At 66.3% G+C, this 41,977-nt stretch carries 35 protein-coding genes and 3 tRNA genes (1 of these 38 running past the window's edge); 17 read left to right on the top strand and 21 right to left on the bottom strand.

The window, feature by feature from the left end:
- Positions 1 to 469 precede the first annotated feature (469 nt).
- Complete coding sequence (locus tag ASC98_RS30090; RefSeq protein ID WP_157597914.1) at positions 470 to 943, bottom strand: hypothetical protein; 474 nt, start codon at positions 941 to 943, stop codon at positions 470 to 472.
- Positions 944 to 1,762: 819 nt separating this feature from the next.
- Between ASC98_RS30090 and ASC98_RS30085 the strand changes: the two genes are divergently transcribed.
- Both ASC98_RS30085 and ASC98_RS31520 read left to right on the top strand, forming a co-directional pair.
- Complete coding sequence (locus tag ASC98_RS30085) at positions 1,763 to 2,581, top strand: hypothetical protein (RefSeq protein ID WP_157597913.1); 819 nt, start codon at positions 1,763 to 1,765, stop codon at positions 2,579 to 2,581.
- 71 nt (positions 2,582 to 2,652) lie between these two features.
- Positions 2,653 to 2,973: a transposase gene (locus tag ASC98_RS31520; RefSeq protein ID WP_235581181.1), complete on the top strand. Its 321-nt coding sequence runs from the start codon at positions 2,653 to 2,655 to the stop codon at positions 2,971 to 2,973.
- A 154-nt stretch (positions 2,974 to 3,127) separates the two neighbouring features.
- On the opposite strand, the gene ASC98_RS05455 is transcribed toward ASC98_RS31520, so the two are convergent.
- The 9 genes from ASC98_RS05455 to ASC98_RS05415 form a co-directional block, all read right to left on the bottom strand.
- Positions 3,128 to 3,201, bottom strand: a tRNA-Cys gene (locus tag ASC98_RS05455).
- A gap of 88 nt (positions 3,202 to 3,289) precedes the next feature.
- Positions 3,290 to 3,365, bottom strand: a tRNA-Gly gene (locus tag ASC98_RS05450).
- A 151-nt stretch (positions 3,366 to 3,516) separates the two neighbouring features.
- Positions 3,517 to 5,955 (bottom strand): endopeptidase La, encoded by a 2,439-nt coding sequence (gene lon / locus ASC98_RS05445; protein ID WP_056808499.1) that lies wholly within the window; start codon positions 5,953 to 5,955, stop codon positions 3,517 to 3,519.
- A gap of 113 nt (positions 5,956 to 6,068) precedes the next feature.
- On the bottom strand, positions 6,069 to 7,334 hold the full coding sequence (clpX, locus tag ASC98_RS05440) for an ATP-dependent Clp protease ATP-binding subunit ClpX (RefSeq protein ID WP_056808498.1): 1,266 nt from the start codon (positions 7,332 to 7,334) through the stop codon (positions 6,069 to 6,071).
- Between the two features lie 156 nt (positions 7,335 to 7,490).
- A complete protein-coding gene (clpP, locus tag ASC98_RS05435; RefSeq protein ID WP_056808496.1) occupies positions 7,491 to 8,114 on the bottom strand; it encodes an ATP-dependent Clp endopeptidase proteolytic subunit ClpP in 624 nt (207 codons plus the stop codon).
- 138 nt (positions 8,115 to 8,252) lie between these two features.
- Complete coding sequence (gene tig, locus ASC98_RS05430; protein ID WP_056808494.1) at positions 8,253 to 9,560, bottom strand: trigger factor; 1,308 nt, start codon at positions 9,558 to 9,560, stop codon at positions 8,253 to 8,255.
- 29 nt (positions 9,561 to 9,589) lie between these two features.
- Positions 9,590 to 9,676: transfer RNA gene (locus ASC98_RS05425), tRNA-Leu, on the bottom strand.
- 74 nt (positions 9,677 to 9,750) lie between these two features.
- Positions 9,751 to 12,921 (bottom strand): efflux RND transporter permease subunit, encoded by a 3,171-nt coding sequence (locus ASC98_RS05420; RefSeq protein WP_056808492.1) that lies wholly within the window; start codon positions 12,919 to 12,921, stop codon positions 9,751 to 9,753.
- Between the two features lie 22 nt (positions 12,922 to 12,943).
- The gene (locus ASC98_RS05415; RefSeq protein ID WP_056808491.1) at positions 12,944 to 14,080 is read right to left on the bottom strand and encodes an efflux RND transporter periplasmic adaptor subunit; all 1,137 of its coding nucleotides are present in this window, start codon (positions 14,078 to 14,080) and stop codon (positions 12,944 to 12,946) included.
- A gap of 200 nt (positions 14,081 to 14,280) precedes the next feature.
- On the opposite strand from ASC98_RS05415, the gene hpnD reads away from it, so the two are divergent.
- Both hpnD and ASC98_RS05405 read left to right on the top strand, forming a co-directional pair.
- The gene (gene hpnD, locus ASC98_RS05410; protein ID WP_056808489.1) at positions 14,281 to 15,129 is read left to right on the top strand and encodes a presqualene diphosphate synthase HpnD; all 849 of its coding nucleotides are present in this window, start codon (positions 14,281 to 14,283) and stop codon (positions 15,127 to 15,129) included.
- Between the two features lie 68 nt (positions 15,130 to 15,197).
- Positions 15,198 to 15,965 carry an IclR family transcriptional regulator gene (locus tag ASC98_RS05405; RefSeq protein ID WP_056808487.1) on the top strand — a complete coding sequence of 256 codons (768 nt, stop codon included), beginning with the start codon at positions 15,198 to 15,200 and terminating at the stop codon, positions 15,963 to 15,965.
- A gap of 53 nt (positions 15,966 to 16,018) precedes the next feature.
- On the opposite strand, the gene pbpG is transcribed toward ASC98_RS05405, so the two are convergent.
- From pbpG to ASC98_RS05370, 7 genes are all read right to left on the bottom strand, one after another.
- Positions 16,019 to 17,053 (bottom strand): D-alanyl-D-alanine endopeptidase, encoded by a 1,035-nt coding sequence (pbpG, locus tag ASC98_RS05400; protein ID WP_369820444.1) that lies wholly within the window; start codon positions 17,051 to 17,053, stop codon positions 16,019 to 16,021.
- A 165-nt stretch (positions 17,054 to 17,218) separates the two neighbouring features.
- Positions 17,219 to 18,760, bottom strand: coding sequence for a 2-isopropylmalate synthase (locus ASC98_RS05395; RefSeq protein WP_056808484.1), 1,542 nt, complete (start codon positions 18,758 to 18,760; stop codon positions 17,219 to 17,221).
- A gap of 34 nt (positions 18,761 to 18,794) precedes the next feature.
- On the bottom strand, positions 18,795 to 20,489 hold the full coding sequence (gene leuA / locus ASC98_RS05390) for a 2-isopropylmalate synthase (RefSeq protein ID WP_056808482.1): 1,695 nt from the start codon (positions 20,487 to 20,489) through the stop codon (positions 18,795 to 18,797).
- A gap of 198 nt (positions 20,490 to 20,687) precedes the next feature.
- Positions 20,688 to 21,512 carry a CDP-diacylglycerol--serine O-phosphatidyltransferase gene (gene pssA / locus ASC98_RS05385; RefSeq protein ID WP_056809191.1) on the bottom strand — a complete coding sequence of 275 codons (825 nt, stop codon included), beginning with the start codon at positions 21,510 to 21,512 and terminating at the stop codon, positions 20,688 to 20,690.
- Positions 21,513 to 21,649: 137 nt separating this feature from the next.
- Positions 21,650 to 22,666 carry a ketol-acid reductoisomerase gene (gene ilvC, locus ASC98_RS05380; RefSeq protein ID WP_047511841.1) on the bottom strand — a complete coding sequence of 339 codons (1,017 nt, stop codon included), beginning with the start codon at positions 22,664 to 22,666 and terminating at the stop codon, positions 21,650 to 21,652.
- Between the two features lie 57 nt (positions 22,667 to 22,723).
- Complete coding sequence (gene ilvN / locus ASC98_RS05375; RefSeq protein ID WP_056808480.1) at positions 22,724 to 23,215, bottom strand: acetolactate synthase small subunit; 492 nt, start codon at positions 23,213 to 23,215, stop codon at positions 22,724 to 22,726.
- 165 nt (positions 23,216 to 23,380) lie between these two features.
- Positions 23,381 to 25,159: an acetolactate synthase 3 catalytic subunit gene (locus ASC98_RS05370; protein ID WP_056808478.1), complete on the bottom strand. Its 1,779-nt coding sequence runs from the start codon at positions 25,157 to 25,159 to the stop codon at positions 23,381 to 23,383.
- Positions 25,160 to 25,415: 256 nt separating this feature from the next.
- On the opposite strand from ASC98_RS05370, the gene ASC98_RS05365 reads away from it, so the two are divergent.
- From ASC98_RS05365 to ASC98_RS05340, 6 genes are read left to right on the top strand one after another with little or no spacing between them, the layout of a single operon-like run.
- Complete coding sequence (locus ASC98_RS05365) at positions 25,416 to 25,982, top strand: RNA polymerase sigma factor (RefSeq protein ID WP_056808476.1); 567 nt, start codon at positions 25,416 to 25,418, stop codon at positions 25,980 to 25,982.
- A gap of 11 nt (positions 25,983 to 25,993) precedes the next feature.
- Entirely contained in the window at positions 25,994 to 26,425 is a 432-nt protein-coding gene (locus ASC98_RS05360) for a DUF3619 family protein (RefSeq protein ID WP_056809189.1), read from the top strand.
- 11 nt (positions 26,426 to 26,436) lie between these two features.
- The gene (locus ASC98_RS05355) at positions 26,437 to 27,213 is read left to right on the top strand and encodes a DUF3106 domain-containing protein (protein ID WP_235581180.1); all 777 of its coding nucleotides are present in this window, start codon (positions 26,437 to 26,439) and stop codon (positions 27,211 to 27,213) included.
- Positions 27,210 to 27,743, top strand: a complete 534-nt coding sequence (locus ASC98_RS05350) for an RDD family protein (RefSeq protein ID WP_056808473.1) — start codon at positions 27,210 to 27,212, stop codon at positions 27,741 to 27,743. Before ASC98_RS05355 ends, ASC98_RS05350 begins: the two co-directional genes overlap by 4 nt.
- Before the next feature lie 43 nt (positions 27,744 to 27,786).
- Positions 27,787 to 28,167: a diacylglycerol kinase gene (locus tag ASC98_RS05345; RefSeq protein WP_056808471.1), complete on the top strand. Its 381-nt coding sequence runs from the start codon at positions 27,787 to 27,789 to the stop codon at positions 28,165 to 28,167.
- Positions 28,164 to 28,754, top strand: coding sequence for a TIGR00730 family Rossman fold protein (locus tag ASC98_RS05340; RefSeq protein ID WP_056808468.1), 591 nt, complete (start codon positions 28,164 to 28,166; stop codon positions 28,752 to 28,754). The genes ASC98_RS05345 and ASC98_RS05340 overlap by 4 nt, the downstream gene beginning before the upstream one ends.
- 55 nt (positions 28,755 to 28,809) lie before the next feature.
- Here the strand turns inward: ASC98_RS05340 and ASC98_RS05335 are convergent, their stop codons facing one another.
- Positions 28,810 to 29,148 carry a P-II family nitrogen regulator gene (locus tag ASC98_RS05335; protein WP_047511820.1) on the bottom strand — a complete coding sequence of 113 codons (339 nt, stop codon included), beginning with the start codon at positions 29,146 to 29,148 and terminating at the stop codon, positions 28,810 to 28,812.
- A 32-nt stretch (positions 29,149 to 29,180) separates the two neighbouring features.
- Positions 29,181 to 30,857 carry an NAD+ synthase gene (locus tag ASC98_RS05330; protein WP_056808466.1) on the bottom strand — a complete coding sequence of 559 codons (1,677 nt, stop codon included), beginning with the start codon at positions 30,855 to 30,857 and terminating at the stop codon, positions 29,181 to 29,183.
- Between the two features lie 11 nt (positions 30,858 to 30,868).
- Here ASC98_RS05330 and ASC98_RS05325 point away from each other — a divergent pair, with 11 nt between their 5' ends.
- Positions 30,869 to 32,083 carry a GNAT family N-acetyltransferase gene (locus tag ASC98_RS05325; RefSeq protein WP_056808464.1) on the top strand — a complete coding sequence of 405 codons (1,215 nt, stop codon included), beginning with the start codon at positions 30,869 to 30,871 and terminating at the stop codon, positions 32,081 to 32,083.
- On the opposite strand, the gene ASC98_RS05320 is transcribed toward ASC98_RS05325, so the two are convergent.
- Both ASC98_RS05320 and ppa read right to left on the bottom strand, forming a co-directional pair.
- Positions 32,084 to 34,804 carry a pitrilysin family protein gene (locus ASC98_RS05320; RefSeq protein ID WP_056808462.1) on the bottom strand — a complete coding sequence of 907 codons (2,721 nt, stop codon included), beginning with the start codon at positions 34,802 to 34,804 and terminating at the stop codon, positions 32,084 to 32,086.
- A 131-nt stretch (positions 34,805 to 34,935) separates the two neighbouring features.
- Positions 34,936 to 35,481: an inorganic diphosphatase gene (ppa, locus tag ASC98_RS05315; protein WP_056808460.1), complete on the bottom strand. Its 546-nt coding sequence runs from the start codon at positions 35,479 to 35,481 to the stop codon at positions 34,936 to 34,938.
- A gap of 302 nt (positions 35,482 to 35,783) precedes the next feature.
- On the opposite strand from ppa, the gene ASC98_RS05310 reads away from it, so the two are divergent.
- The 6 genes from ASC98_RS05310 to ASC98_RS05285 all read left to right on the top strand — a co-directional run.
- The gene (locus ASC98_RS05310) at positions 35,784 to 37,973 is read left to right on the top strand and encodes a sodium-translocating pyrophosphatase (RefSeq protein WP_056808458.1); all 2,190 of its coding nucleotides are present in this window, start codon (positions 35,784 to 35,786) and stop codon (positions 37,971 to 37,973) included.
- Between the two features lie 298 nt (positions 37,974 to 38,271).
- A complete protein-coding gene (locus tag ASC98_RS05305) occupies positions 38,272 to 39,279 on the top strand; it encodes a sigma 54-interacting transcriptional regulator (RefSeq protein WP_056808456.1) in 1,008 nt (335 codons plus the stop codon).
- 222 nt (positions 39,280 to 39,501) lie between these two features.
- Entirely contained in the window at positions 39,502 to 39,720 is a 219-nt protein-coding gene (locus ASC98_RS05300; RefSeq protein WP_056808454.1) for a hypothetical protein, read from the top strand.
- Between the two features lie 57 nt (positions 39,721 to 39,777).
- Positions 39,778 to 40,374, top strand: coding sequence for a DUF4255 domain-containing protein (locus tag ASC98_RS05295; RefSeq protein WP_056808451.1), 597 nt, complete (start codon positions 39,778 to 39,780; stop codon positions 40,372 to 40,374).
- Entirely contained in the window at positions 40,374 to 41,192 is an 819-nt protein-coding gene (locus tag ASC98_RS05290) for a hypothetical protein (protein WP_056808449.1), read from the top strand. The genes ASC98_RS05295 and ASC98_RS05290 overlap by 1 nt, the downstream gene beginning before the upstream one ends.
- Positions 41,193 to 41,245: 53 nt before the next feature.
- Positions 41,246 to 41,977, top strand: partial view of a phage tail sheath subtilisin-like domain-containing protein gene (locus ASC98_RS05285; RefSeq protein ID WP_056808447.1) — the 5' portion only. The gene runs 1,059 nt beyond the window's last position; the window shows 732 of its 1,791 coding nt (coding positions 1–732); its start codon is at positions 41,246 to 41,248; its stop codon lies beyond the right edge, outside the window.

The raw sequence follows: 41,977 nt of genomic DNA, 5'->3' as shown, positions 1-41,977 counted from the left end.
CAGCACCGCCGTCCTCGCAGCGATCGCCTCGTTCTTCGTCTTCGTCTTGCTTGGCATACATGCTCCTGGTCGTCATGCTATGCCTCGCACACAAAATTACTGACAGGCTCCGGCATCGCTACTAAAAACGCTTCGTCAGTCTGCATGGCTTGGCAACGGCCCCGCACCGTTGCCAGGATACGGGCTCGCCGGAGCGCGCCCGGCGGATGGGACTCGAACCCGTGTCGTGGCTCTCGTGAGCAAGTTCAAGCAATGCTCCTCCAGTGGAGCACTTGGCTGCGACTTGCTGGAACGAGCGCATTCTTCCCACGATTTCCGCTGCACTCCCGCGGGACGCCACTGAAGCGATAGGCGCCATACTGTGACAGTGAACGAATGCCCGACGCCGCCCGACAACGACACGTACCGAATGTCACGTTTCTCGCGGTAGAGCTTGGCTTGCCTTCAACAAGATGCACAGCCTTGTGCCTCAGACTTTTGCAAGCGAAATGATTGCAACGTCGTTGCCCTTGAGGCTCCGAAAGTCATGAACTTGGAGAGAGTATTGGCGCGCGCCAAGCATGACGATTGGAGACTCGCCTTCCTTGAGCTGGGCGTTCTTGTCAGGTATACCGGGCGCTGAGAACACGACTCTGAGCACGCGCTTCCTTGCCTTGATCTCCTTGATCTGCAGCGTCATGACGAAATCGTCATCACGCACCTTGTACGATTCCCGCTCGACTACAGCCCGTTGGCTGAACTGGCGAAGCGGCTCGCCTGGAGGACCCACTACCCGTCCTTCCTCGCGATGGAAGAAGATGGCTGCAGCGCCTCCAACGGCAGTAATGAAAGCTGCCATGGCAGTGATGATTCCGGGAACGCTGCTCCAGAACGCAGGTGAAGTTACTCGTCCAGCTGAGTTGCTTCCCATGGTGCCGGCCCATAAATTGGTGTTGACTGACATTCAACAATCGCCACTACGCTTCGAGTTGTCATCCACCATGGTGAGGATGAATGGGACGGCATCGAGGTCCAGACTTGGCCATGCGGAGATAGCAACGTCCTACTTGATAGGCATCGGCAATGCCGCCGTGGCAGGTTGATTGGTGGAGCGGGCTTGGCCAACTCTTTTTTGCCTCGCTCTCGACCACCTGCTTAGAAGTCTGGTCGTCAACCGAGAGCAGCAGCGCCTGCGCGCGTCCGCTGTCTAACTGATGGTCCGCGTGGGGAGGCAGTCAACTCGCGGGTCGCAGCGACTCGGTTAGACGCGAAGAAGTGGCTGGCTGATGGGACTCGAACCCACGACAACAGGAATCACAATCCCGGGAGAGAAGCGAGCATTGGCGCGGTCGCGCAGCTCCGTCGCGGGAAATACTTTGGCCCTCCAAGCCGCGCCAAAGCTCGCGCACAGCAGCGCCATTCCCATGTCAGGAAGATCGCCGGAGGCCGCTTTTGGGAGGGCAACACCGTCGATACACTGGGTAACAGCGGGACTGGAGTCCCTGCCCACCATCACGGGCTTCGCTGCTCCCAAGCTGTGCATGGTCGTTGACCCTGCCGGACTACGGGAGGGAATGAATGGCGAGAACGTTCACCGCACTTGTTCCGCAAACGCGTTCATGATCTCCCGGGGCTGGACAGACAAGCAGCCTGAGAGGCCGCTGCCATGACGCCATAAGGGCGAATTTCCTCCTGCCAGCCGGTATGCCTGAACATAGTCAGGCGTCGAGTCGCGGACCTGACGCCCGACGCTGATCGACCACCACGTGCGACAGGGGGAAATATGCAGAATTTGAAACGTAGAACGCTGAGTTCAGCCGGTTTCGGACGGCGTGTCATCGGAATCGGACCGCCGTGCGGCGGCGCGATTTCCGTCCCGCTGTTTAAAAGTGTTCAAGGCGTCGGCGAACGAAGTTTCTCGACATACCTTCCAAATACCGGCGGTGGACCGACCAACGATGTTCTCGCCAGTTCGGCCAAACAGTTCGCGGACCGCTTGGGTATTCCTTACGTCAGCCCCCATGAACTTCGCTCGATGCCCAAGGAAGCTGTTAAAGATTTGGTGAAGAGATCAGGCAAACTGTGCATAGTCTTCGACCAAGCAACGGCTGGCCGTCTGGCCTCGGTCCATAAAGACATCGTACAACATGGGATCGTTAGGGCCATTGCTCCGGTTTTGTTGTCCCAGCAATATGACCGTATAGCGACGCTGACCGACCGTGCAGAAAGAAAGCGCCAAATGGAGGATCTCGAGAAGGAGACCGCCATCGTCATGAGCAACTCATCGCAGGTGAGCCTCGTGCAGTGCAGCGGTGAGGAAAATGCGGAAGCTCTTTCGCTTGTATTGCCTGATGTTCCCGTCAGCAGCACCGAAAGGCATACCAAGGTAAAGCTGCTTCCCATGAATTTCTCTCCCGATAAAGTAATATCAATCGGATGCATGGAGGGAGAATTATATTATGCGTATCCGGACAAGGAAATCTCGAAGTACATAGTGACGTATGTCAATGGCAACCGGGTTCTCAAGACAAATACAGATTCCACTGCATCAGGCACCGACATCGAAATTCTGGCCCGCGACCTCAAAAAACCTGCCGACTGAATTCACTACACCTTTTACCAACGGGCACTTCTCGAAACCTCCCGCACGTCCTGCCCAGCTGAGCTGGCAGGATGGCGAGCATCATCACCCCGCGCATCAAACCTTCGACCTTCTGGCGGCGCCATCGCCGCACAGTCGATGCGGCCTGCCCGCGATCGGATCGCAGCAAGGGCGGACGTCCTCCGTCCCGACCGAGATCATGGTGCGCTTGCTGCATCCAGTCGCTGTACAACCGGAGCGACGAAGACTGCGAGTACCAGGTGCTGGACCGCATGAGCTTCCAGCGCTTCTGCCGGCTCGATGGCGCGCTGCACATCCCGACGCGCGCACGCTGTGGAAGCTCCGCCGGCACGATGCCGCGTGACCGCAGCGCCGCGAGTTGGTTACCGTAGGTGCGCGCCTCGCGCCTTAGGACCGATCCGTTGCGCGGCAGCGCTGCTACCAACACGCGATAGCAGCGCGCCGACTCGTGGTCATTGTTGGCACTTGGAAGTAGAAACGCCTCGCACTGCGAGGCGTCCAACTGCTTGATTCACTAAGGTTCTTTGGAGGCGCGGGCCGGAGTCGAACCGACCTACACGGATTTGCAATCCGGTGCATAACCGCTTTGCTACCGCGCCCCGCTTAACTTGTCTTGCCTGACGCTCTTGCGTCACGCTCGTGCGTCATCTAGGCAAAAAGGGAAGCCCGAAAGCTTCCCTTTGAATTTGGAGCGGGAGACGAGGCTCGAACTCGCGACCTCAACCTTGGCAAGGTTGCGCTCTACCAACTGAGCTACTCCCGCTTTGCCGGATCTTTCGATCCCTTGATCAACTCGCTCTGCTTGCTTGAAGCTCTCGCTTCGCTGCAGTTGCTTTGCTGTATCAACCAAGACTCACAGTATATGTTCAAAATCGGCCGATCCGCAAGACCGGCCGTTTTTTTTCGAACTTTCTTCAGTGCTTCAGCGCGTCGGTCGCAGGCGCAGTGGCCGGTGCCGCAGGCGTGGCCGCAGCTTCGGCCTTGCCATCGACCTTCGGTACCTCTTCGTCAGCCAGCGCTTGCGGTGCCGACTCGAGGGCGATCTCCAGCACCTGGTCGATCCACTTCACCGGCACGATCTCGAGATGGTTCTTCACGTTCTCCGGAATGTCCTGAAGATCCTTCGCGTTCTCCTCCGGGATCAGCACCGTCTTGATGCCGCCCCGGTGAGCCGCGAGCAACTTCTCCTTCAGGCCTCCGATGGCCGTGACCTCGCCACGCAGCGTGATCTCGCCGGTCATCGCCACGTCGGCACGCACGGGGATGTTGGTCAGCGCCGACACGAAGGCCGTCGTCATCGCAGCACCCGCGCTCGGGCCATCCTTCGGCGTCGCGCCATCGGGCACGTGGATGTGGATGTCGCGCTTCTCGAACATCTCGTCCTTGATGCCCAGGCGGCGTGCCCGGCTGCGCACCACCGAACGTGCCGCCTCGACCGACTCCTTCATCACGTCGCCCAGCGAGCCCGTGCGGATGATGTTGCCCTTGCCCGGCATCACCGCGGTCTCGATGGTCAGCAGATCGCCGCCCACTTCCGTCCACGCGAGGCCGACCACCTGGCCGACCTGGTTGCGCTTCTCGGCCTGGCCGTAGTTGAAGCGGCGCACGCCGAGGAAGTCGTTCAGGTTCTCTTCGCTGACGACCATCTTGCCAACTTGCTTCTTCAGCTGGATGCTCTTCACCACCTTGCGGCAGATCTTGGACACCTCGCGCTCGAGCGAACGCACGCCGGCTTCACGCGTGTAATAGCGGATGATCCCGCGGATCGCCGACTCGGTGACCTCCATCTCCTCGTCCTGCACGCCGTTGTTCTTGCGTTGCTTCGGCAGCAGGTAGCGCTGGGCGATGTTGACCTTCTCGTCCTCGGTGTACCCCGCCAGGCGGATCACTTCCATCCGGTCCAGCAGCGCCGGCGGAATGTTCATCGAGTTCGACGTGGCGATGAACATCACGTCGCTCAGGTCGAAATCGACCTCGACGTAATGGTCGCTGAAGGTGTGGTTCTGCTCGGGATCGAGCACCTCGAGCAACGCGCTCGAAGGATCGCCCCGGAAGTCCATGCCCAGCTTGTCGATCTCGTCGAGCAGGAACAGCGGATTGCGGGTGCCGACCTTCGACAGGCTCTGCAGCACCTTGCCCGGCATCGAGCCGATGTAGGTGCGGCGGTGCCCGCGGATCTCGGCCTCGTCACGCATGCCGCCCAGCGCCATGCGGACGAACTTGCGCCCGGTGGCGCGCGCCACGCTCTGGCCGAGCGAGGTCTTGCCGACACCCGGGGGGCCGACCAGGCACAGGATCGGCGCCTTGACCTTGTCGACACGCTGCTGCACCGCGAGATACTCAAGGATGCGGTCCTTGACCTTCTCGAGGCCGTAGTGGTCCTCGTTCAGCACCGCCTCTGCATTCGGCAGGTCATGCTTGATCTTGGTCTTCTTGGTCCACGGCAGGTTGATCAGCGTGTCGATGTAGTTGCGCACGACAGTCGCTTCGGCCGACATCGGCGACATCAGCTTGAGCTTCTTCAGCTCGGCATCGACCTTCTTGCGGGCCTCCTTGGGCATCTTCGCCGCAGTGATCTTCTTTTCCAGCTCCTCCATGTCGGCGCCTTCTTCGCCGTCACCGAGTTCCTTCTGGATCGCCTTGACCTGCTCGTTCAGGTAGTACTCGCGCTGGCTCTTCTCCATCTGGCGTTTCACGCGACCGCGGATGCGCTTCTCGACCTGGAGGATGTCGACTTCATGTTCGAGTTGCTCGAGCAGCTTCTCGAGCCGCTTGTCGACCGCGAACAGGTCGAGCACCGACTGCTTGTTCTCGAGCTTCAGCGGCAGGTGCGCCGCAATCGTGTCGGCCAGGCGGCCGGCATCGTCGATGCCCGCGATGGAGGTCAGGATCTCCGGCGGGATCTTCTTGTTGAGCTTGACGTACTGGTCGAACTGCTGCGTCACCGCGCGGCGCAGCGCCTCGACCTCGGGCTTGGCCTCGGTCTCGGGCGGCACCGGCGTCACTTCGGCCATGAAGTGCTCGCCGTTGTCGCTGATCGAATGCGTGTTGGCGCGCTGGATGCCTTCGACCAGCACCTTCACCGTGCCGTCGGGCAGCTTCAGCATCTGCAGGATGCTCGAGACGCAACCGACTTCGAACATGTCGTCGGGCTTGGGCTCGTCCTTGCCGGCCGCGCGCTGCGCGACGAGCATGATCTGCCGGCCGGCTTCCATCGCGGCTTCGAGCGCCTTGATCGACTTCGGGCGCCCGACGAACAGCGGGATCACCATGTGGGGGAACACCACCACGTCCCGCAGCGGGAGCAGCGGCATCGTGATGGGCTCGGCGGGCAAAACGGGATGTCCGGACATTGGAACCTCTCTTTCTCAAGCCCATCTAGGGCTCAAGCATTCGTTTGCAAGGAGCCGGCGCAGTGTGGCGCACCGGCAAACATCAGGATCCGTTGTCTTGGCGATGGCCCTGTTCAGGCACTGGCCTTCTGCTCTCGGTAGACGAGCAAGGGCTTGGTGTCTTCCTCGATCGTGTGCTCGTCGAGCACCACCTTCGCGACGCCGTCGAGCGTCGGCAGTTCGAACATCGTGTCGATCAGCGATTGCTCCATGATCGAGCGCAGTCCGCGTGCCCCGGTGCGGCGTGCCAGCGCCTTGCGGGCGATGGCGGCGAGCGCCGAAGGACGCACCTCGAGCTCGACGCCGTCCATCGCGAACAGCTTCTGGTACTGCTTCAGCAGCGCGTTCTTCGGCTCGGTCAGGATCTGCACCAGCGCGTCGTCGGTCAGTTCGCCCAGCGTGGCGACCACCGGCAGGCGGCCGACCAGTTCGGGAATCAGGCCGAACTTGATCAGGTCTTCGGGCTCGACCTCGCGGAACACCTCGGACACGCGGCGTTCCGACTTGGTGTGCACGGTCGCCGCGAAACCGATGCCCGATTTCTCGGAGCGGTTCTGGATGACCTTCTCGAGGCCGTCGAACGCGCCACCGCAGATGAACAGGATGTTGGTCGTGTCGATCTGCAGGAAGTCCTGGTTCGGGTGCTTGCGGCCGCCCTGCGGCGGCACCGAGGCCATCGTGCCTTCGACGAGCTTCAGCAGCGCCTGCTGCACGCCCTCGCCCGACACGTCGCGCGTGATCGACGGGTTGTCGGCCTTGCGCGAGATCTTGTCGATCTCGTCGATGTAGACGATGCCGCGCTGCGCCTTCTCGACGTCGTAGTTGCAGTTCTGCAGCAGCTTCTGGATGATGTTCTCGACGTCCTCGCCGACGTAGCCCGCTTCGGTCAGCGTGGTGGCATCGGCGATCACGAACGGCACGTTGAGCAGGCGCGCGAGCGTCTGTGCCAGCAGCGTCTTGCCCGACCCGGTGGGGCCGATCAGCAGGATGTTGCTCTTGCTCAGCTCGACCTCGTCTTTCGACGACGCCATGTGCTTGAGCCGCTTGTAGTGGTTGTACACCGCCACCGACAGCGTGCGCTTCGCGGTGTCCTGCCCGATCACGTATTGATCGAGGCTCGCCTTGATCTCGCTGGGCACCGGCAGGTCGGACTTGGTGGCGCGGGCCTCGGCGGTGTCGGCCGGCACTTCATCGCGAATGATGTCGTTGCAAAGCTCGATGCACTCGTCGCAGATGAAAACCGACGGACCGGCGATCAGTTTCTTCACCTCATGCTGGCTCTTGCCGCAGAAGGAGCAGTACAGGACTTTCTCGCTGGAGGAGCCTTTTTTGTCGGCCATGGATGGATGCGCTGTGCGTTGAGAAGGCTGAGTCAATGATAGAGCAAAAGAATTCGGGCTCAGGCCGTAGAAAAGGGCCCCAAATGGGCCCCGTTCTACAGCTTTGTACGGTTTTCACCCCGGTTTTACCCGAGGCCCGTCGCCGGATCTGTCAGCTCATGTTGCAGCAGGCGGCGTGCGCTGCGTCAGCACCTGGTCGATCAGGCCGTACTCCTTGGCTTCTGTCGGATCGAGGAAGAAATCGCGTTCCATGTCGGCGCGGATCTTCTCGATCGTCTGCCCGGTGCGCTCGGCATAGATCCGGTTCAGTTGCTCGCGGGTCTTCAGGATCTCTCGTGCATGGATCTCGATGTCGGTGGCCTGGCCCTGCGCGCCGCCCGAGGGCTGGTGGATCATCACGCGCGAATTCGGCAGCGCGAAGCGCTTGCCCTTGGCGCCAGCCATCAGCAGGAACGAGCCCATGCTGGCGGCGATGCCCATGCACAGCGTGGACACGTCGGGCTTGATGAACTGCATCGTGTCGAAGATCGACATGCCCGCGCTCACCGAACCGCCCGGCGAGTTGATGTACAGCGAGATGTCCTTGTCGGGGTTCTCGCTTTCGAGGAACAGCAGCTGGGCCACGACCAGGTTGGCCGACTGGTCGTTGACCGGTCCCACCAGGAAGATGACCCGCTCGCGCAGCAGGCGGCTGTAGATGTCGTAAGCCCGTTCCCCGCGGCCCGACTGCTCGATGACGATGGGCACCATGCCCAGACTTTGTGTTTCCAGCGCGCTCATGATCGTCCTTGCGTCCTTGAGGAGGTTCGTGATAGTCCCACGGAGATTGGGTTTGATTATGTCGCGACAAGTCCGCGTTCAAAGAAAAGGGCGCCCAGGCCTTTCAGCCCGGCGCCCTTCGCATGGCGGTCGAAACGATCAGCCGGCCATCAGTTCGTCGAACGGCAGCACCTTGTCGGTGACCTTCGCCTTGCCCAGCACGAAGTCGGTCACGTTGTTCTCGATGACCACGCCTTCGACCTCGGCCATGCGCTCGCGGCTGCCCAGGTACCAGCGCACCACTTCGGCCGGCTTCTCGTAGCTCTGCGCCATCTCTTCGATGTGCGCCTGCAGCTGCTCGGGCTTGGCTTGCAGGTTGTTCGCGCGAACCAGCTCGGCGACGACCAGGCCCAGGCGCACGCGGCGCTCGGCTTGCGGCTGGAAGATCTCGGCCGGGATCGGCGCGGTGTCGGCATCCTTGATGCCGCGCTTCTTCAGGTCGGCACGCGCGCCTTCGGTCATGCGCTCGACTTCGCCGTTCACCAGCGAGGTCGGCAGGTCGAGCTCGGCGCTCTTGACCAGCGCGTCCATCACCGACGACTTGTTGCGGGCCAGCACGCGGAACTTGACCTCGCGTTCAAGGTTGCGCTTGATATCGGCGCGCAGCGCGTCGACGGTGCCTTCCTTGATGCCCAGCGACTTGGCCAGCGCATCGTTGACTTCGGGCAGGTTCTGCGCCTCGACCTTGTTCAGCGTGACCAGGAAATCGGCCTCCTTGCCGGCGACGTCCTTGCCCTGGTAGTCCTCGGGGAACTGCAGCGGGAAGGTCTTCGATTCGCCGGTCTTCATGCCGCGCACGGCCTTCTCGAAGGCCTCGAGCATCTGGCCTTCACCGATCAGGAACTGGAAGCCCTCGGCCTTGCCGCCATCGAACGGCACGCCGTCGATCTTGCCTTCGAAGTCGATCGTCACGCGGTCGCCTTCGGCGGCAGCCTCGCCCTGCGGGCGCTGCGCGAACGTGCGGCGCTGCTTGCGCAGGATGTCCAGCGTCTTGTCGATCGCGGCATCGGTCACTTCGGTGCTGACGCGCTCGACCTCGGCGGTCGACAGGTCGCCGAGCTTGACCTCGGGGTACACCTCGAAGACGGCGTCGAAGGCCATCTGGCCTTCGGGCGCGGTCTCCTTCTCGCTGATGCGCGGGGCACCGGCGACACGAAGCTTGGCTTCGGCGGTGGCTTGCGCGAACGCCTGGCCGACCTTGTCGTTCATGACCTCGTACTGCACCGAGTAGCCGTAGCGTTGCGACACCACGCTCATCGGCACCTTGCCGGGGCGGAAGCCGTCGGCCTTGACCGTGCGGGAGAGTCGCTTCAGGCGCGATTCGACCTCGTTGGTGATGGTGTCGGCCGCCAGCGTGAGCGTGATGCGGCGTTCGAGCTTCTCGAGGGTTTCTACAGTGACAGCCATGATTGTCTGGACTCTCTGGTTTCGTTAGCTGGTGCGCGGGGGGGGACTCGAACCCCCACACCATCGCTGGCGTCAGGACCTAAACCTGGTGCGTCTACCAATTTCGCCACCCGCGCACGGTGTTGCCTATACGGAATGAAAACAAGGGAAGCCGAAGCTTCCCTTTGGGCGATTCGGTAAACCGCGTAGTTTAGCTGCTTGCGGCCGCTCTTTCGGCTTCCGCCGGTTTGACGCGGAACCAGGCCGCATACATCGCCGGCAAAGCGAGCAGCGTCAAGGCCGTCGCGACGATCAGGCCGCCCATGATGGCGACCGCCATCGGGCCCCAGAACACGCTGCGCGACAACGGGATCATCGCGAGCACCGCGGCGGCGGCGGTCAGCACGATCGGGCGGAAGCGCCGCACCGCCGATTCGACGATCGCCTCCCAGGCCGGCACGCCGCGCGAGCGGTCCTGCTCGATCTGGTCGATCAGGATCACCGAGTTGCGCATGATCATGCCGGCCAGCGCGATCACGCCCAGCAGCGCCACGAAGCCGAACGGCCGGTTCAGCAGCAGCAAGGCCCCCGACACCCCGGCGATGCCCAGCGGCGCCGTCAGGAACACCAGGATCGAGCGGCTCACGCTGTGCAGCTGCAGCATCAGCAGCGTGAACATGATGAACAGCATCAGCGGCGCGCCGGCGGCGATCGAGCCGGTTCCCTTGCTGCTCTCCTCCACCTCGCCGGCGATCTCGATGCGGTAGCCGTCGGGCATGGTCTTCTGCAGCTTGTCGAGTTCGGGCCAGATCTGCATCGTCACGGTCGGGCCCTGGATGCCCTGCACCACGTCGCCCTGCACCGTGACCGCGTAGTCGCGGCCCTCGCGCCACAGCACGCCGGGCTCCCAGGTGAAGCCGATCTTGGCGATCTGCGTCAGCGGGATCGAGCGGCCGCTCGCGGTCGGCAGGTAGGCGTTGCCGATGTCGGTGATGGCATTGCGTTCGTCCAGCGGTTGGCGCACGACGATGTCGATCAGCCGGTCGGCCTCGCGGTACTGGCCGACGGTGTTGCCCGACAGGATGGTGCGCGACGCGGTGGCGATCGCCTGGCTGGTCACGCCGAGCGCGCGGGCCTTGTCCTGGTCGACTTCCAGGCGCAGCACCTTGACCGACTCGTTCCAGTTGTCGTTGACGCCGCGCATGTTGGTGTTGGTGCGCAGGATGTCCTTGGCCTTGTCGGCCCAGGCGCGGGCCTGCGCCGCATCCGGCCCCATCACGCGGAACTGCACCGGGTACGGCACCGGCGGGCCGTTGGGCAGCAGCTTGACGCGGCCGCGCACATCGGGGAACTCGTCGGCCAGCAGCGTCGGCAGCCTGCGGCGCAGTTCATTGCGCGTGGTCAAGTCCTTCGGGATCAGGATGACCTGGCTGACGTTGCTCTGCGGGAAGATCTGGTCGAGCGGCAGGTAGAAACGCGGCACGCCGCTGCCGACCCAGGTCGACACGTCGACGATGCCCGGCTCCTTGAGCATGCGGGCCTCGAAGCGCTTGGCCAACGCCTCGCTCGACTGGATGGTGGCGCCTTCGGGCAGCCACAGGTCGACCAGGATCTCCGGCCGGCTCGAATCGGGGAAGAACTGCTGCTGCACCTTGCCCATGCCCATCAGGCCGAGCACGAAGATGCCGATCGTGATGCCGATGGTGATCCAGCGGTGCTGCACGCACCAGTTCACCGCGCGCCGGAAGCGCGCGTAGAACGGCGTGTCGAACAGCTCGTGGTGCTCCTCGCCGCCATGCATCTTGCTGCGCACGTGCAGCAGCTTGGCGCCGAGGTACGGCACGAAGTAGACCGACACCACCCACGAGATCAGCAGCGCTGCGGTGGTCACCGCGAAGATCGCGAAGGTGTACTCGCCCACCGTCGACTTGGCCAGGCCGATCGGCAGGAAGCCGGTCGCGGTGATCAGCGTGCCGGTCAGCATCGGCATCGCGGTCACGTCGTAGGCGAAGGTCGCGGCGCGCATCTTGTCGTAGCCCTCTTCGAGCTTGCGCACCATCATTTCCACCGAGATGATCGCGTCGTCGACGAGCAGCCCGAGCGCGATGATCAGCGAGCCCAGCGATATCTTGTGCAGCCCGACGCCCCAGTAGAACATCGTGACGAAGGTGATCGCGAGCACCAGCGGGATCGTGATGCCCACCACCAGGCCGGGCCACACGTCGATGCGCAGCGGCCGCGTGTGCAGCCCCAGGCTGATGAAGCTGACGGCCAGCACCACCACCACCGCCTCGATCAGCACGTGCACGAACTCGCCCACCGAGGTGGTCACTGCCGACGGCTGGTCCTGGATCTGCGACAGCTCGATGCCGATCGGCAGCTCCTTCTGGATCTGCGACACGCGGGCCCTCAGCACCTTGCCGAGCTGGATGATGTCGCCGCCCTTGTTCATCGAGATGCCCAGCGCGATGACCTCGTTGCCCTGGTGGCGCACCTTGACGGCGGGCGGATCGACGTAGTCGCGCTTGATGGTCGCGATGTCGGACAGGCGCAGCGTGCTGGCAGTGCCGGTGCTGGCGTTGGTCGCGCGGATCGGGAAGGCCGCGAGTTCCTCGACCGAGTTGAACTGGCCGCCCACGCGCACCTGCAGGTTGTCGCTGCCGGCGTTCAGCACGCCGGCGCCTTCGACCGCGTTCTGCGCGCCGATCTGCGCGATCACCTGGTTGAAGTCCAGCCCCAGCGACGCGAGGCGCTTCTGCGAGATCTCGATGAAGATCTTCTCGGGCTGAGCGCCGAACACCTGCACCTTGGCGACGTCGGGCAGCTTCAGCAGCTTCTGGCGCACCTCTTCGGCACGCTGGCGCAGTTCTTCATAGGTGAACCCGTCGGCCGACAGCGCGAAGATCGAGCCGTAGACGTCGCCGAACTCGTCGTTGAACACCGGTCCGATCACGCCGGACGGCAGCGTCGAGCGCATGTCGCCGATCTTCTTGCGCGTCTGGTACCAGACGTTGTTGACTTCCTTCGGCGGCGAGTTGTCCTTGATGTTGAAGACCGTCAGCGACTCGCCCGGCTTGGTGTAGCTGCGGATCTTGTCGGCGTACGGCGCTTCCTGCAGCGTCTTCTCGATCTTGTCGGTGACCTGCTCGGCCATCTGCTGCGCCGTCGCGCCGGGCCAGTAGGCCTGCACCACCATCGCACGGAAGGTGAACGGCGGGTCTTCGTCCTGGCCGAGCTGGAAGTACGCGGCGAAGCCGAGCACCATCAGCACCACCATCAGGTAGCGCGTCAGCGGCTGGTGTTCCAGCGCCCAGCGGGAGATGTTGAAACGCGAGACTGGCAGCTCGTCGTGCGAGCCGTCGTGGTTGTCGTGGGAGCTCATGCGGTGCCTCGGACACGGGGGCTTAGCGGGACGCCGCGCTGGCGGGCGCCATCGCAGCCGGGTTGCCGTTCTGCGCGGTCGGCTCGACGTACATCTTCACCTGCTGGCCGGGCGACAGCACGTGCACGCCGGCGGTCACCACCACCTGCCCCGGCGCGAGGCCGCCGGCCACCACCACGGTGTTGCCATCGGCCCCACCCACCTGGATCGGCTGCGCCTTGACGCTGAGCACGCCCTGGGCATTCTTGTCGACCAGCCACACCGACGTGCGGCCCTGCAGCTCGGTCACGGCCGACAGCGGCAGGCGCACGACGCCCGATTGCTGCGGCAGCTCGATCAGCACGGTGGCGGTCTGGCCCAGGCGGGCCGGCAGCTCGCCGATGTCGGCCTTGATCTGGAACGTGCGGGTCGCGGCATCGGCCGCCGCGGCCACCTCGCGGATCGAGGCGGACACCGCCTCGTTGCTGCCCCACAGGCGCACCTTCAGCGCGCCGGGCTTGCGGGCCAGCGCCCGCAGGTCGCCGACGTGGTCCTCGGGCACCGAGAACACCACGTCGCGCGGGCCGTCCTGCGCCAGGCGCACGACTGGCGTGCCGGCCGCCACCACCATGCCGGGTTCGGCGTCGACGCCGGTGATCACACCGTTCGCATCGGCCACCAGCGCCGCGTAGGCCGCCTGGTTGCCCTGCACGCCGGCCTGCGCACGCGCCTGGTCGAACTGCGCCTGCGCCGATTTCAGCGCGGTGTCGCGGCGTTCCAGCTCGGCCGAGCTGATGAAGCCCTGGTCGCGCAGGTCCTTGTAGCGCTTGTAGTCGGCGTTCGCGAGCTCGAGGTTGGTCTGCGCCGCGGCGAGCGCCGCGCGCGCGGATTCCTGTGCGAGCTTCAGGTCCTGCGGATCGAGCTGGGCCAGCACCTGGCCCGCCTTGACGGTGTCGCCCACGTTCGCCGAGCGGCGCGTGATCTTGCCGCCGACCCGGAAGCCGAGCTTCGATTCGGTGCGCGCCTTGATCTCGGCCGCGTACTCGCGGGTGCCGCCCGCCGCTCCGTTGGTGATCGTCAGGGTGCGAACCGCACGCACCGGCTCGGCGGCGGGTTCGGTCTTCGAGCAGGCAGCCAGGACGGCCGAACCGGCCAAGGCAATGAACAGCGTGGATCGCATCGGAATCCTCTTCGAGGCGGTGGACGGGGGCGGGAAAATTGGAATCGGGGGGTACGTCAGTTACGGTACAACTGACTGACCGGTCAGTAATGTATTCGGGTGAATCCCAGGTGTCAAACCGTCGCTGGCATCTTTCGACGCGTCATCAGCGGCCGGAGCGGACACAGCGACAATGCGCGCTGAATTGATCACGACCGACGATGACGCCCCAGCAATACGTGCAGGACAAGGCCGCCAAGAGCGGCTCGAGCTTCTACTACGCCTTCTTGTTCCTGCCACCGCCGCGCCGTGCGGCGATCACCGCGTTCTACGCCTTCTGCCGCGAGGTGGACGACGTCGTCGACGAGGTGCAGGACCCAGGGGTCGCTGCCACCAAGCTCGCATGGTGGCGCAAGGAGGTGGCCAGCGCGTTCGCCGGGCAGGCCAGCCACCCGGTGATGCAGGCCTTGATGCCGCACACCGCCGAGTTCGGCATCCGCGCCGAGCACCTCAACGCGGTGATCGAGGGTTGCCAGATGGATCTGGAGCAGTCGCGCTACCTCGACTACCCCGGGCTGCAGCGCTATTGCCACCTGGTGGCCGGCATCGTCGGCGAGGTCGCGGCCAGCATCTTCGGGCGCAGCAGCGACCAGACGCTGCAGTACGCCCACAGGCTGGGGTTGGCGATGCAGTTGACCAACATCATCCGCGACGTCGGCGACGACGCGCGCCGCGGCCGCATCTACCTGCCGATTTCCGAACTGCAACAGTTCGACGTGAAAGCCCACGAGCTGCTGAAGCGCAACGCGCCCTGGGGCTACAGCGAACGGTTCACCGCGCTGATGCGCTTCCAGTCCGAACGGGCGCACCGCTGCTACGACGAGGCGTTCGCGCTGCTGCCCGACGCGGACCGCGTGACCCAGAAGCCGGGGCTGATGATGGCCAACATCTACCGCACGCTGTTGCGCGAGATCGAGGCCGGCGGCTTCCAGGTGCTGCACCAGCGCGTGTCGCTGACGCCGATCCGCAAACTGTGGATCGCCGCCCGCACCCACTGGAAAGGCCGCTGAAGGGCAAGGCGCTGGTCAAGTCAGTTTTCGCCATGCAAAATGGCGGGCAACTGAATGAGAGTGCCGCGATGAAAAGCAAAGAGGGCCAGACGCCGGCGATCCAGGTGCTGGAGCGCATGTTTTCGCTGCTGGACCTGCTGGCGTCCCACCAGGATCCGATCTCGCTGAAGGTGATCAGCGAACAGACGGGGCTGCACCCGTCGACCGCGCACCGCATCCTCAACGACCTGACGGTCGGCCGCTATGTCGACCGGCCCGAGGCCGGCAGCTACCGCCTCGGCATGCGGCTGCTGGAACTGGGCAACCTGGTGAAGGCCCGCCTGGACGTGCGCGACGCCGCGCTCGGCCCGATGCGCGAGCTGCACAAGCTGACGCACCAGCCGGTGAACCTGTCGATGCGCCAGGGCGACGAAATCGTCTACATCGAACGAACCTACAGCGAACGCTCCGGCATGCAGGTGGTCCGCGCAGTCGGCGGCCGGGCCCCGCTGCACCTGACCTCGGTCGGCAAGCTGTTCCTCGCGCATGACGATCCGCAACGCGTGCGGGCCTATGCGACCCGCACCGGCCTCGCCGGGCACACTCGCAACAGCATCACCGAGGTCGGCACGCTGGAGCGCGAGCTGTCGAAGGTGCTGCAGTACGGCACGGCGCGCGACGACGAGGAGCTGGAACTGGGCGTGCGCTGCATGGCCGCCGGCATTCTGGACGACCAGGGGAAGCTGGTCGCGGGGCTGTCGATCTCGGCACCGGCGGACCGGCTCGAAGAAGCCTGGCTCGAGCGGCTGAAGGCCACCGCGTCGCAGATCTCGTCGGCGCTCGGGCATCGCAGCTGAAATGCAAAGAGCCCGGCGTGACCGGGCTCTTTTTCATCCGCAGGAGGCGGCGTTCAGGACGTCAGCTTCGGCGCCTCATGGACCACCGTGGTGGCCGGTGCCATGGCCGGAGCCACCACCGCCGGAACCGGTGCCAGCTGGTTCACCCAGCGGCGAACGCGCTCCGCGTCGCCGATCCGCGAATACTTGCCGGCCGAATCCAGGAACACCATGATCAGCTTGCGACCGGCCAGCTTGGCCTGCATCACCAGGCAGCGACCGGCTTCGGAGATGTAGCCGGTCTTCTGGATGCCGATGTCCCATTCGGGGCTGCGCACCAGGCCGTTGGTGGTGTGGAAAGCCTGCATGCGCCGACCGACCATCACCTGGTATTCCGGCGAGGTCGACAGCTCGCTGATCAACGGACGCGTGCTCGCTTCCTTGACGAGCGACGCCAGGTCGTGCGCGCTCGACTGGTTGCGGCTGGACAGCCCGGTCGGCTCGACGTAGTGCGTGTCGTTCATGCCGAGTTCGACCGCCTTGCGGTTCATCGCGGCGACGAAAGCATCGAGTCCGCCCGGATAGTGGCGCCCGAGCGCATGGGCCGCGCGGTTCTCGGACGACATCAGCGCCAGGTGAAGCATCTCTTCGCGCGTCAGCTGGGTGCCGACCGTCAGGCGCGAGCGGCTGCCCTTCTCGGTGTCGACATCGTCCTGCGTGATCGTCAGGGTTTCATCCAGCGGCAGCTGGGCATCGGTGACGACGACCGCCGTCATCAGCTTGGTCAGCGACGCGATCGGCAGCACGGCGGCGGAGTTCTTGCTGAACAGCACTTCATTGGTGTCCTGGTCCATCACCAGGGCCACGCTGGATTTCAGTTCGAGCGGATCGATGGTGGTGTGCAGGCCGGCGATCTGTCCGAACGACGGGCGGGCCGGCACGAAGGCGACGGTGCGGACCCGCTTGCTGCGAACGCTCTTGGACTTGACCGACGAGGCCTTGGCGCTGGCAGCGACCTTGCGCTTGGTGGGTTTGGCGGTGCCGTCAGCGGCTACTGCGGCCAACGGGAGTGCAACTGCCGTGATCAACGTGACCAGACCGCGAATCATCGCCGATACCGAAACTTGCATCATTTTTGCCACAACAACCCCTTGACAGCCGCTGGCGCGAGTGTAGGTGAAAGAAAAAAAGCGCGCAAGATCAAAAACTTACGCGCCCTTTCTCCTTCTATACCTTAGGGTCTGTCAGGTCTGTGACAAAGTCATCAGATCGACTTATCCCTGGGCGGCGACGCGCTCGCTCTTGCTGTGCAGCTTGTTCATGGCCGCGAGGTAGGCCTTGGCCGAAGCCACCACGATGTCCGGATCAGACCCGACTCCGTTGACGACGCGGCCACCATGCTGCAGTCGAACCGTCACCTCACCTTGAGATTCTGTGCTTCCCGAGGTGATGGCATTGACCGAATAGAGGAGCATTTCGGCGCCACTTTGCAGCTTGGATTCGATGGCCTTCAAACTGGCATCGACCGGGCCGTTGCCGTCGCTTTCGGCATGGTGCTCGACGCCGCCGGCCGAAAAGGCGATCGTGGCGTGCGGCCGCTCGCCCATCTCGGAATGCTGCGACAACGCGAGCAAGCGGTAATGCTCGCTCTCGGCCATCACCGCCTCGTCCATCACCAGCGCGAGGATGTCCTCGTCGAAGATGTCGCTCTTGCGGTCGGCCAGTTCCTTGAACTTCGCGAACGCGGCGTTGATGTCGGCCTCGGACTCCATCGCGATGCCGAGTTCCTGCAGGCGTTGCTTGAAGGCGTTGCGCCCCGACAGCTTGCCCAGCACGATCTTGTTGGCCGACCAGCCCACGTCTTCGGCCCGCATGATCTCGTAGGTGTCGCGTGCCTTCAGCACGCCGTCCTGGTGGATGCCGGACGCATGCGCGAAGGCATTGGCGCCGACCACCGCCTTGTTCGGCTGCACGACGAAGCCGGTCGTCTGCGACACCAGCCGGGAAGCGGGCACGATCTGGCTCGCATCGATGCCGAGGTCGAGGCCGAAATAGTCGCGCCGCGTCTTCACCGCCATCACGACCTCTTCGAGCGAGCAGTTGCCGGCACGCTCGCCCAGGCCGTTGATCGTGCACTCGATCTGCCGCGCGCCGCCGATCTTCACGCCCGCCAGCGAATTGGCAACCGCCATGCCGAGGTCGTTGTGGCAATGCACCGACCACACCGCCTTGTCGGCGTTCGGGATCCGCTGGCGCAGGTCCAGGATGAAGTTGCCGTACAGCTCGGGGATCGCATAGCCGACGGTGTCGGGGATGTTGATCGTCGTCGCGCCTTCGGCGATCACCGCCTCGAGCACGCGGCACAGGAAATCGGGGTCGGATCGGTAGCCGTCTTCCGGCGAGAACTCGACGTCGCCGCTCAGGTTGCGCGCGAAGCGCGTCGACAGCCGCGCCTGCTCGAACACCTGGTCCGGCGTCATGCGCAACTTCTTCTCCATGTGCAGCGCGCTGGTCGCGAGGAACAGGTGGATGCGCGTCGAGTTGCCGCCCTTCAGTGCCTCGGCGGCACGTGCGATGTCGCGGTCGTTCGCACGCGCCAGCGAGCAAATGGTGCTGTCCTTCACCGCTTGGGCGATCGCCTTCACCGCTTCGAAGTCGCCATTCGACGCCGCCGCAAAGCCGGCCTCGATCACGTCGACCTTCAGGCGCTCGAGCTGCCGGGCGATTCGCAGTTTCTCGTCCTTGGTCATCGAGGCGCCGGGCGATTGCTCGCCGTCGCGCAAGGTGGTGTCGAAGATGATCAGTTTGTCGGTCATGGGGACTCCTCGGTTCTGGTGGTCTGCACGGATCTTAGGCGAGCTCGGCGGCCTTGAACGCGAGTTCGCCGCGACGCAGCGCGCGCTGCAGTCCTGAGACGATGGCCTTCAACGACGCGGAGACGATGTTGGCATCGATGCCGACACCGAACAGCGTCGCTGCATCGCCGACGCGAAGCTCCAGGTAGGCGGCAGCGCGTGCGTCGGCGCCGCTGGCGATCGCATGCTCGTGGTAGTCGAGCACCCGCACCGTCGCGGCCAGGTGCGCGTTGAGCGCGTTGACGAATGCATCGATCGGCCCGGCGCCATCGGCATCCAGCACCAGCTCGCGGTCACCCAGGCGGACCGCGCCATGCAGGTGAACCGAGCCGTCGGCCTGCGCCGTGATCGCGGGCAGGTGGGAGCGCACGTCGCCTTCGTCGATGCCGTACTCGCCGCAGAAGACGGCCCACAGGTCGGCCGCCGTCTGCTCCTTGCCGCTGTCGTCCATCACGCGCTGGACCACGCCACTGAATTCGATCTGCAGGCGGCGCGGCATCTCCACGCCGTACTCGGTCTCGAGCAGGTACGACACCCCGCCCTTGCCCGACTGGCTGTTGACGCGGATCACCGCGTCGTAGCTGCGCCCGAGATCGGCGGGGTCGATCGGCAGGTACGGCACGTCCCACATGTCGGTCGGCTGGCGCTGCGCGAAGGCCTTCTTGATCGCGTCCTGGTGCGAGCCGGAGAACGAGGTGTAGACCAGGTCGCCGGCATACGGATGCCGCGGATGCACCGGGAGCTGGTTGCAGTGTTCGACGCAGCGGCGCACCTCGTCGATGTCGGAGAAATCGAGTCCCGGCGCGACGCCCTGCGTGTACAGGTTCAACGCGATGTTGACGAGGTCGACGTTGCCGGTGCGTTCGCCGTTGCCGAACAGGCAGCCCTCGATCCGTTCGGCGCCCGCCATCAGCGCGAGTTCGCCGGTCGCAGTGCCGGTGCCGCGGTCGTTGTGCGGATGCACCGACAGCACGATCGAATCGCGCCGCTCGAGGTGGCGATGCATCCACTCGATCATGTCGGCGAACACGTTCGGCGTGCAACGCTCGATGGTGGTCGGCAGGTTGATGATGCACTTGCGCTGCGGCGTCGGCTGCCACACCGCCGTCACCGCATCGACGACGCGCTTCGCGAACGGCAGCTCGGTGTCGGAGAAGGTCTCGGGCGAGTACTCGAAGCGCCAGTCGGTGCCGGGCTGGGCCGCGGCGCACTCGTTGAACATCCGCGCATGCGCGGTCGCGAGTTCGACGACACCGTCCTCGTCGAGGCCGAGCACGACGCGGCGCATGCCGGGTGCCGTCGCGTTGTAGAGGTGGACCACCGCGCGGCGCGCGCCCTGCAGCGATTCGAAGGTGCGGCGGATCAGCGGCTCGCGGGCCTGCGTCAGCACCTGGATCGTCACGTCGTCGGGGATGCGGTCCTGCTCGATCAGCATCCGCACGAAATCGAGATCCGTCTGAGAGGCCGACGGAAAGCCGACCTCGATCTCCTTGAAGCCGATGCGCAGCAGCATCTCGAACATGCGCAGCTTGCGTTGCGCATCCATCGGCTCGATCAGCGCCTGGTTGCCATCGCGCAGGTCGGTGCTGAGCCAGATCGGCGCGTGCGCCAGCACGGCATCCGGCCAGCGGCGGTCGGGCAAGGCGACGGGTTGGAAGGCGCGGTACTTGGTGTTCGGTTGCTTCAGCATGGCGATCCCTTGAGAGTCGTGTGGCGCAACCTGCACTCCAAAAAGCAAAACGGCCCGCTGCAGGTTGCAATCGGGCCGTTGAGACGAAAACGATGGACGTGAACGATCAGCGCACCCGGGGTACTCCTAGGAATAGCGCTAGCGTGATCGTGGTGCGGAACGTCATGGGGTGCGAATGTAGCATGCCTCGGCGTGCGGTCAGCGGTGCAGGCCTTCTTCGTCGGGCTCGTCCATCGAGGTGGCGATCACGCTGACCGGCTTGCCCTTCTTGCGCTTCCAGGCATAGACGCCATAGCCCGAGAGGCCGTAGATGACGAACAGCCCGAAGAACACCAGCGGCGGGTGCCAGGTGAACAGCGAGATGCCGAGGGCGATCGCGACGATCACGATGAACGGCACCGAGCGCTTGAAGCTGACGTCCTTGAAGCTGTAGAACGGCACGTTGGTCACCATCGTCAGGCCGGCATACAGCGTGAAGCCGAACGCCGTCCAGATCAACCAGGCGCCCTCCTCGTCGACGACGAAGCCCTGGTCATTCATCAACCAGATGAAGCCCATCACCAGCGCTGCCGCAGCGGGACTCGGGAGCCCCTGGAAGAACCGTTTGTCGACCACCTTCAGGTTGGTGTTGAAGCGCGCCAGGCGCAGTGCCGCGCACGAGCAGTAGACGAACGCGGCAATCCAGCCCGGCTTGCCCAGGCCCTTCAGCGCCCATTCGTAGACGATCAAAGCCGGCGCCGCACCGAACGACACCATGTCCGACAGGCTGTCCATCTGCTCGCCGAAGGCACTCTGCGTGTTGGTCATGCGGGCGACGCGGCCGTCGAGGCTGTCGAGCACCATCGCACAGAAAATGCCGATCGCCGACTGCTCGAACTGGCCGTTCATCGCCATCACGATGGCATAGAAGCCGCCGAACAGCGCCGCCAGCGTGAACAGGTTCGGCAGGATGTAGATGCCCTTGCGACGGCGCCGCACGGGCAGCTCATCGGCATCGGGCAGGGGTTGGTCGCCGTCGTGCACGTCGTCACTCATGGTCCGGGCCGCACGGCGGCCGAGGGGAAATGTTCATCGCGTGGAGGATACCGCAGCACCCCTGTGAAAAAGGGCCGCACGCGCGCGGCGTGCAGCCCTCTCCGACGGGGTTCGCTCGGGCCCGTTCAGTTCTTCGACTGGTCGACCAGGCGGTTCTTCTTGATCCACGGCATCATCGCGCGCAGCTGCTCGCCGACGACTTCGATCGGATGCTCGGCCGTCAGGCGGCGGCGCGACAGCAGCGTCGGTGCACCGGCGCGGTTCTCGAGGATGAAGCTCTTCGCGTACTCGCCGGTCTGGATGTCCTTCAGCGCCTGGCGCATGGCCTGGCGGGTTTCGTCCGTCACGATCTTCGGCCCGGTCACGTACTCGCCGTATTCGGCGTTGTTCGAGATCGAGTAGTTCATGTTGGCGATGCCGCCTTCATAGATCAGGTCGACGATCAGCTTCAGCTCGTGCAGGCACTCGAAGTAGGCCATCTCGGGGGCATAGCCGGCTTCGGTCAGCGTCTCGAAACCGGCCTTGATCAGCTCGACGGCGCCACCGCACAGCACGGCCTGCTCGCCGAACAGGTCGGTCTCGGTCTCTTCGCGGAAGTTGGTCTCGATCACGCCGGCCTTGCCGCCGCCGTTGGCCGCCGCGTACGACAGCGCCAGGTCGCGCGCCTTGCCGGTCTTGTCGGCATAGACGGCGATCAGGTGCGGCACGCCGCCGCCTTGCGTGTAGGTCGAACGCACCGTGTGGCCGGGGGCCTTCGGGGCGACCATCCAGACGTCGAGGTCGGCGCGCGGCACGACCTGGCCGTAGTGCACGTTGAAGCCGTGCGCGAACGCGAGCGAGGCGCCTTGCTTGATGTGCGGTTCGACGTCGTTCTTGTAGACCGACGCGATCTGCTCGTCGGGCAGCAGGATCATGACGACGTCGGCGGCCTTCACCGCATCGGCGATCTCGGCGACCTTCAGGCCGGCCTTCTCGGCCTTGGACCACGAAGCCCCGCCCTTGCGCAGGCCGACGGTGACCTTGACGCCGCTGTCGTTCAGGTTCTGCGCGTGCGCATGGCCTTGCGAACCGTAGCCGATGATCGTGACGTTCTTGCCCTTCACCAGGCTCAGGTCAGCATCCTTGTCGTAATAAACCTTCATGGTCTTCTCCAAAAAAAACAGTTCAGTCTTGCGGGGTGATTGGATTGATCGAGACGATCAGACGCGCAGGATGCGCTCGCCGCGACCGATCCCGCTGGTGCCGGTGCGCACGGTTTCGAGGATGGCGCCGCGGTCGATCGCTTCGATGAAGGCATCGAGCTTGGACGCATCGCCAGTGAGTTCAATCGTGTAGCTCTTCTCGGTGACGTCGATGATGCGGCCGCGGAAGATGTCCGCCATCCGTTTCATCTCTTCGCGTTCCTTGCCGACGGCACGCACCTTGATGAGCATCAGCTCGCGTTCGGTGAAGGCGCCTTCGGTCAGGTCGACGACCTTGACCACCTCGATCAGCCGGTTCAGGTGCTTGGTGATCTGCTCGATCACCTCGTCGGAGCCGGTGGTCACGATGGTCATGCGAGACAGCGAGGCATCCTCGGTCGGCGCGACCGTCAGGCTCTCGATGTTGTACCCGCGGGCGGAGAACAACGCGACGACGCGCGACAGCGCACCCGGTTCGTTCTCGAGCAACAAGGCAATGATGTGTTTCATGGTCGTTGGAGCGCGCTCTTCAGACCGGCGGCGGTAACCGACGGGCCTTGGCCACGCTGTATCGATGATGGAAAGTTGAACGTGAATGGCCGAAGCGGCGATCGTGCATTCCACCGGCGGTCGACGGCGCGCGGTAACGCGCCGCCCTGGCCGGTGTTCGGCACGTCACAGGTCTTCGGACCCCAGCAGCATTTCGCTGATGCCCTTGCCCGCCTGGACCATCGGCCAGACGTTCTCGGTCGGATCGGTGCGAACGTCGAGGAACACCGTCCGGTCCTTCAGCCTGATCGCCTCGCGCAGCGCAGGCTCCACATCCGATGGCTTCTCGACCAGCAGGCCGACGTGGCCATAGGCCTCCGCGAGCTTGACGAAGTTCGGCAGCGCGTCCATGTAGCTGTGCGAGTAGCGGCCGCCGTAATCGAGCTCCTGCCATTGCCGCACCATGCCGAGGTAGCGGTTGTTCAGCGAGACGATCTTGACCGGCGTCTTGTACTGCAGGCAGGTCGACAGCTCCTGGATGCACATCTGGATCGAGCCCTCGCCGGTGATGCAGAACACATCGGCATCGGGCTTCGCGAGCTTGATGCCCATCGCATACGGCAAACCGACGCCCATCGTGCCCAGCCCGCCCGAATTGATCCAGCGGCGCGGCTCGTCGAAGCGGTAGTACTGCGCGGCCCACATCTGGTGCTGGCCGACGTCGGACGTGATGTAGGTGTCGCGGTCCTTCGTCAGCTCCCAGAGCTTCTCGACGACGGACTGCGGCTTGATGACGTCGGCGCTGCCCTTGTAGGACAGGCACTCGCGCTTGCGCCATTCGTTGATCTGGCCCCACCAGGCCGACAGCGCCTGCACGTCGGGGCGCGCCTGGGCTTCGCGGACCTGGGCGATCAGCTCCTGCAGCACATCCTTCACGTCGCCGACGATCGGGATGTCGACCTTGACGCGCTTCGAGATCGACGACGGGTCGATGTCGATGTGGACGATCTTGCGTTCGACGGATGCGAAATGCTTCGGATTGCCGATCACGCGGTCATCGAAGCGCGCACCGACCGCCAGCAGGACGTCGCAGCTCTGCATCGTCATGTTGGCTTCGTAGGTGCCGTGCATGCCGAGCATGCCGAGGAACTTCGGGTCGCTGGCCGGGAACGAGCCCAGGCCCATCAGCGTGTTGGTGCACGGGTAGCCGAGCAGGTTGACCAGCTCGCGCAACTCGGCGGCCGCGTTGCCCAGCACGACGCCGCCGCCGGTGTAGATGTAAGGCCTCTTGGCGGCCAGCAGCAACTGCACCGCCTTGCGGATCTGCCCGCCGTGACCCTTGCGGACCGGGTTGTACGAGCGCATCTCGACGCTCTGCGGATAGTGAAACGCGGTGGTCTTCTGCGACACATCCTTCGGAATGTCGACCACCACCGGGCCGGGCCGGCCGGTGCGGGCGATGTGGAACGCCTTCTTCAGCGTGGTGGCGAGGTCGCGCACGTCCTTCACGAGGAAGTTGTGCTTGACGATCGGGCGGGTGATGCCGACGGTGTCGCACTCCTGGAAGGCGTCGAGGCCGATCGCCGGCGTCGGCACCTGCCCGGTGATGATCACCATCGGGATCGAATCCATGTAGGCGGTCGCGATGCCGGTGATGGCATTCGTGACCCCCGGACCCGACGTGACCAGCGCGACGCCGACGTTGCCGGTGGCGCGGGCATAGCCGTCGGCCGCATGGATCGCCGCCTGTTCATGGCGGACCAGCACGTGCTCGATGGTGTCCTGCTTGTACAGCGCGTCGTAGATGTAGAGGACGGCGCCGCCGGGGTAGCCCCAGAGGAACTTGACGTTCTCGGCCTGCAGGCAGCGGACGAGGATTTCGGAGCCGTTGGGCTCGGCGGAGGGAGAAGAAGGGTGCGGTTGTGCCGAAGCGGCACGCTTGATTTCCGCGGCAGACATGTCCATGTTGAACCTTTGTGAATTTCTCTGACGAAAAACCATCGGTGCACCTTTCCTCGCCCTCGTGAGGCGGGTGTGGTACCTGCGCGGTCAAACACTGCAACGCCCGGGGTCGGGCAGCTGAGTCGAGACCGAAATGTTGTGCAACGGGCGATTATGGCATCGCTTCGCATCGATCTCCGGCGAAAGGGACGTCTTGCCGGGAGGCGGTGAGATAATCCGCCCCGTTTTGGCAGGCTGGCTGGCCCGAGGCACATCTCCCTTGGCATCTGAAAAAGAACTTTCCGATTTCCTCAAGAGCGTCGAGAAACGGGCCTTCAAGCGCGTGGTGTACGCCGTGCGGGATGACGATGCGGCCCTCGACATCGTCCAGGATTCGATGATCCGGCTGGCCGAGAAATACTTCGACCGCCCGGCCGCGGAACTGCCGCTGGTTTTCCAGCGCATCCTGTCGAACGCCACCATGGACTGGTTCCGGCGCCAGAAGGTGCGCAATGCGGTGGTGCGGAATTTCTCCGAATTCGAATCCGCAAGCGATGACGGGGATTTCGATTTGCTGGAAACTCTGGCGGTCCAGGACGACTCCCCCGCCACTGAAAGCGCTGCCGATTCGGTTTCCCGGGCTCAGATCCTGCTGGCCATCGAGGCGCAGGTGAGCCAGCTTCCGACGCGTCAACGGGAAGCCTTTCTGCTGCGTTACTGGGAAGAACTCGATGTTGCCGAGACCGCCGCCGTGATGGGGTGCTCGGAAGGAAGCGTGAAGACCCATTGCTCGCGTGCCGTGCATGCTCTGGCCAACGCCCTCAAGTCGAAGGGAATCGAACTATGAACAGCCGCCAAATGACAGCACCGCAGACAGCACCGCACTCCGCCGCCGAACTGGATGCCCTCCAGACCCGCTTCGCACTTCGCCTGTCCGCCCGCCTGACCGAGCAATCGCAGGCCGTTTCCCCCGACATTTCCGAACGCTTGCGCTTCGCGCGCGAGCAGGCGCTCGAACGTGCCCGCACGAAGCTGGCAGCCGAAACCGCCGGCTCGACCTCCCGCTCCGGCGCGTCGCTCGCATTGCTGGGCGGCTGGGGCGTCAAGATCGCTTCGGTGCTGCCGCTGGTCGTGCTGGCCGCCGGCCTGATCCTGATCCAGCGCTGGCACAGCAGCTCGCAGATTTCAGCTGCCGCTGAAATCGACGCCAGCCTGCTGTCCGACGACGTGCCGCCGGACGCCTACAGCGATCCCGGCTTCGTGGAATTCCTCAAGACCCCCCGCGACTGAACGAGGCGCTCGTGATTCGACGCCTCGACAAGGACCCCGCCGCAACCGCGCTGCGCCGCCGCTTCGTGCCGCTGCTGGCCGGCGCATTGCTGGCCTGCGCAGGCCTGGCGTGGTCGCAGCAAGCGCCGCCGGCAGCGGGGACGGGTCCCGCCTGGTCGTCGCTGACTCCGGCGCAACAGCATGCATTGACGCCGCTGCAGCGCGACTGGAACAGCATCGATGCACCGCGCCGCCGCAAGTGGATCGAGATCTCGGAGCGTTTCGGCAGCTTGCCGCCGGCCGAGCAGGCCCGCGTGCAGTCGCGCATGGCCGAATGGGCGAAGCTGACCCCGAAAGAGCGCGCCGAGGCCCGGCTGAACTTCAAGGAAGCGCAGCAGGTCGCGCCGCAGGACCGCAAGTCGCAGTGGGAAGCCTACAAGGCCCTGCCGCCCGACCAGCGCAAGCAGCTGGCCGACCGCGCCGGCAACAAGGCGCCCGCCGCCAAGGCAGGCCGGGAGCCCGACGGCGACGCGTCGGAAGCCAAGTCGAGCATCGTTCCGAACACCGCCTATGCGGCCCGCCCGAAGGCGGTTGCACCGACGGTCGCACAAGCGCAGCCGGGAGCGACCACCAACCTGATCTCCAAGCGCCCTACCCCGCCGGCGCACCAGCAGACCGGCCTGCCGAAGATCGCGACGGCGCCCGGCCTCGTCGACAGCGCGACGCTGCTGCCCAAGCGCGGACCGCAGGCCGCCGCGACCCGCTCGGTGGCAGCCTCGGCCCCGCCTTCCGGCAAGCCGCACCGATGAATTCGACGCCGGCGCTGGCCGCCGCGCCGTTGCGCGCGCCCAGCCTGAAGCGCCGCATGGCCAGCTTCGTCTACGAGGCGCTGATCCTGTTCGGCATCGGCCTGATCCCCGGCGCGATCGGCGCGCTCTTCGTCGCCATCACCGGCCATGAGCACGGCGTGGAGTTGCGCTATATCGCCTTCATCATCTACGGCCTGTATTTCACCTGGTTCTGGTCGCGCCGCGGCCAGACGCTGCCGATGCAGACCTGGCGCATCCGCGTCGTCGTCGCCGACGGGCGGCCGCTGACGCAGTGGCATGCGCTGGCTCGCTACTTCGCCAGCTGGGTCTGGATCGCGCCCGCCTGGGCGCTCGCGCGGCTGAACGGCTGGGCCGGCAAGGAGATGTTCGCCGCGATCGGCGTCGGCATCGTCGCGTACGCATTGCTCGCGCTGCTGCATCCGCAGCGCCAGTTCTGGCATGACGCGCTGTGCGGCACCCGCCTCGTCGATGCCCCTTCGCCCGAGGCTCCTCCCGCCCGGCCGGCCTGAGCGCGCGTCGGGCCGTCATCGGCTCAGGGCACAATCGCGGCCCATGACGAATCCCTACAAAGGACGCACCGGTCTGGAACGCGTGATCCGCGCCACCGGCTACTCCATCGAAGGCCTGAAAACGGCCTACCACGGCGAGAGCGCCTTCCGCCAGGAAACCTGGCTCGCCGTCTTGCTGTTGCCCGCCGCGCTGTGGCTCGGCCGCACCTGGATCGAGACCGCGTTGCTGGCCGGATCGGTCCTGCTGGTGCTGATCGTCGAGCTGCTGAATTCCGGCATCGAGGCGGTGGTCGACCGGGTCTCGTTCGAACTGCACGACCTCTCCAAACGCGCCAAGGACCTGGCCAGCGCCGCGGTGTTCCTGTCGCTGATGCTGTGCGGCGGCATCTGGCTCGCGGCGCTGTGGCACCGCTTCACGCCATGACGGCGGCGCCCTTCTCCGTCTGCGTCTACTGCGGATCGCGCGCGGGCGAAGACCCCGCCTACGAAGCCGCCGCGCGCCAGGTCGGCACGCTGATCGGCCGCAACGGCTGGCGGCTGGTCTACGGCGGCGGCCGGGCCGGGCTGATGGGCGTGGTGGCCGATGCCACGCTGGCGGCCGGCGGCACGGCGGTCGGCGTGATCCCGCATGCGCTGATGTCGCGCGAGCTCGGCCACCCCGGCCTGACCGAACTGCACGTGGTCGACACGATGCATGAACGCAAGAAGATGATGGCCGAGCGCGCCGGCGCGTTCCTCGCGCTGCCGGGCGGCATCGGCACCTTCGAGGAGCTGTTCGAGGTCTGGACCTGGCGCCAGCTGGGCTACCACGATCAGCCGATCGGCCTGCTCAATGTCGCGGGCTACTACGACGAGTTGCTGGCCTTCCTGGGCAAGACGGTGGAGCGCGGCTTCCTGTCGACGGCGCAGATGGACCTGCTCCAGGTATCGGACGATGCACCAGCGCTGCTGGCCCGCCTGGCCGCGCTGGCCGGTGGTGCACACCAGCCGGACGACTACAGCGCGATCTGACGCCGCCATGAAGAAGGCCCGCACGCGGCGGGCCCTGTCTTGGTGCAGCGGCTGCTCAGACGGCCGCTTCGTCCGTCTCGCCGGTGCGGATGCGCACGACTTGCTCGACCGCCGTCACGAAGATCTTGCCGTCGCCGATCTTGCCGGTCTTCGCGGCCTTGACGATGGCGTCGATGCAGCGGTCGACATCGCCATCCTTGACCACGACCTCGACCTTCACCTTCGGCAGGAAGTCGACGACGTACTCGGCGCCGCGGTACAGCTCGGTGTGCCCCTTCTGGCGGCCGAACCCCTTGACCTCGGTCACCGTCAGGCCGGTCACGCCGACATCGGCCAAGGCTTCGCGGACTTCCTCGAGCTTGAACGGCTTCACGATCGCGGTGATCTGTTTCATGGCGGTCTCCGGAGGGATGGGATCGACGTAGTTTAAGCGCGGAACCTCGATGTGATGGGGTATCGCCAATCGCGCCCGAACGCGCGGTGCGTGATGCGGATGCCCACCGGCGACTGGCGGCGCTTGTATTCGTTGATCTTGATGAGCCGCGTGACCCGCTCGACGTCGGCAGGGTCGAAACCGGCCGCGACGATCTGCTCGATGCCCTGGTCGTCTTCCATGTAGCGCTGAAGGATCGCGTCGAGCACCTCGTAGGGCGGCAGGCTGTCCTGATCCTTCTGGTCGGGGCGCAGCTCGGCCGACGGCGGCCGCGTGATGATGCGCTGGGGAATCACCTCGCGCCCTTGCGCGTTCTTCCAGTTCGCGAGCCGGTAGACCAGCGTCTTCGCGACGTCCTTGATCACCGCGAAACCCCCGGCCATGTCGCCGTACAGCGTGCAGTAGCCGGTCGCCATCTCGCTCTTGTTGCCGGTGGTCAGCACGATCGATCCGAACTTGTTCGACAAGGCCATCAGCAGCGTGCCGCGCACGCGCGCCTGGATGTTCTCTTCGGTGGCGTCTTCGGGCCGGCCGGCGAACTCGCTCGCGAGGCTGGCGCGGAACGCCTCGAACATCGGCACGATCGAGATCTCGTCGTAGCGCACCGACAGCCGCTCGGCCATGTCGCGCGCGTCGATCCACGAGATGTCGGCGGTGTACGGCGACGGCATCATCACCGCGCGCACCTTGTCGGCGCCGAGCGCATCGACCGCGACCGCCAGCACCAGCGCCGAATCGATGCCACCGCTCAGCCCGATCAGCACGCCGGGGAAGCCGTTCTTGCCGACGTAGTCGCGCACGCCGGTGACCAGCGCCGCCCACGCCTGCGCGTCGATCTCCGGCACCGGCGCCACCGGGCCCGACGGCTGCCCGGCGGCGTCGAAGTCGACCAGCAGCAGGTCTTCCTCGAACATCGGCGAGCGCGCCGCCACCGCGCCCTGGCGGTCCAGCGCGAACGAGCCGCCGTCGAACACCACCTCGTCCTGGCCGCCGGTGAGGTGCGCATACAGCAGCGGCATGCCGGTGCTGCGCACCCGCGCGGCCATCCACGATTCGCGCTCCTCGAGCTTGCCGAGGTGGAACGGCGAGGCGTTCAGCACGCACAGCACGTCGGCACCGGCCGCCTTCGCCTGCTGCGCCGGTTCGTCGAACCAGGCGTCCTCGCAGATGTTGATGCCGAAGCGCAGCCCGTCGACCTCGAACACCACCGCGTCGAGCCCGGCATCGCGCCCCGACGCGAAGTAGCGGCGCTCGTCGAACACCTGGTAGTTGGGCAGCTCGCGCTTGCAGTAGGTGGCGACGACGCGTCCCCCGGCCAGCACCGAGGCCGCATTGAAGCGCTGCTGCACGGCCATCGACTTCGACCTAACATCGCCGTGCTCACCCCATTGATGCGGATGCCCGACCACCACATGCAGACCTTCGAGCGGCGCCAGCGCCGCCGCGCACTCGGCCAGCGCCTGCGCGCACGCCTGCATGAAGGCCGGTCGCAGCAGCAGGTCTTCGGGCGGATAGCCGCACAGGCTGAGCTCGGGCGTCAGCACCACGCGGGCCCCCTGCTCGTGCGCACGGCGTGCGCTGTCGATGATCTTGCGCACGTTGCCGGCCAGGTCGCCGACCGTGGCGTTGATCTGCGCCAGCGCGACGCGAACCCTCGTGTTTGATGCCATAGACCCGCGATATGCCTGCGAAAAAGAGCTCGAAAGATTATGTCATCCGGGTCGCCGGCGACCCCGGCGAGATCGACGCCGCGCAGTGGAACGCGCTGCTCGATGCGCAGCCCTCGGCGGCGCCGTTCATGCGGCACGAGTACCTCGCGGCACTGCATGCGTCGGCGAGCGCGGTGGCCGAGACCGGCTGGATGCCGCAGTTCCTGCTGATCGAGGCCGACGAAGGGGAACAGCGCACGCTGGCGGCCGCCTGCCCGCTGTACCTGAAGGACCATTCGTACGGCGAGTACGTCTTCGACTGGGCCTGGGCCGACGCCTACCAGCGCCACGGCCTGCGCTACTACCCGAAACTGCTCAGCGCGGTGCCGTTCACGCCGGTCCCCGGCCCGCGGCTGATGGCGCGCGACGACGGCTCGCGGCGCGCGCTGCTGTCCGCGATGATGCGCATCGCGCACGACGCGACGCTGTCGTCGGCCCACGTGCTGTTCCTCGACGAACTCGACCAGCAGGCAGCGCGCGACACCGGCTGGATGATGCGCAGCACCGTGCAGTTCCACTGGGTCAACCGCGAACCGCAGCCGTACGCCGATTTCACCGATTTCCTCGCGAGCCTGCAGCGCGACAAGCGCAAGAAGATCCAGCAGGAGCGCCGCTACGTCGCCGAGGCCGGCGTCAGCTTCACGACCCATGCGGGCCGCGAAATCGACGAAGCGATGTGGGACTTCTTCTACCGCTGCTATGTCCGCACCTACCGCGCCCACCACTCGACGCCCTACCTGACGCGCGATTTCTTCGCCCGCATGGCCCGCACGATGCCCGAGAACTGGGTGCTGTTCGTCGCGTGGAAAGACGGCGAGCGCATCGCGGTGTCGCTGATCGGCGTCGATGCCGCGCGCGGCGTGGCCTATGGCCGCTACTGGGGCGCGACCGAGCACATCTCCTGCCTGCACTTCGAGGCCTGCTACTACCAGCCGCTCGCGTGGTGCATCGCGCACGGCTTCCGCCGCTTCGAAGGCGGTGCGCAGGGCGAGCACAAGATGGCGCGGGGCCTGCTGCCGGTCCAGACCTGGTCGGCCCACTGGCTGGCGCACCCGCAGTTCGCCGAGGCGGTCGGCGACTTCCTCGAGCGCGAAGGCTCGGCGGTCGAGGGCTACATCGACGAACTGAACGAGCGCCTGCCGTTCAAGCAGGCGCCCACCGCGCCAGCCGGCGGCGCGGCCGACTGATCAGGGCTTGAAGTCGCCCGCGAAGCCGCTGACGAAGGCGTCCGGCTTCACGTAGGTGCGCAGCGCGGCGTTCACCTGCTCCAGCGTCAGCTTCGACAACGCGTCGTCGACGCGAGCCGACACGGCGAAGGTGCGGCCGAGTTCCTCGTTGCTGGCCAGCGCGCCGCCCAGGTTGCCGTCCTGCGCCCGCGACAGGCGGCGGAAGGCCAGCAGCCCGCGCTGGCCTTCGGCCAGTTCCCGCGCGGTGAAGCCGTCCTTCAGCGCACGCGCCACCTCCTCCTTGAAGGCAGCCTCCACCTTCGGCTGGTTCTGCGGCGCGAAGATCGCGCTCGCCTGCCATTCGGAATGCGGCTCCTGGTTGTTCCAGCTGATGCGGCTGCGCACGTCGTACGACAGGCCGTCGGCCTCGCGGATGCGCTTCCACAGGCGCGAGTTGCCGCCCGAGCCAAGCAGGTAGTTGGCCATCATCAGCGCCGGGTAGTCGGCGTCGCTGTCCTGCAGCGGCACGCCCAGGCGCACCAGCATCGTCGCGTTCTGCTTGTCCGGCGTCGGCAACACGACGCGCTGGGGCGGGACCGGCACCAGCGGTTCGGCGACACGCGCATACGGTTCGCTGTTCTGCCAGTCGCCGAACGCGGCCTGCAGCGCCGCCTTGACGGCCGGCACGTCCATGTCGCCGGCGGCGCCGAACTCGCCGTGTGCCGCGCTGTAGAAGCGCCGGTGGAAGGCCTGCAGCTGCTCGCGCTTCAGGCCGCCGACGTCCGCCACCATCTCGTCGAAGCTGCGCACGTAGCGCACGTCGCCGCGCGGGTACGGGTTGCCGATGCGGGCGAGCGCGTTGTCGAGCACGCTCTCGGGCTCCTTGCGCTGCTGCTCGATGGCCGCGAGCGTCTGGCGCTTCAGCTCGTCGAGCGCATCGGCCGGCAGGCTGGCGTTGCGCAGCAGGTCGGCGACCAGCGCGATCGCCTGCGGCAGCGTCTCGCGGCGCGACAGCAGGCCGACGCTGACGCGCCCCGGCCCGCCGCTGACGGCCATCTCGGTCTTCAGCGCGTCGAGCCGGTCCTGCACCTGCTGGCGGGTCAGCGTCGCGGTGCCCTTGTCGAGCAGCGCGGCCGTCATGTCGGGCACGTCGTTCAGGCCGGACAGGCTCTTGTCGGTGCCGAAGTGCAGCGTCAGCGTCGCATGCACGGTGCCGCCGCGCGAGGCCTTGGGCAGCAACGCCGCCTTGATGCCGCCGACCTGGAAGCGCTGCGTGCGCTGGTCGATGTTGGCCGGCGAGCTGTCGAAGGCTTCGGCGGTGGCCAGGGCCTGCTGCGGCTTGAAGCTCTTGATCTCGGAAGCGACGTCGACCTTGGCCGGCGCCGGTGCGCGCTGCGGCTTGTCGGTCGGCAGGTAGGTGCCCAGCGTGCGGTTCGACGCGATGAAGCGCTGGTCGGCCACGCGCTGCAGGTCGGCGAGCTTCAGGTCGCGCACGCGGTCGCGCAGCAGGAAGAACAGGCGCCAGTCGCCCTGGGCCACCGATTCGCTGAGCGACACGCCCACCGTCTCGGGGTTCGTGAACGCCTGTTCCCAGGCCTTCAGCCACTTGCCCTGGGCGCGCTTGAATTCCTCGTCGGTGATCGGCTCGGCAGCGGTCGACTCGATGGTCGCCAGCAGCGCGTCGCGCGCCGGCTCGACCGCCTGGCCCGGTGCCAGCTGCGCGCCGAACAACGTGAAGCCCGGCTCGGCCAGCGCCTGCGCGAAACCGAAGGTGCTGGCGGCCAGCTGCTTCTCGGTCAGGCGCTTGTGCAGGCGGCCCGACGGCGTGTCGCCCATCACCAGGTCGAGCACCTCGATGGCGGGATAGTCCGGGTGCGCCGCCGGCGGCACATGGTAGGCCGCGAAGATCTGCGGCGTGCCACCGGAGCGCCGCAGCGTCACGCTGCGTTCGCCGTCCTGCGCCGGGTCCAGCGTGTACTGCACCGGCAGCTTGCGCGTGGGCTTGCGGATCTTGCCGAACGCGTCGCCGACCCAGCGCAGCACCTTGGCCGGCTCGAACTTGCCCGAGACGATCAGCGTCGCGTTGTCGGGCTGGTAGTACTGGCGGTAGAAGGCCTGCAGGCGCGGGATGTCGACGTTCTCGACGTCGGCCCGAGCGCCGATGGTGTCCTTGCCGTAGTTGTGCCACTCGTACATCGTCGCGACGGTCTTCTGCAACAGGATGCGGTCGGGGCTGTTCTCGCCCATCTCCATCTCGTTGCGCACCACCGTCATCTCGGTGTCGAGGTCGCGCCGCGCGATGAAGCTGTTGACCATCGCATCGGCCTGCCATTCCAGGTACCAGCGCAGGTTGTCGTCGTTGGCCGAGAAGCTCGCGAAGTAGTTGGTGCGGTCGAACCAGGTGCTGCCGTTCGCGGCCAGCCCGCGCTTGGTGAACTCGGACCACACGGTACGGTGCTTCGGCGTGCCCTTGAACAGCAGGTGTTCCAGCAGGTGGGCCATGCCGGTCTCGCCGTAGTTCTCCATCCGCGAGCCGACGTGGTAGGTCATGTTGACCGTGGTGGTCGGCTTCGAATCGTCGGGGATCAGCAGCAGCTGCAGGCCGTTGGGCAGGCGGTACTCTGCGATGCCTTCGACGACCTGGACCTTCGAGATGCCGGCCGGCAGGGCCTGCGCGGAAGCGGGCTGCACCAGCAGGACGCCGGCGACGACGAGAACGGCAGGCAGGAAACGATTCAGCATGGGCGGCTCATGGAAGCGAAGGGCGCAGTGTAGAGCGCCCTCCTCCGCGGAGGTTCCGCAAGGCCACGACCATGCAAAAGGGGAGCACGCGGCTCCCCTGGTCGTCGTGTCCGTTCGTGACGGCGTGTGGCTCAGGCCTTCGCGGCGGCAGCCTTCTGGTACGCGACCAGGCCGTTGCTGATCTCGGCCTTGGCCGACTCCGGGCCTTCCCAGCCGGTCACCTTGACCCACTTGCCGGCCTCGAGGTCCTTGTAGTGCTCGAAGAAGTGTTGGATCGCCTTCAGGCGCATCTGGTTGATGTCTTCGGGCTTCTGCCAGTGGGTGTAGATCGGCAGCACCTTGTCGATCGGCACCGCGAGCAGCTTGCTGTCGCCGCCGGCCTCGTCTTCCATCTTCAGCACGCCGATCGGGCGGCAGGTGACCACCACGCCAGGCGACAGCGGGAACGGGGTGATGACCAGCACGTCGACCGGGTCGCCGTCGTCGGACAGCGTCTGCGGCACGTAGCCGTAGTTGCAGGGGTAGTGCATCGCGGTCGTCATGAAGCGGTCGACGAACAGCGCGCCGCTTTCCTTGTCGACCTCGTACTTGATCGGGTCGGCGTTCATCGGGATCTCGATGATCACGTTGAACTGCTCGGGCGCCTTGGCGCCGGGGGGGACTTTGTGCAGGCTCATGAGGTTCTCTTGATGAAGACAGGGATCGCGAGGGATAACCCGGATTTTAGCCGCGCGCCCTGCCCCCGCCTTTCATGCGGCTGACGGCGCAGTCCGCTGGAAAACACCATGACGGGTTTCGTTGCCTTCAAGGCGGGTCATCCCGTAGCATGCGCCGCAGACCCGTCAGGGCTCGCTTGAGTACCTTCGTGCTGCGCACTCCGGTGTTCGCCCTTGGCGGCCCGGCGGGCTCACGCGGCCCTGTGCAGTCGGGCACGACTCTCGATTCCGATCATCAACGAACGAACGAGGAAGGAGACCTGATGTCCACGAACTTGGCGCTGTACTTTGCGCTGGCCTGCGGGATCGCCGCAGTGGTGTATGGCTTCGTGCAACGAAGCTGGATCCTGAGCCGCGACGCGGGCAACCCCCGCATGCAGGAGATCGCGGCGGCGATCCAGCAAGGCGCTGCCGCCTACCTCGCCCGCCAATACAAGACCATCGCCATCGTGGGCGTGGTGCTCGCGATCCTGATCGCGATCTTCCTTCCGATCACCACCGCGATCGGCTTCGTGCTCGGCGCGGTGCTGTCGGGCGCCTGCGGCTTCATCGGCATGAACGTGTCGGTGAAGGCCAACGTGCGCACCGCGCAGGCTGCCACGCAGGGCATGGCACCGGCGCTCGACGTCGCCTTCAAGGGCGGCGCGATCACCGGCATGCTGGTGGTGGGCCTGGGCCTGCTGGGCGTCACGATCTTCTTCCTGTTCATCACCGGGAACGGCACGGCCGCGCCCGACAACCTGTCGGCGGTGCTGAAGCCGCTGCTCGGCTTCGCGTTCGGCGCGTCGCTGATCTCGATCTTCGCGCGGCTGGGCGGCGGCATCTTCACGAAGGGCGCCGACGTCGGCGCCGACCTGGTCGGCAAGGTCGAGGCCGGCATCCCCGAAGACGACCCGCGCAACCCGGCGGTGATCGCGGACAACGTGGGCGACAACGTCGGCGACTGCGCCGGCATGGCCGCCGACCTGTTCGAGACCTATGCCGTCACGCTGATCGCGACGATGGCGCTCGGCGCGCTGATGGTCGCGCAGGCCCCGATGCAGGCGGTGATCTACCCGCTGGTGCTCGGCGGCTTCTCGATCATCGCGTCGATCATCGGCTGCAGCGTCGTGAAGGCGACGCCCGGCATGAAGAACGTGATGCCGGCGCTGTACAAGGGCCTGATCGTCGCCGGCCTGATCTCGCTGGTCGGCTTCTTCTTCATCACGAAGTACGCGATGCCCGACGACGCGCTCGGCGCGGGCACGCAGATGCGGCTGTTCGGCGCCTGCGTCGTCGGCCTGGTGCTGACGGCCGCGATGGTGTGGATCACCGAGTACTACACCGGCACCGACTACAAGCCGGTGCAGCACGTCGCGCAGGCGTCGACCACCGGGCATGGCACCAACATCATCGCGGGGCTCGGCGTGTCGATGCGCTCGACGGCCTGGCCGGTGGTCTTCGTCTGCATCGCGATCCTGGTGTCGTATGCGCTGGCGGGGCTGTACGGCATCGCGATCGCCGCCACCTCGATGCTCAGCATGGCCGGCATCGTCGTCGCGCTCGACGCCTACGGGCCGATCACCGACAACGCCGGCGGCATCGCCGAGATGGCCGGGCTGCCCGACAGCGTGCGCGACATCACCGACCCGCTCGATGCCGTCGGCAACACGACCAAGGCGGTCACGAAGGGCTATGCGATCGGCTCGGCCGGCCTCGCGGCGCTGGTGCTGTTCGCCGACTACACGCATGCGCTGACGGCACGCGGCATGACGGTCAGCTTTGACCTGTCGGAGCCGCGCGTGATCGTCGGGCTGTTCATCGGCGGGCTGATCCCGTACCTGTTCGGCGCGATGGCGATGGAGGCGGTGGGCCGGGCCGCCGGCGCGGTCGTCGAGGAGGTGCGCCGCCAGTTCCGCGACATCAAGGGCATCATGGACGGCAGCGGCAAGCCCGAGTACGGCCGCGCGGTCGACATGCTGACCACCGCGGCGATCAAGGAAATGATCATCCCCAGCCTGCTGCCGGTGATCGTGCCGATCGCGGTCGGCATGCTGCTCGGCCCGGCCGCGCTCGGCGGGCTGCTGATGGGCACCATCGTCACCGGCCTGTTCGTCGCGATCTCGATGTGCACCGGCGGCGGCGCGTGGGACAACGCGAAGAAGTACATCGAGGACGGCCACCACGGCGGCAAGGGTTCCGATGCGCACAAGGCGGCCGTCACCGGCGACACCGTCGGCGACCCGTACAAGGACACGGCCGGCCCGGCGGTGAACCCGCTGATCAAGATCATCAACATCGTCGCGCTGCTGATCGTGCCCTTGCTGCCAGCCAGCATGGCCGCGAGCACCGCCGACGCGATGCAGCAGCACGGGGCACCGACCACGATGGCGGCGAGCGCGCCGGCGCCGGAGGCGACCGCCTCGGGTGCGGCGCTGATCGTGGCACCGGCGGCATCGGCGGCCAGCCAGTAGCGTCACGCGACGGTCATGTGCCCGAAAGCCGGCAGCAGGTTGCCGGCTTTTTCGATGCCCCACCCAGTCACGGGGTGCGGGCCGCTTCATCCCTACTGTGAAGGATTTTGCGCGGGGAGCCGGCGCCTAAACTGAAGGCTCGCACTCAGTGATCTGGCACCTGCGTCGCGCACTGGATGGCCTCGGGGGGCATCCGTGGCGCACGCGCAATCCGTACCGCCACCGCCATGGCAGCACTTTGGCACGCTGAGCGCTTCGCCCGTCACGCGACGACAACGAACGCACCCGTGCCCGTGCCATGCTGAGTCCTGCTCCATCCAAGCTCATCGGCCGATCGCCGCCCTTCCTGCACGCGCTGGCGTTGATGGAACGCATGGCGCACTGCGAGGCGCCGGTGTTGATCCAGGGCGAAACCGGGACCGGGAAGGAACTCGCCGCACGGGCCATCCACTACCACTCGGCGCGACGCGAAGGCCCGTTCGTGCCGTTGAACTGCGGTGCCGTGCCCGAGGCGCTGATCGAGAGCGAGCTGTTCGGTTGCGAGCGCGGTGCCTTCACCGATGCCAGGCAGGCGCGCAGCGGGCTGGTGGCCGCGGCCGTGGGCGGCACGCTTTTCCTCGACGAGCTGGATTCGCTGCCGCTGCGCGCGCAGGTTTCGCTGCTGCGCTTCTTGCAGGACTACCGCTACCGGCCGGTGGGGGGCACGCGCGAGTGCACGGGCGACGTGCGCATCATCGCGGCGGCCAGCCCGCGGCTGAACGAGATGCTGAACACCGGCGCCTTCCGCGACGACCTGGCCTTCCGGCTCAACGTGCTGCTGCTGGAGATGCCGCCGCTGCGCGAGCGTGCCGGAGACGCCCGCATCCTGGCCGACCATTTCATCGCGCGTCACGCGCGCCAGCACGACCGGCCGCTGCGCCGGCTGCATGCGCAAAGCCTTCGCTGGCTGGAAGCGTATCCCTGGCCCGGCAACGTGCGCGAGCTCGACAACCGGGTGCAGCGCGCCTTGCTGTTGTCGGACGATGAGGAGCTGCTCCTCGATCCGGGTGCGATGCCTGCGGCGCGGCCCGCGGCGGCGGATGCGCACGACGACACCGTGCATGCCTTCAACGAAGCGCGCGAGCGCGCGCTGCAGTGCTTCGAGCGCGACTACCTGCAGCGGCTGATGCAGGCGACCGACGGCAACGTCACGCACGCGGCGCGGCTGGCGGGCAAGGAACGGCGCTCGCTCGGCAAGCTGCTCAAGAAGCACGGCATCAAGGACGACCCGCTCGTCGCGCCGCTGCATCCTTCGTCCGGCGCCTGACCCGGGCCGGTCCACGCCGGCCCCACCAGCGGGTCAGCCCCGCCGCAGTGGGTCGCCACAGACGGGTCGGCGCCGCCCCACCCGCCCGCCACCCAGCCAGAAACAGCAGACGAATCAATCACTTGCGATCAGGCGAGCGATGGCACGCCTCTCGCAATGAAGTGCAGGAACTCTGTTGGAGATGTCTTGTTCGACGAGGCGGGGCCGAGGACACGGCGCGCAATGCAGGCCATCGAGGCCTGGCTGGCACGCCACCCATCCGCCGCCGACACCGAACAAGGCATCCACGAATGGTGGTTGCCCGACATGGGCGTGCACGTGCCCCGGCCCGACCTGCGACTCGCGCTCGATGCGCTGGTGCAGCAAGGCCGGCTGCAACGCGACACGCTGCCGGACGGAAGCGCGGTCTACCGTGCCCCCGCCGCGTCGAGCACCCCCTGACCGGCAGCCCCGACAACGCCTCGACGGAGACAGCCCCCGCGGCAATGCGAAAGCAGCATGGCGAACATCCAGGCCATCCACTCGGTGGGTCATTCGATCGTGACCTACCTGCGCAACACCTATCCCGCCACGGTCGGTGCCCTGCCCATGCCCGGCTGCGGCTTCGCGCTGCTGTCCTCCGGCGAACTCGAAGCGCCGCCGGACGACACGGTGCGTCTCACGCTCTACCTCTACCGCGTGACCGTCAACGAACACCAGCGCCAGCAACGCCCCGACCGCATGTCGCCCGACCAGCTGGCGCCGCTCGGCCTCGACCTGCACTTCCTGCTCACCGCCTGGGCCGGCACCGCCCAGGACGAGTTGCTGCCGCTCGCCTGGGCGATGCGCCAGCTCTACCAGCACCCGCTGCTCGATGCATCGTCCCTGTCGCCCGAAGCCGGATGGGGCCCGGAAGAAGTCATCCAGATCATCCCGTCCGAGCTGTCCACCGAAGACATGATGCGCATCTGGGATGCCTTCGAGCCGGCCTACCGCCTGTCGGTCTCGTACGTCGTGCGGCTGGTGCGGCTGGATCCCGACAGCTTCGCCGACGCAGCCCCGGTGGTCGCCAGCCGCTTCGGCTACGGCCCGGCCTCGCCGGCAGGGATGCGGTGATGGTCACGCTGCTGATGCGCGAGATCGAACGCGTCGAACGCCGCGTGCTCGGCGCCGTCAGCTTCGTCGACGCCAGCACCCGCGTGCGCGTCGACGGCCTGCTCGATGCCCGCATGGACGGCGCCCGCCTGCAGCGCAACCGCAGCGGCCTCTACGTCATCGTGCAGGCCGACGCCGCCGCACTGGCCGCGCATGCCGACGCGTTCGAAGCGGCTCCCGCCCTCCCCGCGGCCGGCAGCGTCACCCTCACGCTGCGCGTCGACGACCCGTCCGGCCGCTACCTGGCGCGCAGCTTCTCGGTCGCCCTGCCGCGCGACCCGCTGCCCGCCAACGCAGCGCAGCCCGATTCGCTGTTCCGCGCCATCGAGGTCCCGCTGTACCCCGCCGCGGCCGCGGCCGTCGGCGCCAACTGGTCGGTGCTGCGCATCGCGGTGCGCGAGGGCATCAGCGGCGATGCGCTCGGCGGCACGCTGCTGATCGTCACGTCGGGCGGCAACACGCTGGCGCGCGGCCTGAGCGACTGGCGCGGCGAAGCGCTGGTCGCCGTGCCCGGCGTGCCGGTGACCACCTGGTCCGACGCCCCCGGCGCCGTGGTCGTCAGCGAGATCAATGCGCAGGTCGAGGCCGTCTTTCCCGGCAGCGGCGGCACGCGCACCAGTGCTGCGCAACTGCGGGCCGGTCGCGCGCCGAGCCCGCTGCCCCGGATCGATCCCGAGGCCGTCGAGGCCCAGCGCGCCGCGCTGCCGCGCAGCGTGCAGGCGCTGGCGCTGGCGGCGGGCCGCTCCCAATCCCTTTCCCTTGTGCTGGCACTGCCATGAAGGCCGCACGCCAGTTTTGTCAGACGTTCCCCTTCATGCAAAGGAGATAGGCCATGCCTGAATACCTGGCACCCGGCGTATACGTTGAGGAAACCAGTTTCCGCGCCAAGTCGATCGAGGGCGTGGGCACCAGCACCACCGCCTTCGTCGGCCCGACCCGCCGCGGCCCGATCGGCGGCACGCCCGAGCTGGTGACCAGCCTGCCCGATTTCGAGCGCATCTACGGCAGCCTGCAGAACCTCGCACTCAGCGACGTCGCGGCCGCCGAGTTGCGGCTCAACTTCGTCGCCCATGCGGCGCGCGCCTACTTCGACAACGGCGGCTCGCGGCTCTACGTGGTGCGCACCTCCAACGGCGCCGCCTCCGCCTCCGGCCGGCTGCGCGACGGCGCAGGCACTGCCGCCGAAGACGTCTTCGTGCGCGCCCGCATCGCCGGCCTGGCCGGCAACGGCACGCTGCGCCTGCGCGAGAGCGGCCGTTCGGCCACCGTGCTGTCACTGGGCACCGCGCCCGACGGCAGCATGTTGCGCATCGTGGTCGGCGGCGCCACCACGCTCTACCTGAAGACGGCCGGCATCTGGGCCGACAGCGCCGCCGCCCCGCTCTCGCTGGTCGACGGTGGCAACCCGCTGCCGCCCGGGGCCACGCCCGGCGGCGCCGGCGCGGTCGCCGAGCTGCTCTCGCTGTCGGTCGAGTTCGCCGATGCCGACGGCTATGTCCAGGGATGGGACGAGCTCGGCTACGGCAGCGCCCACCCGCGCTATGTCGGCGCGCTGCTGTCGCTG

This window comes from Rhizobacter sp. Root1238, assembly GCF_001425825.1.
GTDB lineage: Bacteria > Pseudomonadota > Gammaproteobacteria > Burkholderiales > Burkholderiaceae_C > Rhizobacter.
This window is presented reverse-complemented; position numbering and strand designations above follow the sequence as displayed.

Coding starts and splice junctions, on each gene's coding strand:
- ASC98_RS30090 (WP_157597914.1), bottom strand. CDS start 943: ATGTCAGTCAACACCAATTTATGGGCCGGCACCATGGGAAGCAACTCA.
- ASC98_RS30085 (WP_157597913.1), top strand. CDS start 1,763: ATGCAGAATTTGAAACGTAGAACGCTGAGTTCAGCCGGTTTCGGACGG.
- ASC98_RS31520 (WP_235581181.1), top strand. CDS start 2,653: ATGGCGAGCATCATCACCCCGCGCATCAAACCTTCGACCTTCTGGCGG.
- lon (WP_056808499.1), bottom strand. CDS start 5,955: ATGTCCGGACATCCCGTTTTGCCCGCCGAGCCCATCACGATGCCGCTG.
- clpX (WP_056808498.1), bottom strand. CDS start 7,334: ATGGCCGACAAAAAAGGCTCCTCCAGCGAGAAAGTCCTGTACTGCTCC.
- clpP (WP_056808496.1), bottom strand. CDS start 8,114: ATGAGCGCGCTGGAAACACAAAGTCTGGGCATGGTGCCCATCGTCATC.
- tig (WP_056808494.1), bottom strand. CDS start 9,560: ATGGCTGTCACTGTAGAAACCCTCGAGAAGCTCGAACGCCGCATCACG.
- ASC98_RS05420 (WP_056808492.1), bottom strand. CDS start 12,921: ATGAGCTCCCACGACAACCACGACGGCTCGCACGACGAGCTGCCAGTC.
- ASC98_RS05415 (WP_056808491.1), bottom strand. CDS start 14,080: ATGCGATCCACGCTGTTCATTGCCTTGGCCGGTTCGGCCGTCCTGGCT.
- hpnD (WP_056808489.1), top strand. CDS start 14,281: ATGACGCCCCAGCAATACGTGCAGGACAAGGCCGCCAAGAGCGGCTCG.
- ASC98_RS05405 (WP_056808487.1), top strand. CDS start 15,198: ATGAAAAGCAAAGAGGGCCAGACGCCGGCGATCCAGGTGCTGGAGCGC.
- pbpG (WP_369820444.1), bottom strand. CDS start 17,053: ATGATTCGCGGTCTGGTCACGTTGATCACGGCAGTTGCACTCCCGTTG.
- ASC98_RS05395 (WP_056808484.1), bottom strand. CDS start 18,760: ATGACCGACAAACTGATCATCTTCGACACCACCTTGCGCGACGGCGAG.
- leuA (WP_056808482.1), bottom strand. CDS start 20,489: ATGCTGAAGCAACCGAACACCAAGTACCGCGCCTTCCAACCCGTCGCC.
- ilvC (WP_047511841.1), bottom strand. CDS start 22,666: ATGAAGGTTTATTACGACAAGGATGCTGACCTGAGCCTGGTGAAGGGC.
- ilvN (WP_056808480.1), bottom strand. CDS start 23,215: ATGAAACACATCATTGCCTTGTTGCTCGAGAACGAACCGGGTGCGCTG.
- ASC98_RS05370 (WP_056808478.1), bottom strand. CDS start 25,159: ATGGACATGTCTGCCGCGGAAATCAAGCGTGCCGCTTCGGCACAACCG.
- ASC98_RS05360 (WP_056809189.1), top strand. CDS start 25,994: ATGACAGCACCGCAGACAGCACCGCACTCCGCCGCCGAACTGGATGCC.
- ASC98_RS05350 (WP_056808473.1), top strand. CDS start 27,210: ATGAATTCGACGCCGGCGCTGGCCGCCGCGCCGTTGCGCGCGCCCAGC.
- ASC98_RS05345 (WP_056808471.1), top strand. CDS start 27,787: ATGACGAATCCCTACAAAGGACGCACCGGTCTGGAACGCGTGATCCGC.
- ASC98_RS05340 (WP_056808468.1), top strand. CDS start 28,164: ATGACGGCGGCGCCCTTCTCCGTCTGCGTCTACTGCGGATCGCGCGCG.
- ASC98_RS05335 (WP_047511820.1), bottom strand. CDS start 29,148: ATGAAACAGATCACCGCGATCGTGAAGCCGTTCAAGCTCGAGGAAGTC.
- ASC98_RS05330 (WP_056808466.1), bottom strand. CDS start 30,857: ATGGCATCAAACACGAGGGTTCGCGTCGCGCTGGCGCAGATCAACGCC.
- ASC98_RS05325 (WP_056808464.1), top strand. CDS start 30,869: ATGCCTGCGAAAAAGAGCTCGAAAGATTATGTCATCCGGGTCGCCGGC.
- ASC98_RS05320 (WP_056808462.1), bottom strand. CDS start 34,804: ATGCTGAATCGTTTCCTGCCTGCCGTTCTCGTCGTCGCCGGCGTCCTG.
- ppa (WP_056808460.1), bottom strand. CDS start 35,481: ATGAGCCTGCACAAAGTCCCCCCCGGCGCCAAGGCGCCCGAGCAGTTC.
- ASC98_RS05310 (WP_056808458.1), top strand. CDS start 35,784: ATGTCCACGAACTTGGCGCTGTACTTTGCGCTGGCCTGCGGGATCGCC.
- ASC98_RS05305 (WP_056808456.1), top strand. CDS start 38,272: ATGCTGAGTCCTGCTCCATCCAAGCTCATCGGCCGATCGCCGCCCTTC.
- ASC98_RS05300 (WP_056808454.1), top strand. CDS start 39,502: ATGCAGGCCATCGAGGCCTGGCTGGCACGCCACCCATCCGCCGCCGAC.
- ASC98_RS05295 (WP_056808451.1), top strand. CDS start 39,778: ATGGCGAACATCCAGGCCATCCACTCGGTGGGTCATTCGATCGTGACC.
- ASC98_RS05290 (WP_056808449.1), top strand. CDS start 40,374: ATGGTCACGCTGCTGATGCGCGAGATCGAACGCGTCGAACGCCGCGTG.